Annotated in this window: 44 protein-coding genes and 2 pseudogenes (2 of these 46 cut by a window edge); 28 read left to right on the forward strand and 18 right to left on the reverse strand. The window is 62.0% G+C overall.

Annotated elements, in window-relative coordinates:
* The 3 genes from folP to C482_RS17910 all read right to left on the reverse strand — a co-directional run.
* A protein-coding gene (gene folP, locus C482_RS17900; RefSeq protein ID WP_006169212.1) for a dihydropteroate synthase crosses the window boundary here: on the reverse strand, positions 1–811 show its start. Its footprint begins 1,712 nt before the window's first position; only the first 811 of its 2,523 coding nucleotides appear in the window; it begins with the start codon at positions 809–811; the stop codon falls past the left edge of the window.
* 85 nt (positions 812–896) lie between these two features.
* The gene (locus tag C482_RS17905; protein ID WP_006169213.1) at positions 897–1,736 is read right to left on the reverse strand and encodes a hypothetical protein; all 840 of its coding nucleotides are present in this window, start codon (positions 1,734–1,736) and stop codon (positions 897–899) included.
* 126 nt (positions 1,737–1,862) lie between these two features.
* Positions 1,863–2,681 carry an ABC transporter ATP-binding protein gene (locus C482_RS17910; protein WP_006169214.1) on the reverse strand — a complete coding sequence of 273 codons (819 nt, stop codon included), beginning with the start codon at positions 2,679–2,681 and terminating at the stop codon, positions 1,863–1,865.
* Between the two features lie 203 nt (positions 2,682–2,884).
* Here C482_RS17910 and C482_RS17915 point away from each other — a divergent pair, with 203 nt between their 5' ends.
* On the forward strand, positions 2,885–4,543 hold the full coding sequence (locus C482_RS17915; protein WP_006169215.1) for a hypothetical protein: 1,659 nt from the start codon (positions 2,885–2,887) through the stop codon (positions 4,541–4,543).
* A gap of 6 nt (positions 4,544–4,549) precedes the next feature.
* Here C482_RS17915 and C482_RS17920 read toward each other — a convergent pair whose 3' ends face one another.
* Positions 4,550–4,765, reverse strand: coding sequence for a hypothetical protein (locus C482_RS17920; RefSeq protein ID WP_006169216.1), 216 nt, complete (start codon positions 4,763–4,765; stop codon positions 4,550–4,552).
* A 200-nt stretch (positions 4,766–4,965) separates the two neighbouring features.
* Complete coding sequence (gene carB / locus C482_RS17925; protein WP_006169217.1) at positions 4,966–8,127, reverse strand: carbamoyl-phosphate synthase large subunit; 3,162 nt, start codon at positions 8,125–8,127, stop codon at positions 4,966–4,968.
* A gap of 365 nt (positions 8,128–8,492) precedes the next feature.
* Between carB and C482_RS17930 the strand changes: the two genes are divergently transcribed.
* Complete coding sequence (locus C482_RS17930; RefSeq protein WP_006169218.1) at positions 8,493–8,906, forward strand: DoxX family membrane protein; 414 nt, start codon at positions 8,493–8,495, stop codon at positions 8,904–8,906.
* A 22-nt stretch (positions 8,907–8,928) separates the two neighbouring features.
* Here C482_RS17930 and C482_RS17935 read toward each other — a convergent pair whose 3' ends face one another.
* Positions 8,929–9,486: a DUF5815 family protein gene (locus C482_RS17935; RefSeq protein WP_006169219.1), complete on the reverse strand. Its 558-nt coding sequence runs from the start codon at positions 9,484–9,486 to the stop codon at positions 8,929–8,931.
* Between the two features lie 110 nt (positions 9,487–9,596).
* Positions 9,597–10,007, reverse strand: coding sequence for a DUF7124 domain-containing protein (locus C482_RS17940; protein WP_006169220.1), 411 nt, complete (start codon positions 10,005–10,007; stop codon positions 9,597–9,599).
* Between the two features lie 190 nt (positions 10,008–10,197).
* On the opposite strand from C482_RS17940, the gene artA reads away from it, so the two are divergent.
* On the forward strand, positions 10,198–11,262 hold the full coding sequence (gene artA / locus C482_RS17945; protein WP_006169221.1) for an archaeosortase A: 1,065 nt from the start codon (positions 10,198–10,200) through the stop codon (positions 11,260–11,262).
* A 175-nt stretch (positions 11,263–11,437) separates the two neighbouring features.
* Positions 11,438–12,208: a metallophosphoesterase gene (locus tag C482_RS17950; protein WP_006169222.1), complete on the forward strand. Its 771-nt coding sequence runs from the start codon at positions 11,438–11,440 to the stop codon at positions 12,206–12,208.
* Between the two features lie 47 nt (positions 12,209–12,255).
* On the opposite strand, the gene C482_RS17955 is transcribed toward C482_RS17950, so the two are convergent.
* Positions 12,256–13,011: a CPBP family intramembrane glutamic endopeptidase gene (locus C482_RS17955; RefSeq protein ID WP_006169223.1), complete on the reverse strand. Its 756-nt coding sequence runs from the start codon at positions 13,009–13,011 to the stop codon at positions 12,256–12,258.
* A 106-nt stretch (positions 13,012–13,117) separates the two neighbouring features.
* Here C482_RS17955 and C482_RS17960 point away from each other — a divergent pair, with 106 nt between their 5' ends.
* A complete protein-coding gene (locus C482_RS17960; protein WP_006169224.1) occupies positions 13,118–13,981 on the forward strand; it encodes a winged helix-turn-helix domain-containing protein in 864 nt (287 codons plus the stop codon).
* A 132-nt stretch (positions 13,982–14,113) separates the two neighbouring features.
* Here C482_RS17960 and C482_RS17965 read toward each other — a convergent pair whose 3' ends face one another.
* Both C482_RS17965 and C482_RS17970 read right to left on the reverse strand, forming a co-directional pair.
* Positions 14,114–15,433 carry an NAD(P)/FAD-dependent oxidoreductase gene (locus tag C482_RS17965; RefSeq protein WP_006169225.1) on the reverse strand — a complete coding sequence of 440 codons (1,320 nt, stop codon included), beginning with the start codon at positions 15,431–15,433 and terminating at the stop codon, positions 14,114–14,116.
* Positions 15,434–15,543: 110 nt separating this feature from the next.
* The gene (locus tag C482_RS17970; protein WP_006169226.1) at positions 15,544–15,678 is read right to left on the reverse strand and encodes a hypothetical protein; all 135 of its coding nucleotides are present in this window, start codon (positions 15,676–15,678) and stop codon (positions 15,544–15,546) included.
* A 111-nt stretch (positions 15,679–15,789) separates the two neighbouring features.
* Between C482_RS17970 and C482_RS17975 the strand changes: the two genes are divergently transcribed.
* The gene (locus C482_RS17975; RefSeq protein ID WP_006169227.1) at positions 15,790–16,371 is read left to right on the forward strand and encodes an acyl-CoA thioesterase; all 582 of its coding nucleotides are present in this window, start codon (positions 15,790–15,792) and stop codon (positions 16,369–16,371) included.
* Between the two features lie 162 nt (positions 16,372–16,533).
* On the opposite strand, the gene C482_RS17980 is transcribed toward C482_RS17975, so the two are convergent.
* The gene (locus tag C482_RS17980; protein ID WP_006169228.1) at positions 16,534–17,556 is read right to left on the reverse strand and encodes an MBL fold metallo-hydrolase; all 1,023 of its coding nucleotides are present in this window, start codon (positions 17,554–17,556) and stop codon (positions 16,534–16,536) included.
* 137 nt (positions 17,557–17,693) lie between these two features.
* On the opposite strand from C482_RS17980, the gene C482_RS17985 reads away from it, so the two are divergent.
* Positions 17,694–18,401, forward strand: coding sequence for an O-methyltransferase (locus tag C482_RS17985; RefSeq protein ID WP_006169229.1), 708 nt, complete (start codon positions 17,694–17,696; stop codon positions 18,399–18,401).
* Between the two features lie 104 nt (positions 18,402–18,505).
* On the opposite strand, the gene gatB is transcribed toward C482_RS17985, so the two are convergent.
* Positions 18,506–19,999 (reverse strand): Asp-tRNA(Asn)/Glu-tRNA(Gln) amidotransferase subunit GatB, encoded by a 1,494-nt coding sequence (gatB, locus tag C482_RS17990; protein ID WP_006169230.1) that lies wholly within the window; start codon positions 19,997–19,999, stop codon positions 18,506–18,508.
* Positions 20,000–20,192: 193 nt separating this feature from the next.
* Here gatB and C482_RS20735 point away from each other — a divergent pair.
* The 3 genes and pseudogenes from C482_RS20735 to C482_RS20745 all read left to right on the forward strand — a co-directional run.
* Positions 20,193–20,705 (forward strand): annotated as a pseudogene (locus C482_RS20735) (IS6 family transposase); the annotation flags it as partial.
* Between the two features lie 371 nt (positions 20,706–21,076).
* Positions 21,077–22,051 (forward strand): poly-gamma-glutamate hydrolase family protein, encoded by a 975-nt coding sequence (locus C482_RS20740; protein WP_161605611.1) that lies wholly within the window; start codon positions 21,077–21,079, stop codon positions 22,049–22,051.
* Between the two features lie 121 nt (positions 22,052–22,172).
* Positions 22,173–22,716: pseudogene (locus C482_RS20745) on the forward strand (IS6 family transposase); the annotation flags it as partial.
* Here the strand turns inward: C482_RS20745 and C482_RS18010 are convergent.
* Together C482_RS18010 and C482_RS18015 are read right to left on the reverse strand one after the other, a co-directional pair.
* Complete coding sequence (locus C482_RS18010) at positions 22,715–23,185, reverse strand: hypothetical protein (RefSeq protein ID WP_006169234.1); 471 nt, start codon at positions 23,183–23,185, stop codon at positions 22,715–22,717. The pseudogene C482_RS20745 and the gene C482_RS18010 sit on opposite strands and share 2 nt — an antisense overlap.
* A 106-nt stretch (positions 23,186–23,291) precedes the next feature.
* A complete protein-coding gene (locus C482_RS18015) occupies positions 23,292–25,364 on the reverse strand; it encodes an AMP-binding protein (RefSeq protein WP_006169235.1) in 2,073 nt (690 codons plus the stop codon).
* A 212-nt stretch (positions 25,365–25,576) separates the two neighbouring features.
* Between C482_RS18015 and C482_RS18020 the strand changes: the two genes are divergently transcribed.
* The 3 genes from C482_RS18020 (at position 25,577) to C482_RS18030 (ending at position 30,772) form a co-directional block, all read left to right on the forward strand.
* The gene (locus tag C482_RS18020) at positions 25,577–25,894 is read left to right on the forward strand and encodes a DUF7518 family protein (RefSeq protein ID WP_006169236.1); all 318 of its coding nucleotides are present in this window, start codon (positions 25,577–25,579) and stop codon (positions 25,892–25,894) included.
* A gap of 131 nt (positions 25,895–26,025) precedes the next feature.
* Positions 26,026–29,595, forward strand: a complete 3,570-nt coding sequence (gene smc, locus C482_RS18025; protein ID WP_006169237.1) for a chromosome segregation protein SMC — start codon at positions 26,026–26,028, stop codon at positions 29,593–29,595.
* On the forward strand, positions 29,588–30,772 hold the full coding sequence (locus tag C482_RS18030) for a segregation and condensation protein A (protein ID WP_006169238.1): 1,185 nt from the start codon (positions 29,588–29,590) through the stop codon (positions 30,770–30,772). The genes smc and C482_RS18030 overlap by 8 nt, the downstream gene beginning before the upstream one ends.
* 146 nt (positions 30,773–30,918) lie before the next feature.
* On the opposite strand, the gene C482_RS18035 is transcribed toward C482_RS18030, so the two are convergent.
* The gene (locus C482_RS18035; RefSeq protein ID WP_049896954.1) at positions 30,919–31,998 is read right to left on the reverse strand and encodes a hypothetical protein; all 1,080 of its coding nucleotides are present in this window, start codon (positions 31,996–31,998) and stop codon (positions 30,919–30,921) included.
* A gap of 662 nt (positions 31,999–32,660) precedes the next feature.
* On the opposite strand from C482_RS18035, the gene C482_RS18040 reads away from it, so the two are divergent.
* Both C482_RS18040 and C482_RS18045 read left to right on the forward strand, forming a co-directional pair.
* Entirely contained in the window at positions 32,661–33,974 is a 1,314-nt protein-coding gene (locus C482_RS18040) for an MFS transporter (protein ID WP_049896956.1), read from the forward strand.
* Between the two features lie 329 nt (positions 33,975–34,303).
* A complete protein-coding gene (locus C482_RS18045) occupies positions 34,304–35,764 on the forward strand; it encodes a transposase (RefSeq protein ID WP_006169241.1) in 1,461 nt (486 codons plus the stop codon).
* Positions 35,765–36,077: 313 nt separating this feature from the next.
* Here the strand turns inward: C482_RS18045 and mtnP are convergent, their stop codons facing one another.
* The gene (gene mtnP, locus C482_RS18050) at positions 36,078–36,941 is read right to left on the reverse strand and encodes an S-methyl-5'-thioadenosine phosphorylase (protein WP_006169242.1); all 864 of its coding nucleotides are present in this window, start codon (positions 36,939–36,941) and stop codon (positions 36,078–36,080) included.
* Between the two features lie 133 nt (positions 36,942–37,074).
* Here mtnP and C482_RS18055 point away from each other — a divergent pair, with 133 nt between their 5' ends.
* From C482_RS18055 to C482_RS18070, 4 genes are all read left to right on the forward strand, one after another.
* Complete coding sequence (locus C482_RS18055; protein ID WP_006169243.1) at positions 37,075–38,538, forward strand: MATE family efflux transporter; 1,464 nt, start codon at positions 37,075–37,077, stop codon at positions 38,536–38,538.
* A 95-nt stretch (positions 38,539–38,633) separates the two neighbouring features.
* Positions 38,634–39,278 carry an ArsR/SmtB family transcription factor gene (locus C482_RS18060; protein ID WP_006169244.1) on the forward strand — a complete coding sequence of 215 codons (645 nt, stop codon included), beginning with the start codon at positions 38,634–38,636 and terminating at the stop codon, positions 39,276–39,278.
* A gap of 200 nt (positions 39,279–39,478) precedes the next feature.
* A complete protein-coding gene (locus C482_RS18065) occupies positions 39,479–40,492 on the forward strand; it encodes a hypothetical protein (protein WP_006169245.1) in 1,014 nt (337 codons plus the stop codon).
* Positions 40,493–40,502: 10 nt separating this feature from the next.
* On the forward strand, positions 40,503–40,808 hold the full coding sequence (locus C482_RS18070; RefSeq protein WP_006169246.1) for a hypothetical protein: 306 nt from the start codon (positions 40,503–40,505) through the stop codon (positions 40,806–40,808).
* A gap of 99 nt (positions 40,809–40,907) precedes the next feature.
* Here the strand turns inward: C482_RS18070 and C482_RS18075 are convergent, their stop codons facing one another.
* Positions 40,908–41,663 (reverse strand): phosphoribosyltransferase, encoded by a 756-nt coding sequence (locus tag C482_RS18075; RefSeq protein WP_006169247.1) that lies wholly within the window; start codon positions 41,661–41,663, stop codon positions 40,908–40,910.
* Positions 41,664–41,797: 134 nt separating this feature from the next.
* On the opposite strand from C482_RS18075, the gene C482_RS18080 reads away from it, so the two are divergent.
* The 8 genes from C482_RS18080 to metG all read left to right on the forward strand — a co-directional run bounded on the left by C482_RS18080 (position 41,798) and on the right by metG (position 54,130).
* On the forward strand, positions 41,798–43,171 hold the full coding sequence (locus C482_RS18080; protein WP_006169248.1) for a chymotrypsin family serine protease: 1,374 nt from the start codon (positions 41,798–41,800) through the stop codon (positions 43,169–43,171).
* A 164-nt stretch (positions 43,172–43,335) separates the two neighbouring features.
* Positions 43,336–44,802, forward strand: coding sequence for a phosphomethylpyrimidine synthase ThiC (gene thiC, locus C482_RS18085; protein ID WP_006169249.1), 1,467 nt, complete (start codon positions 43,336–43,338; stop codon positions 44,800–44,802).
* A gap of 172 nt (positions 44,803–44,974) precedes the next feature.
* Complete coding sequence (locus C482_RS18090) at positions 44,975–46,417, forward strand: MATE family efflux transporter (RefSeq protein ID WP_049896961.1); 1,443 nt, start codon at positions 44,975–44,977, stop codon at positions 46,415–46,417.
* Positions 46,418–46,541: 124 nt separating this feature from the next.
* Complete coding sequence (locus C482_RS18095; RefSeq protein ID WP_006169251.1) at positions 46,542–47,453, forward strand: PhzF family phenazine biosynthesis protein; 912 nt, start codon at positions 46,542–46,544, stop codon at positions 47,451–47,453.
* A 131-nt stretch (positions 47,454–47,584) separates the two neighbouring features.
* The gene (ppsA, locus tag C482_RS18100; RefSeq protein ID WP_006169252.1) at positions 47,585–49,951 is read left to right on the forward strand and encodes a phosphoenolpyruvate synthase; all 2,367 of its coding nucleotides are present in this window, start codon (positions 47,585–47,587) and stop codon (positions 49,949–49,951) included.
* 100 nt (positions 49,952–50,051) lie between these two features.
* Positions 50,052–51,146 carry a tyrosine decarboxylase MfnA gene (gene mfnA / locus C482_RS18105; protein WP_006169253.1) on the forward strand — a complete coding sequence of 365 codons (1,095 nt, stop codon included), beginning with the start codon at positions 50,052–50,054 and terminating at the stop codon, positions 51,144–51,146.
* Between the two features lie 76 nt (positions 51,147–51,222).
* Positions 51,223–51,594 carry a hypothetical protein gene (locus tag C482_RS18110; RefSeq protein ID WP_006169254.1) on the forward strand — a complete coding sequence of 124 codons (372 nt, stop codon included), beginning with the start codon at positions 51,223–51,225 and terminating at the stop codon, positions 51,592–51,594.
* A 406-nt stretch (positions 51,595–52,000) separates the two neighbouring features.
* Entirely contained in the window at positions 52,001–54,130 is a 2,130-nt protein-coding gene (metG, locus tag C482_RS18115; protein WP_006169255.1) for a methionine--tRNA ligase, read from the forward strand.
* Positions 54,131–54,219: 89 nt separating this feature from the next.
* Here the strand turns inward: metG and C482_RS18120 are convergent, their stop codons facing one another.
* On the reverse strand, positions 54,220–56,562 hold the full coding sequence (locus tag C482_RS18120) for a serine hydrolase domain-containing protein (RefSeq protein WP_006169256.1): 2,343 nt from the start codon (positions 56,560–56,562) through the stop codon (positions 54,220–54,222).
* Positions 56,563–56,746: 184 nt separating this feature from the next.
* On the opposite strand from C482_RS18120, the gene C482_RS18125 reads away from it, so the two are divergent.
* Positions 56,747–57,671 carry the 5' portion of a winged helix-turn-helix domain-containing protein gene (locus C482_RS18125; RefSeq protein WP_006169257.1) on the forward strand. 125 nt of this gene lie beyond the right edge of the window, so 925 of the gene's 1,050 nt are visible here — the first part of the coding sequence; the start codon lies at positions 56,747–56,749; the stop codon falls past the right edge of the window.

The raw sequence follows: 57,671 nt of genomic DNA on the forward strand, positions 1-57,671 counted from the left end.
CCTGGTGAGTTCCCGGAAGCGGAATCTGCGTCGAGACGGACCAGTCGTCGGCATCAATGGAGACGGCAGCTTCAGTGTGGTTTGCACGTCCGCCGTACTCGACGCGAACGTCTGGAGCAGTCGTCTCGTCGTCCGTTTTCTCTTCCTTCCCCCCACCCCTCGTTCCAACTGTAACGACCTCGCCTGCAACCTCGCGAATGGACTCGAGTACCGGTCCGGTGACGCCCGTGACGAGCGGTGCATCCTCAGGCGCGACGTGGGCCTTGTCGCGGGCGATTTCGGCTTCCGTCTCGCCCAGAATTCCGGTGTGTTCGAGTGTTACGCTTGTTACCGCGCTCGCAACGGGGTCGACGACACTGGTCGCGTCGTACCGGCCGCCGATGCCGACCTCGAGGACAGCCACGTCGACGTTCTCGCGGCCGAACTGCCACAGAGCCATCGCGGTCATCGCCTCGAAGAACGTCGGCGAGTCTCCGTCGGCGGCCTGCTCCGTCAGGTAGTCGTGGACCGATTCGACGTACGCACAGACGGCTGATCGGGGAATCTTGCGGCCGTCGACACGCACACGCTCGCGGAGGTCCTCCAGGTGTGGAGAGGTGTAGAGCCCGACCGAGAGTCCCGCCTCGCGAAGCGTCTGTTCGACCATCCGTGCCGTACTGCCCTTCCCGTTCGAGCCGGCGACCTGCACGAACGCGACGTCCTCGTGTGGATCGTCGAGGGTTGCAAGTAGCTGCGCCGTCGACGCCGTCCCCGGCTTCGGCCGAAAGCGCCGCAAGCCGAAGAGAACGTCCGCCGCCTCGTGATACTCCATATCCGAACCACAGAGCCAGTCCGCTTTAGGGTGTCGGACTCGGACCTGACTCGACCGACTGGACGCCGGTATCTCCATCGTTTCCTCACGCCGACTGGCGATCTACGAACTGACCACCGTCCCAGCCGCTGAGATTCGCGCGCAACCAGTACTCGACCACTGCGGTTGCGAGCAAAAGGAGCGCGTACGGGCCGAACAGAAGGATGTGGACGGGGCTGTCCGTGGTGACGAACACCTCGACCGCGAGCGCGTACGGAACCAGGGCGAACAGGGCAATCGGAACGACCAGCCCGCGCGAAAGCAACGCTACCAGCGGAACCGCGGCGACGGCAGTCGCGACGACGAAGACGACGAACACCAACACTGCCGCCGGCCGAATCCCCGCCCGGAGCACGAGCAGCGCCGTTGCGAGGCCGACGAGTCCGGCAGCGGTGGCGACGGTCCGACCGAGACCGCTCCGCGAGAGCGGAAGCGATGGCAGGTTTCGAAGTCGTCCGTCGCCGACACCGTACCCCCGTCGAAGTCCGAACTCGACGAGCCCGGCCACGACGACCAGCGAGAGCCAGACGTACCACGTGTGGGCGTAACTCGAGACGTGCGTCGGGCCGTCGACGATCACGTAGCCACCCAGTTCGCCCCACTCGGGCAGCGGTGTCGTAAGTTCGAGGGACACTGTTCCCGCAAGAACAGCGAGAAAGCCAACGGCAGGAGTCAGTAAACGGGTATAGGACGCGATGAACAGTGCAACGAACCCCAGCGTGAACCCTGCCAATGCGAGCACTGTGAGTTGCGTGGGAGAGTCGAGTACCGGATAGCTCCCACGGGCAAAGAGTGCCAGTACGCAGGTGACGTTCAGCAGGCCACCGGTAGCACCGACGGCGAGCGAGAGCAGGGATGGTCGTCGTGGTGAGTTTGCTGCTGTCATACTGGGTCGCTTGTGGGTTCCCGCATGTACGTCGAAGCCGGGAGCAGTCTGGAACGAGACTGAAATGAGGACTGGATCGAACCCGAATCGAACTCGAACCGAATCCGCATCGAACCCAAACCAAGGCTACTCAAGTTCGGCCTCTGCAGCCAGTCCCGCCGAGTCGTCGGCCGAGTCCTTCGTAATCTCGAGGAACGCATCTTCCAGACTGCGCGTCTCAGCTGTCTCGGCGCGGGATTTCAGCGTCTCGGGGTCGTCCTGGGCGACGAGTTCGCCGTCGTGGAGCACCCCGATCCGGTCGGCCAGGTCGTCGACAACCGAGAGGATGTGCGTCGAGAGGAAAATGGTCATCTCCTGGTCGGCCAGATCGGCAATCGTCTCGCGCATCGTCCGAGCCGCACGCGGGTCCAGACCGCTCGTTGGCTCGTCGAGAAAGGCGACTGCGGGTTCGTGGAGCACCGCCTGAATGACGCCCACCTTTTGGCGCATTCCCTTCGAATAATCCGCAATGCGCTTGTCCGCGTCGTCGGTGAGGTCGAACCGCTCGAGGAGGCTCTCGATTCGCGCGCTCGCTTGCTCGTCCGGCAGGTCCCGCAGACCGGCGGCGTACTCGAGTTGCTCGCGGCCCGAGAGTTCGTCGTAGATCGGCGGCTCCTCGGGGAGGTAGCCGATGTGGGGCGTGACGGACTCGCGGTCGGTGACGGGGAAACCGGCGACGTGGGCGGTACCCGACGTGGGCTGTGTCAACGTCGTCAGCATCCGCATCGTCGTGGTCTTGCCAGCGCCGTTGGGGCCGAGAAAGCCGTAGACAGTGCCGCGTTCGACTTCGATAGTCAAGCCGGAGACCGCGGTGGTCTCGCCGTACTGCTTCGTGAGGTCGTCCGTGACGATTGCGGGAGCTGTTTCGGGCGTCGTCGCCGGTTCAGAGGACGCATCGGGGGCCATACTGCTCGTTTCGCGTGCAGGGAGTTAAATTTGTGACATACTTATCAGGGTAGCGCAGTCTCGGCGGCTCACCCATCGTGAGAGGGAATGACAACAGTCCGAATTGTTTATGCCGCTCATCGTTCAACGGTCTGTATGGCCCTTCACGTCCCCGTTTCCATCGGATTCTCGATGACATCTCCATCACGCTGGGGTGATCCCCGGTGAGTTCGCCCGCAACAGTTGTTGCGCGAACAGAAGTCAGACGGACGATCCGAACGGTCGCTGGCGATCGAATGAAACTCCTCATGATGGCGGGTATCGCCCTCGTCGCGCTCGGCCCCGTCACTGCAGTTGGGCTCTTGATCCTGCCCACCTTCGGCGAAGAGGTCGCCACCGGCACGGTCGACGAGCCAGTTGCACTCGAGATCGTTTCGGGTGTCGCTGCACTCGTCTGGCTCTTTCTCATTCTCATGGCGGGGATTCGAACGTTTACCGCCGCTGCGAACCTCGACCAGCCCGCGCTCGTGTTGCTCTCCGCGCCGCTTCGCTCGACCGTGATCGGGAACATCGTCGCAGAAATTCTGCTCTTTGCCATCTGGCTTGTGCCACCGGTCGTAGTGTTTTCGGCCGCGTTCGCGAGCGGTGCGGGAACGGTACTTCCCGCGCTCGCGATTCCATTCGTCGCCGTTCTTCTGCTCATCACCGCCGTCCCTATCGGCTTCGTCGTCGGGACCTGGGCTCGCCACCTGCTGACGGTCTACGAGCCAATTGCACAGTACCGAACGCCGGTGATCGTTCTCCTCGCACTCGCGTACTTCGGTTCGATCGCCACCGGGTGGTTCGATACGGTCGCCAGCTTCCTGTTCGACCTCGTCGGCGATGGCCCGCTTGGCTGGTTCGGCCACGTGCTCTTCCTCGGCATCCCGGCGATCGATCCCGACCCCACCGCCGTCGTCGGTGCGCTGGTCGGCTCGGCCATCCTGATCCCGGTCGCGGTCGGTATCGGTGTCGTCTCCGCTCGCGTTCACTGGTACGCCGACCCGGCGCGTATCCAGAACGGCCCGGAGCCAGTCGCGACGGGCGAGCGGACCGACCGGCTGTCCGAATTCCTTGATCACGGCTTCTCGAAGCCGGTCAGGACGATGACCGTGACGACGATCCGACGAACGAAGCGCGCACCGATCCGCCTCGCGTACGCTGCGTACCCGCTGTTCGGTGTGCTCTTTTTCGCACAGGAAATCATCGAGTCAGGGACGGTTCCTACCTCTATTGCTGTTCTCCTCTGTCTGTACGTCGTCTGGGGAACCGGCGTGCTGTTCGCGCTCAATCCACTCGGTGACTTCGGCCGGGCGCTCCCCACCGTGATGACCTCGTCAGTCGCCGGGAAGACAGCTGTCCGAAGCCGCATTATCGCGAGTGCACTCGTCGGCGTCCCACTCGCAATCATCATCTCGCTCTCGGTCGGCATCATCAGCCCGCTCTCACTCGAGGAGACTGCCATACTAGCAGCCGGGACGATTCTCGGCGCAATCGTCGCCCCGGCGCTTGCAGTGGGCGTCGGCTCGGCCTTCCCGCGGTTCGGGTCGGTCGCAATCACCAGCAACAAAGAAGCCGTCATGCCGAGCAAGCTAGCCTTCCTCGTCTACTCGGCTGGAATCATCCTACCGACGATAGCCGCTGTCGTGCTGTACACGGAGGCCGCGCCGGTGGCGGCGAAGATCGCCACTGCGCTCATCTCGATGCTCCCGGAACTCGAGTTCACGATCACTGGGGACCAGCTCACGTTGGCCGCGTGGGTCGTGTTGATCGCCGGTATTGTTGCGCCACCGGTGGCCTACCGCTACGCGGTCGAGCAGTTCGATTGGTATCGGATCGACTGAGTACTCTCACTCCTCCTTCCAATCCTCGATAAACAGCCGTGCACCCATCACCGGTATAAACAGGAAGAACGCGAGCAACATCGTGCCGACGAAGATTGCGTTTGCAAACTCCGGCGACAGTGCCGGCGGCATCATCCACGACGCCAACACGAACCCGCCGACGACGGAGATCACCACGAGGGCGTAGAGGTCGGTCCGCCGAACCGGGACTTCCTCGGACATAGTCGACAGTTGCAACTGGACCCATATAGAGTGTCGTGTCTCGGTGCTATGTCGTCGGCACACGATTGATGCTCGATCGGTCTGCTCTGGTTGTCCCGAGCACACTCAACCCAAGAACGGAGGCAGCCGAGTAATCAATCGTAATCGACGCAATCAACCGCAATCAGAAACGCTCGCGTTCAGCTCTGACATTTGTCCAGTTAACCCCAGTTCTCCTCGTGGACCGGACGGCTCGTCACCGACGCGACCGCAAGTTCACCGTCGAACGCATCGAGCGCCTCGACGTACGCCTCGGCGCTGGCTTCCGTCGAGAGGTACGGAATCTCCTCTTCGACGGCCATCTCCAGCGAGTCACGGTCACGGCTGACGACGAAGTCGACTTCGCCCTCGCGGATCGCCTGCGGAACGTCATCGAACTCGGCGATGTCGAAATGGTTCTCGAAGCCATCAACGTCGAAGTCGACAACTGCGGTGCCCTCGCTGGCGGCGTTGGAGGCCGCCTGCTGGGCCTTCCAGTAGGCCGTACCGAAGTCGCTTGCGGTACCCATCACCTCGCCAGTGGATTTCATCTCCGGGCCGAGACGCGGGTCCGAGCCCGGCAGACGGTCGAACGGCAGGACGACCTCCTTGATAGAGGTGTGGTCTGGCACCTGCTCGGTCGCCTCGAGACTCGAGAGGGTCTCGCCGGCCATCACCTTCGCGGCGAGCTTGGCGATCGGGACGCCGGTCGCCTTCGAGACGAATGGAACAGTGCGCGAGGAACGCGGGTTTGCCTCCAGGACGTAGACGGTTCCGTCCTGAACGGCGAGCTGGACGTTCATCAGGCCCTTCGTCTTCAGCGCCTCGGCGATGTCCTCCGTGACCTCGCGGACGCGAGCCAGCGTGTCGTCGTCCAGCGAACGCGGCGGGATCATACACGCCGAGTCGCCCGAGTGCACACCGGCGCTCTCGACGTGTTCCATGATGCCGCCGATGAGGACGTTGCGGCCGTCTGAGACAGCGTCCACGTCGAGTTCGACCGCGTTCTCGAGGAAGTCGTCCACCAGAATCGGTTTCTCCGGGCTGACGCGCACTGCCTCCTCGATGTAGGTCTCGAGTTCGTCGTCGTCGTAGACGACATCCATCGCGCGGCCGCCGAGCACGTAGGACGGACGGACCAGCACCGGGTAGCCGATATCGTGGGCCAACTCGAGTGCCTCCTCCTTCGAGAAGGCGGTGCCGCCCTCTGGCTGGGCGATCTCGAGTTCGTCCATGAGCGCGTTGAAGCGGTCGCGGTCCTCAGCGAGGTCCATCGCCTCGACGCTCGTGCCCATGACCTCGCAGTCGAGGCCGCGACGCTCGAGTTCGTCCTCGAGCGGTTCGCCGATGTTGACGGAGGTCTGGCCGCCGAACTGGACCATCACGCCATCAGCGCCGGTGGCGTCGGCAACGTCTGCGACCTCCTCGGCGGTGATTGGCTCGAAGAAGAGGCCGTCGGAGGTGTCGTAGTCTGTCGAGACGGTTTCCGGGTTGTTGTTTACCACGTGGGCGTCGATGCCGAGCTCTCTGAGCGCGCGGACCGCATGGACCGAACAGTAGTCGAACTCGACCCCCTGGCCGATGCGGATCGGACCGCCGCCGACGACGATCACGCTCTCGATTTCGGGATCGACCTCGAGCTCGCCCGCAACGGCCTGGCCCTCGAGTGGGCCGGACTCGAACTCGTTCTGGCGTGCGGAGTAGTAGTACGGCGTTTCGGCCTCGAACTCGCCGGCGCAGGTGTCGACCTGTTTGTACGTGCGACCGGGGACTTCCTGTTCAACGGAGCCGACGTCGGTGCCGGCAGTGGTCGCGATCGAGGCGTTCGTGTGGCCAGCGATCGCGGCCTCGGTGAAGTCACCCTCCTGTGCGGCGCGGACCGACTCTGCGATGCGGCTGTAACGCTCAGTGTACCACTCGAAGATGCCCGTCAGGGAAACAACCTCGTCGACGCTGTAGCCGCGCTCGAAGGCCTCGAACATCGCGTACGGACGGTCGGGGGATGGGCGCTCGAGATAGTGGGACTCGAGTTCCTCATCGCTCACGTCGGCCCAGTCGACATCTGGCTCGTATTCACTCGAGCGCAGCGCCTTGAGCAGCGATTCCTCGAAGCTGCGGCCGATGGCCATCGCCTCGCCGGTCGACTTCATCGCAGTCGTGAGTTCGAAGTCGACGTCGTCGAACTTGTCCTTGGGCCAGCGCGGGACCTTCGTGACGACGTAGTCGATCGCGGGCTCGAACGCGGCGGTCGTCTCGCCGGTAATCTCGTTGTCGATTTCGTGGAGGCGCTTGCCGAGGGCGACCTTCGCGGTCACGCGGGCGATCGGGTAGCCGGTCGCCTTGGAGGCCAGCGCCGAGGAACGGGAGACGCGCGGGTTGACCTCGACCACGCGGTACTCGCCGCCGGGCGTGCCGTCGTCGTGCCAGGCGAACTGGATGTTACAGCCGCCCTGGATGCCGAGTTCGCGGATGACATCGAGCGCTGCGGTACGCATCTCCTGGTGACCCTCGTCGGGGACGATCTGGGAGGGTGTGACGACCGTCGACTCCCCGGTGTGGATCCCCATCGGGTCGATGTTCTCCATGTTACAGATGATGATACAGGAGTCGTCGGCGTCGCGCATGACTTCGTACTCGTACTCGACCCAACCCGCGATGGACTCGGTGATCAGCACCTCGCTGTTGCGCGAGAGGCGAAGCCCCTTGCGAACGCGTTCGAGGAGTTCGTCCATCTCCTCGACGACGCCCGACCCGGAGCCACCAAGGGTGTACGTCGTGCGCGCGATGACTGGTAGTCCACCGACTTCCTCGACGGCGGCCTCGACTCGCTCGCGCAGGTCTGCCTCGCTCAGACCCGTGGCAGACTCGCCCTCCTCAAGTGTGATCGTCGTCGAGCCGGGAACCGGCTGCCCGATCTTCTCCATGCGCTGGCGGAAGAGGTCGCGGTCTTCGGTCGCGTAGATCGTCTCGAGTGAGGTGCCCATGATATCGACATCGAACTCCTCGAGAACCCCTTCCTCGGCAAGTTCGGCAGTGACGTTGAGGCCAGTCTGACCGCCGAGGCCGGCGATGACGCCGTCTGGGTTTTCTGTCCGGATGATCTCGGCGATGGCGTCGGTGGTGATCGGCTCGATGTAGACTTCGTCGGCCATCTCCGGGTCCGTCATAATGGTCGCCGGATTCGAGTTGACGAGGACGACGCGAGCGCCCTCCTCCTGGAGCGCCCGGCAGGCCTGTGCCCCCGAATAGTCGAATTCAGCGGCCTGCCCGATCTGGATCGGGCCGCTCCCGATCAGCAGGATCGTACGCCCGTCCCCTGAGCTCTCGTCGTGGTCCGTACTCATTGGTCTTGTCCGTTCGAAGTTCGCACATCGTAATAAGCCCCACGATACAATACGATTCTCGAAATGGTTTTTCGAAATTCGAACCGTCCGTGAAACCGACGCGACGCAACGCGTCGAACGCTCGCTCTGTGTCGGTGGCCGCCCCACTCCATGTCGGAAAGGGTGTATATTGTCGCGAATTCGAACGGCCTACCGTTCGACCCCCACGTAGTAACACGCCCGTCAGCCGGTGACACCAATGTCCGAGAATTGATATATGTGCTTGAGTGCCTACCAGATACTGCGATGAAATCAGCTACCGTGTTTGACCCTATTTGCATCCGAGTTCGCAACCAACCCCATCACAGATTCGAGGTGGGTGCCTAATGTTCGAAGCACCCGGTGCCGACGTACTTTTCGTCGTTGCACGACTGCTCTTCGGCGGCGTCCTCGCGTTCACCGGCCTGAATCACTTCCTGAACGTCGAGGAACTGTCGGGCTACGCGGAGTTCAAGGGCATTCCAGCACCCACGCTGTCGGTACTCCTCAGCGGTCTCCTGCTCGTCTTCGGTGGCGTCTCGATCGTCCTTGGGATCTTCGCTGCGGTCGGCGCTGCGGGGCTCGCCGTGTTCCTCGCCGTCTCAGCGATCACGATGCACGACTTCTGGAACGCCGACGACGCGGACGCACAGGATGAGTTCAACAACTTCCTCAAGAATATCTACGGCAGCGGTGGCGCACTGCTGTTCCTCCTCGTGAGTAGCGTCCACTGGCCCTACGCGCTGAACGTCGGGCTCTAGAGCAGTTTCACCTTACCTGTCCTCAGAGCGCGCGGTCGTGCTCGCTCTCGAAATCGCGCTGCGCTCTGTACTGCTCGACGAACTCGCTCACGTCGAACTCGAGCATCTGCGACTCGAACTCGCTCACCGCCGTGTCGTCTTCGGCGTGGCTGATCGCGTGCTCCATCAGTTCGACGACCAGTTCGACGATAATCTCGTGTAGTCGCCGCGCGTCGAAGTCCGTCACCCAGACCATCGAGTAGCCGACTGCGCCGTCGTCACTCGCGTCGTGCGTGACGACCTTCTCCGGGAACTCCTCTAACACGACGCCCATGAGATGCGGCGTGCCGAACTCGCCAAGGTCGTCCGCCGTGTCGATCGTCTCCTGAAGAATCGTCACGAGCGACTCCGGGAAGAACCGAGACGGTGGGTGGACGTCAGTGACAACCGCATGGGTTTCCCCACACGAGTCCGAATCGGGACCACCCGGACACGTGAACTCGCGCATCCCCAGATCAATATCGTGCGGATCGATCGTCGCACCGCAGGGTAACTCGAGTTGCCGTTCGTCCGCGGGACCCGGGACGCGGGGAGTTGCCATCGACGGAGGTTGGGTCGGATTGGGCATAAGGGCGACGACTTGGAGACCAGCAGGTCCCGATGGGGCCGATAAGCGACTGCGAACCGCGCTCAGAACAAGCGAGCCGACGCCTACGGCCAGTCGTCTCGAACCGGTTCGGCGTCGTCTTCTTCCTCCTCGACGTTCGTCGCGAGGATCCAGTCCGCTGCGTCCGCGGCATCGTCGACGGCGAGGTACTCCCAGTCAACGTCTTCCGCCAGTTGTTCGTCCTCGTCGTCGACGCCGATGTAGACGTAGCGTTCGGTGTCGAACTGGTCTTTGACGCCCTCGAGACTCTCGGCCTTGCCGCGCGGGCCCGAGAAGAAGTCCTGTCGGATGCGGTTCTTTCGAGTGAAGTTCGTCACGACGTAGGTCGGCTTCTCGGAGACCACGCCGATGTACTCGGTCCAGCCGCGTGCGTCCTCGAAGACACTCTCCGGCGAGGCGAACTTCTTGAGCGCCTCGAGTTCGAACGCCAGGGTCATGTCGCTACCGCCGTTCATACTGTCTCAAAACGGCGCACTGGGGAAAACGGCTTCGATACGTCTGACTCGATGGGAACGCCCACAAGCGAAACCGCAGGGCATCAGATACTGGAAGCGAACACCAGGACCGACATAGTGGCACTGGACGGACACATCGCACGCGAGGCGTCAAGTTGATAGCGAGAGAGTCCTTCGGATTCGCTTACCTATGCCGCCCGCATCAGCCGGAGCCGACGGGGTATCGGCTGCCGGTCTCGAGTTTGCAGGCGACGCTGCGGTTTCATCCGTGTTCGCGTTCGCATCGGGCACTGTGTCCGGTCCCGCGCTCGCGTCGACCCTCATCGACTCGCCGCTGACTGACGTGCTCGCGTGGCTCGCAATCGGCGCATTCCTCGCCGCGATCGTCCTCCAGTGGACCGGTGCCGTCGATCAGGCGCGCCGGCTCGCGGCGGCCGCGTGGGTCGTCTTCGGCGTCTTCTGGCTCACGATGTTCCCGTACTACTACTACGAAATGCAGAGTCCGTTGCAGACGATCCTGACGGTCGTTGCCCTCCCGCTGTGCACCTACGTCGCCTACCTGCTCTACACCGGCCGGCAGTCGCTCCTCTTACTCTCGAAAGCCGTCGCCCTTATGGGAGTGATCTACCTGCCCGTCGAGACGATTCCGGTCGTTCGCACGTGGCTGATCGAGACAACGGCAGCCCAGACCCATTACGGCATGGAACTGCTCGGCCACAGTCCGGGCATCAACGAGGGCGCGAACGGCTACCAGAGTCGATTCAACTTCGATCCAGACGAGACGGTGACCGGCCGAACGACGTACATCATCCTCGCCTGTACCGGAATCGGTAGCATGGCGATCTTCGGCGGCCTGATCGCCTCGGTCAAAGCCCCGCTCAAGCGGAAGGTCCCAGCGTTCGCGATGGCGATCGGCGTCATCTGGTTCCTCAACCTCCTCCGGAACGTCTTCATCGGCCTGGCCTCGCCGTGGGGCTGGTTCCAGCAGGACTGGCTCGTCTCGTTGATGACGACCTACATGGGCGCAGAGGCAAACCGGGTCTCGTTCCTCGTCGCGCACAACTACATCGCTCAGTCGCTGTCGGTCGTCGCGCTCATCGGGATCACCTACCTCGTCGTCAAACTCGTTCCCGAGATCCTCGCACCGCTGGAGGACGTCCTCTTCGTCCTGACGGGCAACGAGTACGATCTCTTCGAGGCGCTCGACGTTGAGGAGTATCGGCCGGCGAACGCCCCAAGTGCGCTCGACCAGTAAGGCCAGTAAACACGGCGAGATCAGCAAGGTCGACGAGACCAACGAGACCAACGAAACAAAGAAGCTACTGACCCGATCACCACCCAGCAACCTACGTACTCTAAGTACCTCAGCAACCCCAGCACCACCCAGCACTCCAGCACCTCAGCAACACTCGTTCACGCCGACACCGATCGTGACATCCCCACCTGCTCCCGGCAGCGAACCCCCATTCTCCGTTCGCTCACGCGCCGCCTTCGTTCCCGCCGCCGAGACCCTCGTCATCGCCGACCTCCACCTCGGTCGCGGCCGTTCGTCCGCCATCGACGCGCCCATTGACGCTGCCGAAAGCATTCGCTCACGGCTCACCGCACTCCTCGAACACACCGGCGCAACGACCGTCGTCGTCGCTGGCGACCTCCTGCACGCGTTCGACTACGTCCCCCAGGGCGTCACCGAGTCACTGGCGGTACTCGAGTCCACCGTCGAGTCGGCGGGTGCAGCACTGGCCGTAACGCCGGGAAATCACGACTCGATGCTGCCGTCGGTGTTCGAGGGAGAGGCACAGCCAGTGTGGGAATTCGAACACGAAGACGAAGACGAACACGAACACAAACACAAACACGAACACGAGACCACCGCAATTGCCGTCTGCCACGGACACGAGGAACCGGACCGTGAGGCCGACCTGTACGTCGTCGGCCACGATCATCCGGCGCTGTCGATCGAGGGTCGAAAGAGGCCGTGCTTTTTGTTTGGACCAGCGGCCTACGATGGGTCGGACGTGCTGATGCTGCCGGCGTTTACCGAACTTGCGGGTGGGGCGACGGTGAACGGGATGCGCGCCCGTGACTTTCAGTCGCCGCTCGTGACGGATGCGGACGCCTTCCACCCGATCGTCTGGGACGACGGCGCTGGGGAGTCGCTGTGGTTTCCGCCGCTCGGGGAGTGTCGGCGGCTGTTGTAGCACCGTAAGTGTCGACGGCTACTGTTGCCTTCGTGAGATACTGTCGCCTACGCGAACGGCACCGCGCTGAGAAACAGCACGGCATTGAACGCGCCGTGGACCAGCGCCGGGACGACGAGCGTTCCCGTCCGTTCGTAGACCACGCCGAAGATCGCCCCCATCACGGAGTAGTAAACGGTCATGTGGGCAACGACCGCAGCGGGAGCCTCGAGCAGGAGAATCGGATAGAAGTGAAAGAACGCGAAGACGCAACTCGCGAGGCCGATGGCCGCGACCGGTCCGAATACCGCACGAAGTCGCCCCTGAATCACACCCCGAAAGAGGAACTCCTCGACGGGACCGACGACGAGCAATGAGAGCACCGCACCGAGGACCAACGCCGACACCGACGAGCCACCGTACCCCGAATATGCCGTGAAATCGGGCCACAACTCGAGAGCGGGCACCACTACATCGGTACTGGCAAACGAGAGCGCCACGGCGATCAGTCCGGCCACGAGACCGCCACCGGCCAGAGCCAATTCGTCTCGAGTCGGCCACCGAACCGGTACCGTCATTCCCGGTCGGTACCACAGGTAGCCGACGCCGACAACGAGAAACGACAACTGGATTGCAAGCAGATTTCGTGCAAGGGCCAGGCTCTCGTTGCCGAAGTCGCCCATCCGCACAGTGAGGACGCTGGCTGCGGTGTTGGCGAGCACTGCTGCAAGACTGAGCGCCGCGACGACGGCCAGTGCTCGAGTGCGCCCGGAGCGGTCAGTTGGAGTGTCGGTACCACCACGTTGTTGGGCTGTCTCAGCCATATTGAGTCGTTGGAACCTGACGCAATAGTTGTTATCTGTATGACATTTAAGTTGGGTGGTTGACAGGTTCGCAACAGCTATTCGGACAGGAGACGATACGCGAGTCGTGCCTCCGGAGTATTCCGTCCCCAACGATGCGTACGCAGCCCTCGGTGACGAGACGCGACTCGAGATTCTGTTCGAACTGGCCGACCACTACGACGAGGCGTGGTCGTCCGGGTGGCTCTCCTTTACTGCACTCTGTGAGCAGGTCGGCGTCGACGACACGAGCCGATTCAGCTACCACCTCGGGAAGCTACAGGATCAGTTCGTCGTCAAGGAGCGCGAACAGTACCGGCCGACGATCGCTGCGCTCGAGGTCGTAACTGCGATCCGCGGTGGTACGTACGACGACACGACGACTCGCGAGACGACTATTGACGCGTCTTGCCCTCACTGCGACCAGTCGCTGCTCGCCCGTCACCACGACCACATGCTGACGCTTTCCTGTTCAGATCATGGCGTTGCGATGGGCTATCCCGTCCCGCCGATCGCTGCCGCCCACCACTCGCTCGAGACGGTGGTCAATCTCGTACTCCAGCGACACGCAGCCCACGTCGAGTCGCTTCGTCGCGGCGTCTGTCCGTACTGCTGGGGGCCAGCCACCCTCTCTCTGCCATACGAGGCGGTCCCCGAATTCATCCTTCAGTATGACACCGTCTACGCGACAGCAGCCTGTGAGGAGTGTTGGATGTCCTACCCGCTGCCAGTTCCCGAACTGCTCGTTTCACATCCAGCTGTCCGCGCGTTGTATGCCGCTCACGACCTCGAGCCGCCAGCGACCCACCTCGGTTCGAATTCGCTGGTGAACCTGAGCGATGTCGATCTACTCGAGGACGGCGGGGCCAAAGTCACAATCTCGCTCGAGGAGGCAACGCTCGTCGTCGAGCTCCGCGACGATGGCACCCTCGAGCAGTGGCACGAATCCTGAACGATGTCCGATCTGGATCCACGCCCTGGCAACGCTCGGGCTCCACGTGGGGACAGTCCCCCCTGATACCGAGCAGCGCGCGGGTAACCAGAAGGCTCGCCCAACCGACGGCTGAGAAGCCGTCACCACCGATCACCTCGACAGGTCCTCGAGCACCGCCCGCGCCGCCTGCCGCCCGCTCTCCATCGCCCCCTGAATCGACGACCAGCGCGTGTAATCGCCGGCGAGATACACCGGCCCCTCGGGGTCGCGCACGTCCGGCAACCGCTCGTACACGCCTGGGGGCTGGGCAAACTGGGCGAATTCAATACGGTCGGTGTGTACCGGCTCGAGTTCACCGACGGCTCGCTCTGGGTACCAGGACTCGAGTGCCGCCTGCGTTCGATCCGCGAGTTCCTGGTCGCTCTCCTCGCGGTGACCGAGGTACGTCGCGCTCAGCAGCGTCTCGTCGGGCGGTGCGTACTCGGGCGCGACTTCGCTGTGGGGGGCGACGTGGACGGGGCCGTCGTCACTGACGTTCAACAGGAGTCGACGACCAGTGTCCAACGTGGTTCGACCAGAGAGCCGATAGTACTGAGTTGTAGACGCCCGGCCCTCGGTCGGGATTGTTGACACGCCAGTGAGTGACTGGGCTGCCGGCGGATCGGCCGCTACAACGACGGCGTCGACGTCACGGTCGGTAGTCCCGCCGTCACTGTGGCTGTCGTCAAGCGAGACCGTGACGGCCCCGTCGCGCTGTCGGTGCTCGATCGCGTCCACCTCGCATCCGGTTTCGATCGTCGCACCGGCCGCTCTGGCGCGGTCTGTGAGTTGTGCCGGAATGGCACCCATCCCCGCAGCGGGAACCGCGGTCGAACCGGATGCGAGCGCCGCGAACGTGTACTCGAAGACCCGACTCGACGTCGACAGCGAGCGATCGAGGGTAATGCCGCCGTAGAAAGGGGCTACGAACCGCTCGCGGAACCGATCCGAAAATCCGCGGTCGCGAAGGAACTGGTCAATCGTACTGTCGTCGTCTCGGTCGGCTGCGAACACCGCGTCGGGATCGCGTTCGCGGCCGCGGAGCTCTCGCCACAGCGAGAGCACACGGCGCTTGTCGCCGACCGTGATGTCGGGATTGAACAGCGTGCTGAGGGCCGCGCGCGGCTCTCGGAGCGGATCCGACAGTGTCGACCGGTGACCAGGCCGAGCGATCGTCGCTCCCGGCGCGAACGCTCGCAGGTCGAGCGCCTCGAGATCGAGTTCACGCTGCACCGCAGGATAGGCGGTAAACAGCACCTGAAAGCCACGGTCGAAGCGAAAGCCGTCGCGCTCGATCGTCTGGACCCGGCCACCGACCGTGTCGCGTCGTTCGAGCAGCGAAACGGTGACGCCACCACCCGCAAGATGGCGGGCAGCGACGAGTCCGGCAAGTCCGCCGCCGACGACGAGTACCCGAGGAGTCGACTGCATCTGTCTACCTCATCATTGGACGGCCAGGGAATAAACGCTCGACCTAACGGGGGTCTCGAGTAGCGCGTCTACAGGTCTTCTCACAGATACGTGAACGTCCACAGGTCCCCTCACAGATCCGTGAAAATTCGAAGGAGAATCCCAAGAACGAGCGCGATTGGTCCCAGTGTGACGCCGATCGGCGGCACTGGCGCAACGAGGAGTACGATGCCGGCGAGGATCAGTATCGTCGACAGTCTGACCATATGAATTCCTCATCGTCCGGACGGGTAGCACTACGGCCGGCATTCCCAGCCACTGCCGTCCCGTCTGCCGGAGCCAGTACGCCTTTGGCGCTCCCGAGTGCGCAGTCTGGTATGAGTGACCAATCCACACCGAACGAAAGTGACCAATCCACACCGAACGGGACCTTCCAACCCGTCTTCGAAAACCGCGTTCGCTTCGCCGAAACCGACCTCCAGGGCATCGTCTTCTACGGCGAGTACTTCACCTTCCAGGACGAGGCCATCTCTGCGTACCTCCGGGACCTCGAGTACGGCTACGAAGAGATGGTCGACGACGGCTGGCAGATCCACGTCGTCAACGCAGAACTCAATTATCGTGACGGCGCGCAGTTCGGCGACCGACTGGTGAACGAGGCCCGCGTCGTCGAACTGGGCAACTCGAGTGTCACCTTCGAGTACCGCGTACGACGGGTAGGGCGAGACGAGGGCAGGCGTGAGCATGCGGCACTCGAGTCGGGCGACGCTGTGAGTGGTGACGCAGTGGCAAGAGGTGATACTGCGGAGGATGCAGGCGACGAGGCGGACGGAGTGGACGAGCCAATTCTCGCAGAGGGAATGGTCACGCACGTCGGCGTCGATCTCGAAACGGAGGAGCCGATCCGGATCCCGGATGCGTTCCGGGACGCCGTCGCTGCGTTTCAGGATGGAATTTGAGGACAGCGGCGTTCGACTCCCGGGTCGAGTGCTGAGTGTGCTCATACTCATACTACCGGATAGGAGTCAGTACGAAATACGAAGCCGGTCGCGTGCGTGCGGCCGTTCCGGCGTGGAGCGGTCGCAAATTCGCGACCGGTTACATAGTTCTGTCCGGCAGTATCAGTCGTCGGCCGTCACCACGTGATCGATCTCGACATCGTCTGCATCGTCGATGAGTCGATACTCGCCGTCGTCGAACTCGACGACGCCTTCGTGGCGCAGGTGATCCAGATGGGCGTAGGCCTCGCCAGGCCCGTGGACGATGTGGATCCCTTCGAGGTCACCGAACAGGTGGGCGCTGACGGTCCAGGCGTCCGCCGGGCCGTGCTCGGCGAGCACGTCGAGGACGTTCTCGGTTCGCTCACGGTGGTGCTCGGCGATAGTCAGCGCGCGATCGGTTGGCTCCTCGATCGGATCACGGTGACCGGGCCAGACGCGGTCGTAGTCGCGGTCGGCGAGTCGGCGAAGCGCCGTGAGGTACTGCTGGAGTGGCCGTTCGACGCGAACGTCCGCACCGCCCACGTTCGGGGTGTACACCGGCAGGATGGCGTCGCCGACGAACGCCTCGGCACCGTCGTCGACGGCGTCCGCATGGGCTGTCTCGGGCCCATCCCGGATTTCGTAGCAACAGAGGCCTGCTGCGTGGCCCGGCGTGTGGATCACCTCGAGTGTTCGGCCGCCGACCTCGAGTACGTCGCCGTCTTCGATCGTCGTCACGTCTGCAGGTTCGCCCTCGATTTCGGACGAGGCGTCGAGGAAGGTGAGCAGTTCGTCCTGCGACGCTGCGGGGACGCCCCACTCGTCGAGGTACGCACGTCGGCGCTCGTCGAGGTCCGCGAGCGCGTCGGGCTCCTGTTCGACCATCGGGGCGTCGGCCTCGTGGACGTAGACCGTCGCGCCGCTTTCGGCCTGAATTTCGCCGGCGAGTCCGGCGTGGTCGACGTGGAAGTGCGTGAGCACGATGTCGTCGACGTCACTGAAGTCGTAGCCGCGTTCGGCGAGGCCGTCCGCGAAGTCTGCGCGGATGTCGGGGGTCGCGATCCCGGTGTCGACGAGCGCGAGCGCGTCGCTGTCGGGGTCTGCGAGCACGTAGGCGTTGTTGTGTCCTTCGAACTCGTCGTTACCCAGCGAAATGCGATCCATATCGGGACACCACTCACCGACCAGCTATAATGTGTCGGTCGCGGACTGTGGTTTGGCTCGCCCCCAGCCGGAACCGCCCACCAGGTTTCGACTGCTCCACCAGAACCTATACGAAACTACTGTCTAACGTACACAGTATGCCGGACATCCTGACCGACGTCACTGCCAAGTATCTCACATCGATGGAGCCGTCCGCTGACACGCTCGTCGAGGAGATGGAATCCCACGCCGCCGCCGACAATATACCCATCGCCAGCCGCTCGGTCGCGGGCTTGCAGGCGATTCTCGCTCGCGGAACTGACGCCGACCGCGCACTCGAGTTCGGCACTGCGATCGGTTATTCAACGCTCCACGTCGCACGCACCGGCACCGATGTCGTTACCACCGAAATCGACAGCGACCGAATTGACGCTGCCGTCGACTATCTCGAACGCGACGGCATCGATGTTACAGTGACCGACGATCCAACAACCATTGACACCGAGCCAACCGGCGACGGAGCCGTCTTTATCGTCGAAGGGGCTGCTCTGGAGACGCTTCCCCAAATCGACGGGTCGTTCGACCTTGTCTTCCTCGACGCCATCAAGTCGGAGTACGACGAGTATCTGTCCGGCTCGCTGCCACTCCTGCGAACGGGTGGGCTCGTCGTTGCTGATAACCTCCTGCGCGGCGGTCGGGTCGCGGCCGCAGAAACAGAGACAACTCCCGCCCCATCCGACTCGGAGTACGGCTCGTCGGTCACCGCGATTCAGGCGTTCAACGAGACGTTCGTCGATCACGACGATCTCGCGGCCATCATTAGCCCACAGGGCGATGGCACCGGCATCGCCGTCAAAACGTCGTAACGGGATTCATCGTTGTCGTCGCCGACGGTTGTGGTTGTGTCGCGGACACGGTCGCGCACACACTCTCATCACTCGCGCCCTCCTCGACCCCGACCGTCACTCCGTCACTCGAGTTCAGCTCGCAGCAACTGGTTCACGTCACCCGGATCTGCACTGCCGCCGGTCTTTTGCATCACCTGGCCGACGAGGAAGTTGATCGCGCCGTCGTCACCCGACTCGTAGTCCGCCACCGCGTCGGAATTTTCGTCGATTGCCTCGACGACCGCCTGTTGGACTTTGTCCTCGTCTGTTTTGCCGAGTCCTTCCTCGGCGACGACCTCGTCCGGCGTGCGCCCGTCGTCCAGCATCGAGCGCAGCACGGTCTCGCGGGCGTTCTTCGCCGTAATCTCGTCCGTCGCGACGAGTTCGACGAGTCGGGTGACCTCGTCGAGACGGCTTTCAATCTCAGTAATCTCCATGTCGCGGTAGTTGAGTTCGCCGAGCAAGTTGTCCGCAACCCACGTCGCGGCCAGATCCGGGTCGAACTCGCTCGCAACGTCCTCGTAGAAGTCAGCCACCTGCTTCGTCGAGGTGAGCTTCGAGGCAGCCTCCTCACTCAGACTGTATTCGTCCTGGAAGCGCTCACGACGGGCCGACGGAAGCTCCGGAATCGAAATCTCGCCCTTCCAATGAGAGACCCGCAGCGGCGGCAGATCTGCCTCCTCGAAATACCGGTAGTCCTTCTCTTCTTCCTTCGAACGCATCGAGACCGTAATTCCACGGGACTCGTCCCAGTGGCGTGTCTCCTGCTCGACCGCGCGGCCGCGCTGGATGGCGTTCTTCTGTCGCGTCTCCTCATAGGCAAGCGCCTTCTCCGCACCCTTGTGACTCGAGATGTTCTTGACCTCCGTGCGGTTCGCGGCCGCCAGTGCCTCTTCACCGATCTCGGTCACGTCGTCGCTCTCGATTTCGTCCTCTGGAATGATCGAGAGGTTCGCGTCGATCCGGAGGCTGCCGTCGCGTTCTGCGTCGAAGACACCGAGGTACTCGAGTACCTCCTCGAGTTCGGCCAAAAAGGCGCGGACCTCGCCGGGGCTGCGGAAGTCGGGGGCGGTGACGACTTCCATGAGAGGTGTGCCGGCGCGGTTGTAGTTGACGAGCGTGTAGTCGGCGGAGTCGATGCCGCCACCGCCGCCGACGTGCTGGAGGCTGCCGGGGTCCTCTTCTAAGTGTGCCCGTTCGATGGTCACGGTTCGGCGCTCGCCCTCGACGGAGATTTCGAGGTCGCCGTCGGCGCAGATCGGTTCGTCGTACTGCGTGATCTGGAAGTTCTTGGGCAGGTCGGGGTAGTAGTAGTTCTTCCGGTGGAAGCGGGTCTCTTCGGGGATATCAGCGTCGATGGCCTTGCCGATTTTGACGGCGGCTTCGACGGCACCCTCGTTCAGCACCGGCAGCGCGCCGGGGAGGCCGAGACAGACGGGGCAGACGTTCTCGTTCGGTTCGTCGGTCTGGTCCGTCGAGCAGCCACAGAAGATCTTCGTGTCGGTTTCCAACTGGACGTGGACCTCGAGCCCGATGACGGTTACGAGGTCGCCCTGCTGGACGGTCTGGGCAGTCATTGAGCCACGATTCGGCCCGGTGGGGGTAAAGCGTAACGGGATAGCGCTCCCGCCACTCATGCATTCAATCGGTACCGATCCCTGGTTATCAACACTAACCGTGAGAACCCGGCTGTTGCCCGGCTAATCCTCCCACGCCACCGTCTAGTTAGTGTGGTTTGAGAAGTGAGCAGGTCGTAGAGTCGGTTTACTCATGCAGCTCGCAGACCTGTTCAGTGGGTGTTCTGCGGCGGAATTTGATGAAGCTTGGGAACGCGAGCGGACGGCGACACTCGTCAGGGTGTTCACCGCCCGTCTCCACGCAACTGGTTGTTCGCTCCGAAGGACACAAGCGGTTCTTCGCTTGACCGGCGTTGAACGCTCTCATCAAGCGGTCTGTCAGTGGAGTACATTGGCTGGCTGACAGCGTTCCAGACCCGCCGATATCGAAGCCATCGCGGGTCGCGGTTGATGAGACCGATGTCAAGATTAACGGCGACTGGTCTTGGGTGTATGCTGCAATAGGCCTTGACTCACGGATGATTCTTGATGTTGAGGTCTTCGAACGACGAGGCACGGATCCTGCTGCTTTCCTGCATCGATTAACCGAGAAACACGATCTCTCCGAGGCAGCGTTTCTGGTCGATGGCTACGATATCTGACTTCCCTCTCCCGATTAGGGTTGAGCAGTCAACTCGATTATGCTGAGAGAAACCTAATCGAAAAACTGGCATTCCAATGGCGATAGCTGTTTTGGCCGAGCGCTCAAACAGTTCGCGGCGTTCACCGACTAACTTCCCGGGATAGATATATTGTACCAGATTCAGTAAAAGAAGGACTCTAACCCGAATTCTGCCCACCGTATCTACCGACTGTTACATCGCTCCGATACTTTACCCATGGCTCGTTCGACCGCGCTGGAGGTTTACGAGACTTGCTGTTGGTCAAGCGCACGTTCTACGCATGTCATTGTTGTTTGTGCCCATTTTCTCAGATACGCCACATTTAGTTATCTTTCAATACTAAGGTCAACCCCCCAAAGAATAAAATGAATGATTAGTAGGGCATAAATGGATAGAAAATAACCCTCATATGAATATGAAACTCAATAATATATCACGTCGAAAGATGCTGAAAACCATTGGCACCAGTATTGGAATTGGTGTCACTGGAACAGAATTTACTGGCCAAGTCAGTACAGAATTAGAAACGGAAGATATCACAATCGAACTTAATGATAGTGATAGTGATCTCCGTGGTGAAGAAGAACACTGTGCAGTTAGTGAGGATATATTAGACACCCTCAACCGAAATGAGGGAGAACAGCTTCGGGTAGGGTGCGATAACTGTGCAGACTATCACTCAGGACTATACACTATTTCAAAAAGGATCGATATTTCGAACACCGTCGAAATGAGTCGTGATGCCATGGACCGTATGGGTTTTAGCGATGGTGATGAAGGCTGGGCGAAAAGAATTGGACCTCATCCCGATATCGATTCAATTGAAGAAGCTGACAATAACGATGAATACTGTGAAATTCTTGAGGACGATGGGGAAGAAGACCGTCTTGTTGCTACCGCAGTACACGGCGGCTGGATGGAGTACCCGACGCACAAGCAATCAGAGTACGTAGCTGACGAACTCGATGTGACTGAATGGACGTGTCCCGGCTTCAGCAGCGGAGGTGGGGCATTTGATCGATGGCATATTACATCAACTGACGTTCATCCCGATTCGTTTCCGGAACTCGGTAAAATTGCAGACCGAGGATTCGAACACTGTGTCAGTTTTCATGGGTTCTCAGAAGATGGAATCGCGGTTGGTGGCGACGCAGATAAGGCTGACAGGGAAGAGATGCGAGATACAATCAACGCGTACGTCGGTGATGATTACGACGTGTATCTCGCCGATCCAGACGGCCCGTACGCAGCCAATTCGCCAGAGAACTTCTGCAACTGGCTCACCAAGGACGACAATGGCATCCAGTTGGAGGTCGAGTGGGACGCACGTCAGGACGACTGGGACACGATTTCAGAGGCGGCCGTGGACTTTTATGACGTCCGCATATAACATGAATGATACGAACAATAATACCACCGTCTAAGAAAGTCTGCTGTGCCGTTGATCGATATCCAAAGGCACTGTCTAGATGAGAGTTTGAGGACTGAGCAGGTGGTAGCGAGAAGTGCTCATGCAACTCGCCAACCTGCTCAGAGAGACCGTAGACGTGGATTGTGATGAGGTTCGGGGGAACGAGCGCATCCCGACACCCGTTAGGGTGTTCGGGGTGCGTCTGCCTTCGATGTGATTGTTGGTTCGAGAGGTTGTTGCAGTACTCGAATTACTCGGTGTTGACCGTTCTCACGGCGCAATTTGGAACAGGACGCACACACTGTCGGCGGGTCGCGGTCGATGAGAAGCAGATTGAGGTGGACGGTGAGTAAAAGTGTTTGTACGCCGCGATCGATACAGAGTCGAAGCTTTGGCTGGAAATCGACGTCTTCAGCCGGCACGGGACCAATCCTGCGGCGGCGTTCCTGCACCGACTCACCGAAAAACACGATATCGACAAGACAGAATTTCTCGTCGATGCTGGCGGTTATCTGGCTGCCCTTGCTCGTCACGAATTGAGTGGTCACCTCGACTACAGCGACTGAAACCACGTCGAAAAGTGGCTTCAGACTGTCTCAATGCTGATCGACCGCTTTCACTCGTTCTGGTGGGGCAGTCCAACTAGGTGTTAGAACCAGCCGGGACTGCTAGTACACTTGCTTGCTTAAATTCGATATAGCGATCACTAGTCTCGCGTTCGGCTCGAACTTCGATGAATAATTCGTCAGAGGCAGTCTCACTCGCTCCGCAGTCGGGATAGTACTGGTAGGTCGCTCTCGTCGCTGGCGCGTTGTCGAGGTGAACCCGAACGAGATACCGGTCACTCTCTAGGAGATCCTCCTCGGTGTGCTGATCCGCGACACGGTCCTCGGGCGGCGTCTCGAGCTCGTACTGTTCTCGGAGCACGACGGCATCGCTGTGCTGGTCGGTGTCGGCTTGAAGAATTTCGACAGCGAACGTGTTCGGATCAGAGTCGAAGTTCAGGAAGTTCAGCGTGAGATATTCGGGGTCGGAGCGCAGGACGGTACAACCAGCGAGTGCCGTCGTACTCAGCGTGGCACCGAGTGCGAGTGTTTGTCGTCGAGAGAGCATCGTCACCTGTCGATTCAGAAACAACTGATTTAGTTGTTGTCGATGGAGCAATGGGAGAACGACGGCCTGAATCGATACGACAAACTGTACCGCGAATGAGGGTCGCTCAGCGAGCGGACTCGAGTGCAGTCAGTGCGTCCGGGTTTTCGATGCTGCTCATGTCGCCGAGTTCTTCACCAGTATATGTCGCCTCGATAGCGCGGCGAATGATCTTGCCCGATTGCGTTTTCGGGAACTCGTCGACAAAGAGGATTTCGCGCGGACGGAACGGCTTGCCGAGTTCCTCGCCGACCTGCCCCCGGAGCTCGTCGCGGAGGTTGTCGGTTTCGTCGACGCTGTCCTCGAGGATGACGTAGGTGACGACGGCGGTGCCGGTGGTGTCGTCCGGCGCGCCGATGGCGGCGGCCTGGTTGACCGCGTCGTGGTCGATGAGCGCGCCCTCGACTTCGGCGGGGCCGACCTTGCGGCCGGCGACGTTCAGCGCGTCGTCGGCGCGGCCGTGGAGGAACCAGAACCCGTCCTCGTCTTTCTGGGCCCAGTCGCCGTGGTCCCACATCGGCGGCTCCTCGAACGTCGACCAGTACTCGTTCAGGTAGCGTTCGTCACCCGACCAGAGCGACTTGGTCATCGAGGGACAGGAGTCGCGGGCAACGAGGAAGCCGCGTTCGTGCTCGTCCGTGACAGATTCACCGGCGGAGTCGACGATGTCGATATCCATACCAATACCCGGCCCGCCGAGCGTGCAGGGTTTGAGTGGCTCGGTCGGCATCGGCATCAGGAAGCAGCCACAGATTTCGGTCCCGCCGGAGATGTTGATGATCGGGCACTCGCCGCCGCCAACGTTCTCGTAGAACCAGCGCCAGGATTCGGGGTCCCAGGGCTCTCCGGTCGAACCGAGGATGCGCAGCGAGGAGAGGTCGTGACCCTCTAGCCGCTCGTCTCCGTGCTTTCGCAGGGCACGGATCGCGGTCGGCGAGATGCCGAACTGAGTGAGTTTGTGGCGGTCGATCATCTCCCAGAAGCGGTCCGGCTCGGGGTGGTCGGGTGCGCCCTCGTACATGAAGACGGTGCCGCCGAAGGTATGGGTCCCAATGAGGGTCCACGGCCCCATCATCCAGCCGATATCCGACACCCAGAAGAATCGGTCCGCGGGCTTCAGGTCCATCCCGAAGTAAACCTCCTTGGCACACTGGACCTGGACGCCAGCGTGGGTGTGAACGATGCCCTTCGGTTTGCCGGTGGTGCCGGAGGAGTACAGCAGCATAGACTCCTGACTCGAGGGAACCGATTTCGTCTCGTACTCGTCGGACTGCGGATCAACGGCGTCGGCCCACCACTGGTCACGCTCGTCGTTCCACGGAATCTCGTGCTCGCTGGTGTCTTCGCTCGCACCGAGGCGGTCGAAGACGATGGTGTCCTCGACGTAGCCCGCCTCCTCGATCGCGTCGTCTGCTGCGCCCTTGAGGTAAACCGGGTCGCCGCGGCGATAGAAGCCGTCGCCCGTGAAGAGGACGGAGCACTCTGAATCCGCGATGCGGGTCGCCGCAGCGTCGACGCCGAAGCCCGAGAAGATCGGGACCGCGATCGCACCGACCTTGAAACAGCCATAGAGGATCGAGACGACCTCCGGCACCATCGGCATGTAGAGCCCGACCGTATCGCCCGTTTCGATGCCGCGCTGTTCCAGCGCGTTCGCGACCTGGTTCGACTGCCGGCGGAGTTCGTGGTACGTAACCTCCCGCACGTTGCCGTCTTCGCCTTCCCAGATGGTTGCAACCTTGTTTCGGCGCTCCTCGTCGATGGCGGCGTGGCGATCGACCACGTTGTGTGCCACGTTGAGCTCACCACCCGGGTACCAGTCGGTGAACTGCGGCCCATCGCGGCTCACGGTTTCACCGTTCGCGTTTTCCGGGGCACGTTGTGCTCCGCTGTCGTCTCGGACGGCGTTGTAGTCCTCGTAGAACTCGATGTCTAGGTAGTCGACGATTTCGTCCCAGAACCAGTCGATGCCGCTTTCAGGCTCCGCTTCGAGGTCGGTCGTCGTCCGCTCGATCAGCTCCTCATACCCCCCGATCCCGTAGGCCTGCATGAACTCGGCGACGTTCGTCTCGTCGACGAACTCCTGGCTAGGTTCGTGGACGATTTCGTCGACATCGTCGAGGCTCGTGTTCGCTGTCATCGTAATCGTGACTCTCACTCGTACGTTCTCGTCACCACCCTATCAAACAACAGGTCGTCTCGCCACTCCCGGCGTACAGCAGCGAGCGCTCCTGACTGTGTCGTTGCATTTCAGGCCAGAGTTGTTCGTAACTCTCGGGCTCGCAGCAACGTGCCAAAATATGAAAGTGTGTCTGACGTACGTTTATGTGCCAGGCAACAGGCCTAGAACGTATGTCGAACAATCGCGTCGAGCAGCTCGAATCGACGGTCGCCGAACTCGAGTCGACCGTAGAGGGACTGACCGACGAACTTATCGAAGCCAAAGAGCGAATTCGCGTTCTCGAAGCCGAACTCGATACGGAGACGCCGACGCGCGTTCCCGAGCGCCGCCAGAACGAGACGGGAACGAGTGAGATCGAAGGGACGCCTGAAGCTGCACCGGAAGAAGTCGAAGAGGCGACGGCGGACGCCGACACCAGCGCGGCGGAGGACGCCCAGTCCGGTGACGAAGCGGAAGACTCAGGTAGCGACGATATTATTGTCGCATAACTGCACGGCGTACGGCGTCTCGCAGTCGGAGACCAGTAACTGAGGGCGGCCGCTTGTCGGCCGACTCGACCGCCAACGCATTGGTCGTCTCCGATTGCGAGCCCCGACGGCACGGAGGGCCCGGACAACAAATGTACATCAAGGCAGTCGTTCTGGACAAGTTCAAGAGCTTCGGTCGAAAAACGAAGATTCCGTTCTACGAGGATTTTACCGTCGTCACCGGGCCGAACGGCTCGGGCAAGTCGAACATTATCGACGCCGTCCTCTTCGCGCTCGGACTGGCACGGACCCGCGGCATCCGCGCGGAGAAACTTACTGACCTCATCTACAACCCCGGCCACGAGGACGGCTCGGACTCTGCCGGCCCGCGCGAAGCCATCGTCGAGGTCATTCTCGACAACTCCGACGAGACGCTTTCACGGTCACAGGTCGTCAACGCCGCGGGCAGCGAGGACGTTGGTGACATCGACGAGATCCGAATCCGCCGCCGGGTCAAAGAAACCGAGGACAACTACTACTCCTACTACTACCTGAACGACCGGGCGGTCAATCTCTCCGACATTCAGGACTTGCTCGCCCAAGCCGGTGTCACTCCGGAAGGCTACAACGTCGTCATGCAGGGCGACGTGACCGAGATCATCAACATGACGCCACACGCTCGGCGAGAGATTATTGACGAAATCGCCGGCGTCGCCGAGTTCGACGCGAAGAAGGAAGACGCCTTCGAGGAACTCGAAATCGTCGAGGAGCGCATCGATGAGGCCGAACTCCGCATCGAAGAGAAACGCGACCGCCTCGACCAGCTTGCAGACGAGCGCCGGCAGGCCATGCGCTACCGGCGGCTCCGCCGCGAGAAGGAGGAGTACGAGGGCTACAAGAAGGCCAGCGAACTCGAGGAGAAGCGCGCCGAACTCGAGTCAGCCGAAGATTCTGTCGACGACCTTGAATCCGACCTCGAAGATCTCCAGCGCGAACTCGACGAGCGCCAGGGGAAAGTCGTCCGGCTACAGGAGGACTTAGAGGATCTGAACGCCGAAATCGAGCGCAAGGGCGAGGACGAACAGCTCCGGATCAAGAGCGAAATCGAGGAGATCAAAGGCGAAATCTCTCGACTCGAGGACAAGATCGAAGCCAGCGAGGAACAGATCGAGGACGCCGAATCCACGCGACGCGAGGCGTTCGTCCAGATCGATCGCAAGCAAGAGACCATCGAGGAACTCGAGGACGAGATGCGCGAGCACAAACTCGAGAAGGCCCAGCTCAAGACGGAAATCCAGGAGCGAAAGACGAAACGGGACGAACTTGAAGCCGAAATCGACGCCGTCGACACCGAGTTCGACGAACTCAAGGCCGACCTCGCGGAGCGAAAGGACGATTTGGAGGCAGCAAAAACCGAGAAGAACGACCGCCAGCGCGAGCAAGACCGCCTGCTCGACGAGGCTCGTCGCCGTTCGAACACGATCAGCGAGAAAGAAAACACGATCGAGGAGCGACGCGAGGAACTGCCGGAACTCGAGCACAGACGCAGCGATCTCGAACGGGAACTCGAGAAGGCCGAGAAGAATCGGACGAATATCTCGGAAGTCGTCGACGATCTCAAAGCGGAGAAACGCCGCACGCAGTCCGAGATGGACGAACTGGATGACAAAATCCAGGCCAAACAGCAGGAGTACGCCGAACTCGAGGCCAACGCGGGCGAGAGCGGCGACTCCTCGTTCGGTCGCGCGGTGACGACGATCCTGAACTCGGGGATCAACGGCGTCCACGGCGCAGTAGCCCAGCTCGGAAACGTCTCCGGCGAGTACGCCGTGGCCTGTGAGACGGCCGCCGGCGGTCGGCTCGCAAACGTCGTCGTCAACGACGACGTGGTCGGCCAGCAGTGTATCGAGCACCTGAAGTCCAGAAACGCGGGCCGGGCGACCTTTCTCCCGCTGACGGACATGAGCCAGCGCCGGCTCCCGAACGCGCCGACCGATCCGGGCGTCGTCGACTTCGCGTACAACCTGGTCGACTTCGATGACCAGTTCGCTGGCGTCTTCTCGTACGTCCTCGGTGACACCCTCGTTGTCGAGGACATCGAGACCGCCCGCTCGTACATGGGCGACTACCGGATGGTCACCCTCGACGGCGACTTGGTCGAGAAGAGCGGCGCGATGACCGGCGGCTCCCGAAAGGGCTCGCGCTACTCGTTCACCGGCGGCGGCGAAGGCCAACTCGAGCGCGTCGCCAAGCAGATCACGGATCTGCAAGAAGAGCGCGAATCGCTCCGTGAGGACCTTCGCGGCGTCGAGGACCGACTCGACGACGCCCGCGACCGCAAGACCGACGCCGCAGACGAGGTACGCTCGATCGAGAGCGAACTCGAGTCCCTCGACGAGAAACGCGACGCCATCGAGGACGAAATCGAGACACTCGAGAGTGAACTCGAAGAACTCCGCGAGGAGCGCGAGTCGGTCGACGAACGGATGAACGAAATCGCCGCCGAGATCGACGAGAAAACACAGGAGATCGAGGTTATCGAGGCCGACATCGACGAGCTCGAAACTGAGCTCGCAGATTCGAAGATTCCGGAACTCACCGCCGAGATCGAGGAGCTCGAGAGCGAGATCGACGACCGCGAGGACACGATCGCGGATCTCGACGGCAAACTCAACGAGCTTGGACTCGAGAAGGAGTACGCAGAGGATGCGATCGAAGACCTCCACGACGACATCGAAACGGCCCAGAACCGGAAGGCCGAGCACGAAGACCGCATTTCGGAGCACGAGGACGCAATCGCCGAGAAGCGCGAGACGCTCGAGGCGAAACACGAGGCCGTCGAGGAACTCGAGGCCGAACTCACCGAGCTGAAAGGTGAACGCAGCGACCTCAAGGAGGAACTCTCCGAGGCCCGCACGAACCGCGACCAGCAACAGGATCGCGTCAACGCCGTCGAGAGCAAACTCGAGGACAAACGCGAGCGCGTCACCAGCCTGGAGTGGGAGATCGAGAGCCTCGAAGCCGAGGTCGGCGACTACGACCCCGAGGACGTGCCCGATCACGAGACCGTCCTCGAGATGATCGAGCTCCTGCAGGCCGACATGGAGGCAATGGAGCCGGTCAACATGCTCGCGATCGACGAGTACGACGAGGTCCGCAGCGATCTGGACGAACTCGAGGAGGGTCGCGCGACGCTCGTCGAGGAAGCGGAGGGGATCCGCGACCGGATCGAGCAGTACGAGACCCAGAAAAAACAGACGTTTATGGACGCCTACACGGCGATCTCCTCACACTTTACGGAGATTTTCGAGAAGCTCTCGGAGGGGACCGGCACGCTGCACCTCGAAGACGAGGACGACCCGTTCGAGGGTGGGTTGACGATGAAGGCACAGCCGGGCGACAAACCGATTCAGCGCCTGGATGCGATGTCTGGTGGCGAGAAGTCCCTCACCGCGCTGGCGTTCATTTTCGCGATCCAGCGGCACAATCCGGCACCGTTCTACGCGCTCGACGAGGTCGACGCCTTCCTCGATGCGGTCAACGCCGAGCGGATCGGCGAGATGGTCGAGGAACTGGCCGAGCAGGCCCAGTTCGTCGTCGTCTCACACCGCTCGGCGATGCTCGATCGCTCCCAGCGCGCGATTGGGGTGACGATGCAGGACGACAACGTGAGTGCCGTGACGGGGATCGATTTGAGTGAAGGGGTGCCGGCTGATGACTAGCGAGGAACGTAGTTCCTCGAATATGCGAGCGGGGAGCGAAGCGACCCGCGAGCAGGGCGAGGGGCCCGAGGAGCCAACGGCGACGCAGGGGCCCTCCGAAAGTGCGAGCGGCGACGCCGCGAGCAGGGAGTCGCTACGCGACTCCGGAAAATCGAGCGGGGAACTCCGAACCGACGGCGGCGACGACATTCCGCTTCAGATCGCCGGCCACGAAGACCGAGAACCTCCGGGAGCGTCCGACGACAACCAGGACGACGAGGGAACGGTACTCGAGTTCACCGAGTCCGCATCTTCGTCTGAACCGTCGTCTGCGGTGGAAGAGGGAATTGGCGACGGGGATGGCGCGGACGGCGAAGACGAAAACGAGGTCGAACCCGTCGAGCTCCTCGTGCAGCTCGCCGAGGACGGCGAAATCGACCCCTGGGACATCGACGTCGTCCGGGTGACGGACAAGTTCCTGTCGGCGCTCGACGACGCCGATCTGCGGACCTCCGGCCGGGCGCTGTTCTACGCGAGTGTCCTCCTCCGGATGAAAAGTGACGAGTTGTTCGCCACGGACGAACCCGAGGAAGAGGAACTGCCGCCGTGGGAGGCTCCGTTCGCCGACGACGGGCCGATGGGCCACGGTGGCGGCGCGCCCGACGAGGACGGCGCACCCGGGTTCGACCCCGTTGAGGGACTCGAAGCCGAAATGGAGCGCCGACTCGAGCGCAAGCACGTCCGCGGAAAACCGGAGACGCTCGACGAACTGGTTCGGGAACTCCGCAGCGCAGAGCGTGGCACCTGGTGGAAGGAGTCCCGAAGCTACGATACGAGCGACTCGCCGCAGGGCTACGACCGCGGGATGCAGGAACTGAGCTACCACTCGGGCGACGACTTCCGGGTCGATGACGAGCCGACGAGCGACGACGTGACGCATACGACCCACGAGGAAGACATCGAGACGGTGATCGACGACGTCGAAGCCGTACTCGAGGAGCACTACGAGAACGGACGTGATGAAGTGCTGTACGCTGAGATCGACGAGGAAGGTGGCTCGCGCGTGATGACCTATCTTGCGTTGCTCTTTCTGGCCCACCGCGGTCGTCTCACGCTCGAACAGGACGAACTGTTCGGTGATCTCTGGGTTCAGCAGGCGACACCCGAGGCAGAGCCCGAAGAAGCGATTGCGGATTGATCTGTAAAGGCGATCCGGGACTGATGACGGAGGGGCTGAATACGATGGCTACTGGCAGCTGGCAGTGACGGATTTGAACGCCTCGTGAGTCGACCTGAGGCCGCGTTTGCGTTCACACGAGAGTCCGCCAGCTCCACCAGACCGCCTCAGGGTAGGTAGTGCTCCCGGTGGACAATCGTCTCGTCACCGTCCTGGGCGATCCTGACGAGGATCTGGTCGCCCTCAGGATGGTAGGTGACGGTCCCCCAGGAACCAGACCAGCCGTTCTCGACCTCGAAGTGGCCGCCCTCGATCGTCGATTCGGCACGAACGGCATCCGCTTCGAGACCAGGCTCGTCCGTAAACTCGACGCGGGCCAGCTCGATGTCGTCGAAAAAGTCGTTCTCTTCGGCGTCCTCGGGTTGATCGTCCTGTTCGTACTCCCAGTCGATGTTCGCGATGACGTCCTGCTCTTCGTCGATAATTTCGTCTTCGAACACCTCGGTCGGGTCCTCGGGTACCTCATCTTCGGTCCCCATAAAGAGGAGTCGCCACTCGTCGTCCTCGGTCACCAACGCCCATGTGATCTCCTCGATCTCGTCATCGTCAAAGTCGTATGAGACACCGACCTCGTCCTCATCCTCGTCACCCTCGCTGGTCTCGCCACTTCCATCAGCTGCAAGCGTCTCCGCCTCGGCTTCAAGCCACCCCTCGTCGGCTCTGACGAGCGCAATCTGTTCGTCACCGATTTCGGCTTCCAGATCGATCTCCGCGAACCAGAACGTGGCGTCCTCGAGTTCAAGCACGTCGTCGACGGTTCCATCTGCGATCACGATTTCACCCTCGAACGGAGACGGCACCTCGCCGTTGCCGCCCTGATATTCCCAGCCGTCTTCCTCCCACTGAGCCGGGTTGAGCGGGTTCAGACTGTGCATTACGTCGTCGATCGCTTCGAGGTCACCCTCCGCAGAGGCCTCGAAGAAGTCATCTAGCACGGCGAACAGTTCGTCCTCGAGTTCATCCTGTTCGCTTTCGTCGCTCTCACCGCTTGTATCGTCTCCACTGCTATCCTCGTCGTCAACGGAACCGTTCTCGTCCTCGCTCGACTGCTGTCCGTCGAGACAACCAGCCATGGCGACTATTGTGGCTGCTGCGCCACCGTACAGGACCGATCGTCGGGAGCGAAGCGCGGAGGCAGTCGTTTGATTGTCGCTATCGCACGGGGATTGTGTCGGGCGTTGCGACATAGTTAGTATTCTAACGGAATCCGACTTCAGTATTTATCAACTGGTGTCAGTAGTTCTGAAACTCTGATTACTATCGCGAGTATCATAACTACTGGACGAGCGACGTATCGGCTCACAAGGGCAGCGTGTTCTGTATCAATTTCCTGGAAGTTGTGACCGGTGCGCTCAATGCAGAGCGAAATGCGTATCACTGTAGCAGGATCCTCCCGATTCTAGTCTACAAGCTGAGTCATCTACTGACGGGTAACTGTGTTCAACCGATACATATAAGAAATTGACCGGTGTTGAATCACTCAGTTCCGTCTTATGACCCACTTGGCTGCACGTCCGTTCATTCCTCTCGTTGCAGTCGTCGCAACCGCGTAGCGACGGCCGGATAGCAGCAGCTCCCGGGTCGTCTCACTCCACTACGGGTTCCGTAGTCGCACTTACTCAGCATGAACATCAATACAAATGCAGACCGCCGCCGGGTCTCTGATCACCGCCGATCAGACACTCTCTGGACGCCGAATCGATTCGCCCAACGAGCCAGCATCAGTCGATAGACTACCAGTTGTCTCCTCTCCTGCCACCCGAATCCACAGCTACAATCCCAGCAGTAATCGACGTTCGCTCACACTTGCCGATAATCTACGGCCGTACGTTTCGTCGAGGAGGTGGCCATGAGCCAGCAACAAGAGGCAGTAGCCACAACAGACGCAGACAGCTTGTCTCTCTGGAACAATTGGGATTTTCTCCGTCTGTTGTTCGGGCGGTTCGTCACAAACGCGGGCGATAGCCTCTACACGATTGCTGGCATATGGCTCGTCTACGACCTCACGGGGTCAAGTTTCTATACGGGTCTCGCCGGAGCGTTACTTCTCTTGCCACCAGCACTGCAGTTCATCTCCGGGCCGCTTGTCGACCGATGGCCGCTGATCCAAACCCTTGTCTGGACACAACTCATTCAGGCCGTTCTCATCCTCTCGATACCTGTTGCGGCCTACTTCGACCGGCTCACTGTCGGGCTGGTGTTGCTGACGATTCCTCTCCTTTCATTTCTGAACCAATTCGTGTATCCAGCTCAGAACGCGGCGCTTCCTCGAATCGTCGAGAAGGGCGAGTTGACTCGTGCCAACTCTGCGTTCTCGTTTGCCAATCAGGGCACGAATATGGTGTTCGATGCCCTCGGTGGTGTCCTCATTGCGCTCATTGGAGTGGTTTCGCTGTTCGTTCTCAATTCAATCACGTTCGTCATCGCGGTTCTCTCGTTCGTCGGTGTTACCGTTCCCGAGCGGTCCGAGACGACCAACGAAACGGCTGACATCGATGTCTCCGGATATCTGTCCGACCTCCGGGAGGGAGTACAGTGGCTCCAAGGAACAGTATTCACCGAAATGATGCTCACCACAGCGGTCACCAACTTCGGCACCGGTGTGATGCTCGCTGTTCTCCCAGGATTCGCCGCTGCTCGTGGTGGCTCGATACTCTATGGAGCCTTACTCGGGGCCATCGGGGCCGGGGGACTCACCGGCGCGCTGATCGCGTCTCGACTGACCCACATCAGGTACGGCGCAATCCGAATCATCGGACTTGGAATCGGATTCGTCACGTGGTTCGTCGCGGTCTACTCACCGTGGCCGGCACTGACAGTGGTCCTGTTCGCTCTAACAGGAGTTCCGATGGGTGTCACGAACGTGATGGGCCAGACACTCATACAGACGGTCACTCCCGAGGATCTCCTTGGCCGGGTCACGTCCGTTGACGCGAGCGTAGCGACACTCACGGTCCCGCTCGGGTCGCTCCTCGGAGGTGTTGCGGGGAGTACCTTCGGGGTCGTTCCGACGATGGCAGTCGCTGCATTCAGCTTTGCGTTCGTCAGCCTCTACTTCACTGCTCGACCACACTTACGCCGTCTGCCAGCGGTTGACAACATTGAGGAAGAGAAGTTCATCCACCGCGAGACGGCTCAGCCGCCGGCGAGTAACCCCGAATAGGACAGTGAGCATCCTACTCTCTTGGTTGATTCGAGAAGGGACCCCATGGTTAGTTACCGGCCAGACATATGACCATTGATCGGGGACGAATCCCGGCAGAGGACATCGTAGGGGAAGCAAGGGCGCTCCGAACCGCTCGATGCGATGTTTTTCGAGCCCTTACTGAGACCTCGTACCACGACTGGCCTGCGTATCGGTCGACTCCACTGTATGATCGCCAGTCACTCCCAGCCCTCGAAGAGGACGTCCGTACTGTCGCCAGCGAGTGGTTCGCGCATGACGCTCACGACTGCGTCGAGGCGTTCGTCTGCCACCTGCCACTCGCGTACATGGATTTCCAGCCCCACGACGGCTACACCGGACCAACGCGTTACGAGATGACGCCACTCGTCCGGGTGTTCCTGCTCAAAGCACTCCACGGCTGGGACTACGAGACCGCGCTCATCGAGTATCTCAGAAACCACTCACATCTCCGCAGCGAACTCGGACTCGATTCGGTACCCGTCCAGTCGACGCTGTGGCGAAGCTGGCACGAACGATTCAGCACCGACCTCAGAGAGACCATCGAGACGGCCGCTCGGACGATTCTCTTTGCCGCCGACCGCGCAGGCGTCGACGTCCCCCATGAGCCAGCACACACGACCCACCGCCACGAGACTACGGACGAGGTACCACTCACTGACCGCGTGGTTCTCGAACAGACCGAGGTCGTCACCGACCACGTCAACGAGATCGTCTACCCGGCATTCTCGTTGCCACGTGGCGAGGGCTGTGAAATCCACGAGCACGCCTTCTGGGACCTCCAGACGCATCTGGGCCTCCGGGAGAACCTGGCTGCAAATGAGGGGGATCGCGGGTTCGTCTACGAGTCTCAGCGTGAGCGGACGCCCCTCGGTCACATTCACCGGAAACACATTCGGCGGCTTTCTATCGACCAGATTCGAGCGATGTACCGGGGGGCAATCCAGCGATTGCTTGATCGCCTCGAAGAGACGGAAGCATATCATGGCGCAGGAATCGTCGCCATCGACATCACTGAGGCAGACCCCTTCACCGGCGACCGCTCCGGGCATGAAGACGAGATTATCGGCACCAAAGAGCGGTCAGGAGAGTACGCCTACCAGTGGGCGACGATTCAGTTGGTTGGGAACGCCGTCCCACTCGTTCTCGACGCTCGCCCCGTCCAGAAGGGCGAGAGTCGCGTCGATATCGTAGAGGACCTCCTGAACTCAGCACAGGAACTCGTCCACATCGACAACGTACTGATGGATCGGGAGTTCGACAGCCAGCACGTCCTGGAAGCCATCTCACAGCGCGGGCTGTCGTACATCGTCCCCAAGCGGATGTACACCAGCGAGCGCGAGCAGGCAAAACGACTGCTCGCGGTTGAACAGGACCGCTACGTCATCGACCGCAAACTCCATCTCGGCAACGACGAATGGCACGAGACCACGCTCGTCTACCGCCGAAACGAGCGCTCGGAACACGACGATTATCGGCAGTACTCGGTGTTCATGTCGAATCGTGGAAGCGGTCACCTCGCCGAGTACGCTTACCGCTGGGCGATCGAACGCGGCTACCGGACCATCAAGCGATTCATGGCCGCGACGACCTCGAAGAACTTCGTGTTGCGGTTCTTCTACTTCGCCTTCGCGTGTCTTCTCAACTCGATGTGGCGCAGTGTCGATTTATTAGTGCAGGTCGAACTCACTGGTGAGTACGAACGTTCACCGATGGTGACCGCTGACAACACGCTCACACTGCTAAAGAAGGCAACTGGTGTCGGCTAACGGTCTGTTGCGCGTCGAGAGCCTCGGTCGCGAGCGGTGGCGCTGACCAGACCATCGATCAGGCGGCGAAGTTATTGGTTCAGCAACACAAAGCGGCCGTTCACGGCGACACCGAGGACGAATTGGGACTTCGCTTCCGTTGAAACCACGCATTACAGCCCCGCTACACTGACTGTAGTCGTAACTTCCCCAATTTCCAGTGAGACACTGTTCACACTCGCTGAACCCCCAACCGAGAGGGAAAGAACGCGTCGGCATGAGAAGACGAAAGGAGACGAATCGTCTCTGTCACCAGGTGCCAGCCACCAAGACGCTACTCTTCTAGATACTCGCCAACAAGGAGATCGACCCGCTCGCGCGTCTCGTCCGGGATCGCCTCCGTCGGCGTGTTAATCGTCCCCTCGAGTGCACTCCAGGCGTCGCTCTCGAAATCCTCGGGCATCGTCCGAATCGCCGCTTCGATCACCGCGTTGATCGACTCCTGGTTGGCCGCGGCGTTCTCGAGTACCTCTTCGAGTGTGACCTCGCTGTCCTGCTTCCAGACGTCGTAGTCGGTGATGCCTGCGATGGTCGCGTAGCTCAGTTCGGCCTCACGGGCGAGTTTGGCCTCTGGAATCGTCGTCATACCGACGATATCCCAGCCCTGGTCGCGGTAGAACTCGCTCTCGGCGCGCGTCGAGTACTGTGGGCCCTCGATGCAGACGTAGGTGCCGCCCTGTTCGGTTTTCGTCTCCGCGTCCGTCGCCGTCTGGGCCGCGGACGCGAGGTGGTCGACCATCGCGGGACAGTACGGTTCGGCAAAGCCCATGTGAACGACGATACCGTCGCCGAAGAACGTCGGCGAGCGGTGTTTCGTCCGGTCGAACGTCTGGTCCGGGACGACGAGCGTCTGTGGCGGCAGGTCCTCCCGCAAACTTCCGACTGCGTTCGTCGAGATGACGCGGTCTACACCAACGGATTTGAGCGCGTAGATGTTCGCGCGGTACTGTGCATCCGTCGGCGTGTGCTGGTGGTCCTCACCGTGGCGCGGCAAGAACGCGACCTCGTTCCCGGCGAGTTCGCCGAGTGTCACGTCCTCGCTGGGCTCGCCGTAGGGTGTCGAGACCGACTCAGTTCGAGTGTTCTCGAGTGGCAGTGCCTCGTAGATGCCGCTGCCGCCGATGACGCCGATGGTCATGCAGGCACATGCGCAGTGAATCACTGTAAACGATCCGGGTCTCCCAAGCAGATTCCTTGCGTGTGCGTGTATCGGTGCAACACGATACCACATCTCCCAAGTGGTCAAGTGTGCTGAACGTTTGTGATCTGGTATGTCCTCCAGTGAGAACTCGGACGATGACTCTCTCACCGAGGGGGAGCTTGTCGGTCCGATGTTCAAGCTGGCCTGGCCGCTCGTTGTCATCCAGCTACTGCAGGTCGCCTACAACGTGGGCGACACGATCTGGCTCGGCGCACTCTCAGGCGACGCGGTCGGTGCGGTGAGCCTTGCGTTCCCGCTGTTGTTCCTCCTGATCGCAGTCGGCAGCGGCTTTACGACGGCCGGTGCGATCTTGATCGCCCAGCACACGGGTGCAGATAGTGATGAGGGCGGCATCATCGCTGGCCAGACACTGTCGTTCATCTCGCTTGTTGCCGTCGGACTCGGAATTCTCGGCTACTTCCTCACCGTCCCGATGCTTGAGGCACTGCCCTCGGACCCGCAGACCGACGAGGCGATCATCCCGCTCGCGGCGGAGTACCTCCAGATCTTCTTCCTGGGGCTGCCGTTCGTGTTCGGTTTCTTCGTCTTCGTCGCGCTCATGCGCGGCTACGGCAACACGCGCGCGCCGATGCGAGTGATGTTTATCAGCGTCATCATCAACCTCGCAATCGACCCGCTGCTCATCTTCGGCGTCGGACCGCTCCCCCGCCTCGAAGTCGCCGGTGCGGCCGTCGCGACCGTCATCTCCCGCGGCGTCGCCACGGCTATCGGCTTCTACCTGCTGTACTACACCGACGTCGGCCCCGAAATCGAGGCGGCCCATATCCGGCCCCGACTCGAGTACGTCCGAGAAATTACTCGCCTCGGCGTCCCGACAGCGCTGGAGCAGTCGATGACGGCGATGGCGCTGGTCGCGATGACAGCGATCGTCGTGACGTTCCCACCGGAGGTCGTCGCGGCGTACGGCCTTGGGAACCGGCTGGTCTCGCTGGCGTTCCTGCCGGCGCTCGGGATGGGGCAGGCAACGGACTCGATCGTCGGGCAGAATCTGGGCGCAGGGATGGCGGATCGCGCAGAACGAGCCGTCGGCATAGCTGCGGGTGTGATCGGCTCGATCATGTTCGTCACGGCACTGGTTGCGTTTCTGTTCCCGGAGCCGTTCGTTTCGGTGTTTCTGCTGGCGGAGGAAGAGGGACGCGCGACGATTATCGACTACGGCGTGACCTACCTGCAGTTCTCCGCGGTCGCGTTCGTCTTCATGGGCGTGATGCAGGTAATCCAGGGTGCGTTCCGTGGCGCGGGGAACACGAAGACGGCTCTCGCGTTTGCCGTCCTCGGCTTGTGGCTCGTCCGGGTTCCCGTGACGTACTACCTTGTGTTCGTCGCCGGCTGGGGGCCGACCGGGATCTGGACCGGTGTCGTTATCGGCGACATCGTGGGGGCCATCGCGGCGACCGCGTGGTTCACCCGCGGGACCTGGAAGGAGTCGATCGTTGACGAGGAGGATAAAGACGAGTCGGCGGAGTCACGAGAGTCGCCAGCGCCGGAGGATGGAGAGCCGACGCTCGACTGAACCCACTCCCGCCTGTCTCACCCCCACAAACTCAAAGACTACTTTGAGTCTCAGGCATGGCTATACGATTGCAGTGAAAACATCACACCGATAGGATGGCCTCTCTCTTTCCACGCAAGCCGGCGTCGGCACTAGACGACCCCGAAACCGAGCCCAAACTAGTTTCACTGACCGATTCGGAAGCAGACCACATCCTCTCGTCAGTCTCTTCGACGACCGCACGAACCATCCTCGCGTTGTTGTACGAGGAGCCACGAACCGCATCGGATCTCGCTGATCACCTCGACGCGTCGGTGCAGAACGTCAGTTACCATCTGGAGCGACTCGTGGACGCTGACCTGGTCGTCGTCACCGGCACCTGGTACTCGAGTCAGGGTCGCGAGATGGACGTGTATGCACCGGCGAACGGATCGCTGGTGTTGTACGCGGGGCCCGAACGCGTGGCACCGTCGCTGTCGAGCGCAGTACAGCGCGCGCTCGGCGGAGTCGGCGTTGTCGGGCTGGTGAGTGCAGTTGTTCACACCCAATGGGACGGCCCACAAGAGCCAGCGCCGGTAGCGTTTCGTCACGCGGAGCCACCCGAGCCGACGCTTCAGGAGACACTTCTCACGTTCGCCACCGGGCCTGGTGGCTTCGTGCTCGCAGCAGGGCTGGTTGCGATCTGTCTGTGGCTCGGCCACTGGTACTGGACACGGTATCGACCGCTGAGACGGCGGACCGAAGGCGGCAAGCCAGCGTAACGGCAGTTCCTGCTGGGTCACCTGTCCGCGCTATTGGTGCATCCGCGGACAGGTCGTGAGAAGCCCAAAACTGGCTGACAGCAGCCGGCCGACACACAGCTGACCCACCAGTACACAGCAAGGCGGTTCGATCCGTCCAGACTAAAAAACGCATTTGACTCTGTGCTAGGTGGAAGGGGTACCCCCTCTATCGTGACTGTATGGAACGACGAACCGTTCTCGCATCGATCGGTATTGGCCTTGGAGTGACTGCAGCCGGTTGCCTCTCGGAGACAGACGCAACGCCAACGGAAGGTTCAGAACCCAACCCCGACAGCGAGGGCGGAACAAGCGAACGCGCGACCGACCCCGACGAACAACCGCTGTCCACGAAGAACAACTCACCGACCGCTGTCGATCCCGACACCACCGTCGACCGCCAGCTCGGAGACGAGACACTCGAGTCGACCGGTCTCCGGAAGCCGGTCCACCTCGTCCTCGCGAATCGAAGGAGCGAGGAACAGACACCCACGCTCGTCATCGAGCGCGACGAGACGACGGTACTCGAGGAGGCGTTCGAACTGGGGGCGGACGCGGCCGTCCACGTGGCAGTGACTGACCTTGGCGAGTACACGGCCCGCGTTGTGCTCCCAGAAACAGAGACACAACCAGAACGAGCGGAGACGGTGTCGATCGGGTACGAGCAGTTCGACTGTAATCAGACGACCGCGACGCTTGCGGTGACGGACGAAGAGATCACGTCGCACGTCGCCTCGACGCTGATGGCCTGTAGCGGTGTCGTGACAGCGACCGTTGATGAGGGCGAGACAAGCGAGGCGACCGCTACAGCAGGACTCGGATCCGACGAGACCGAATCTGGACCGGGACACACACTCGTCGTCCACAACCCGACTGACGAGACGCGATCGACGCGCGTGCTGATCGACACTATGGCGGAGAGCGCGCCAGCGCCGCTCTTCGACGGCGTCTACACGCTCGAGTCGGATGCGACTGCAGCAGTCGACATCCCAGAGAGCGACGAGTACGAATTGACGGTCACTCGCCTCGATTCTGACGCGGTTGACCGGACGCAAATCGACACTGGTGAGTTCGACTGTAACAGTTCGACGACCCACGTCGAACTCGACGCGGCGGGTGCACTCGAGTCGGCGACGATGTCGACGCTGATGGGGTGTGCCGGTGTGAACGCTGCGGAGAAACCTGAGACCGAGTGAGGGACGACAGATGCCGCCCGCTGTCCCCCGCCTGAACGCCCCGTCACCCTCCCAGATTGCAGACTTGCTGCGGCGAGCGGCCGCGGGACTGCGAACCGGTGTGCGCACGCTCGCGTTCTGGATCGCGGTCGTCCTCCCGGCCGCGTACCTCCCGGTTCTGATTGGGCCGTCCCTGCTGTCGATTTCGACACCGACGGCCACCCACCAGTCGCTCGCGCTGCTCGGCTTGCTCGTCCTCCACGGGCTCTGTATCGTGCTGGGCCACGAGCACAGCCCCCGGTCTCGCCGGGGCCGGTGCGGACCGGTCGCTCGGTGAGCGTGGCTGTGTGTCGACGCAAACGGCTGTGTATCGATTCAAACGGCTGTGACAACGGTCACAGACTCCCCGCAAAAGACGGCCAAGCGTCGGTCGCTCTTACGTTTCTGGCTCTGTTTCTGACTCGGACTCCGACCTCGACTCTGTTTCCGTCTCGGAGTCCGCACGCAACGCCCACTTCCCAGGTTCGGTCATCTCGATTACGTCGCGCCGTTCCATCTCCGAGAGCACCTCTGTCACGCGGTTGGGCTGGGCGATTTCCATCTCGATGCGCTCGATGCCGTGGAACTCGGCGAGGTAGTGGCGGGTCTCGTCCGCCGAGAACGACTCCTGGTCGGCCTGCTCCATCGCACCCGAGATCAGGTCGACCATATCCTCGATGAAGTTCCAGGGGTAGACGATCCAGGTCCACTCCTCGAGTCGCTCGCCAACGTAGTCCGGATCGAACTCGCTCGTGCCGAGTAGTTGCAGGGTCGCCGTACGGACCTCGCCGGCGTTTCGGTCCTCGACGTACTCGTGGGCGCGCTCGATCGAGCCGCCGGTGTCAGCGATGTCGTCGATGATCAGCACGTCCTTGCCCTCGACGCTGCCTTCCGGCATCGGGTAGCGGACGGTCGGCTCGCCGGTCTTCTCGGCGGTGCCGACGTAGTGTTCCATCTTCAGGCTCGTCAGATCGTTCAACCCCAGGAAGTCACAGAGACATCGGCCCGCGAACCAGCCACCGCGTGCGAGCGCGACGATGACGTCAGGGTCAAACTCGTCGCGACGGACCTCGTCGCTCACGTCGCGACACAGGCTGTAGATGTATTCCCAGTTCGTTATCGTACAGTCGAAGTCGTCCGGTAGATCGGACATCTGGTGGCCACCTACCGGTGACTGAGACGCGCAATCCCTATAAGTGGGCTGAAAGACTGGTCACAGTCGTTCACCAGCGCGTGCAAATACGATCTAGCTATAACTATTGGCGTCCCGAATAGTCCTCGCAACCTATGCCCTCAACGCGCGACTACGAATTCCTACTCGAGTGTGAGAACGTCATCGGCGTCGATTACGACGAGGACGATGGCCGGCTTACGGTGTTCGTCTCACAGAAGCAACCGAGAGCCAGCCTTAACGACGAAGACGACGTGGAAACGCGCCTCGCCGAACTCGGCGACGACGTGGACGTGAGAGTCGTGGACGCGGGCTACGATGAGACGCGAGAGGGATTTGATGCCCTGGGGATGGACCCCGTCGAAGTACTCCCTGAAGCCGCGCCCGGTCGCCAGGGGCGACATCGACCCGTTCCCGGTGGTGTCAGCGAGATCAACGCGAACTCGACGGCCGGCACCGGCGGCCCGTACCCGGCCCGCGTCGACGATCCCGAGACTACAGCCGCTCACTGGCGTGACGACGTTGAGCCAGGCGATCTCGTTCGATTGTCGAACAACCACACCTACGCACGCTCGGACCGGGCCGAGTTCGGGGAGCCGATTCTGCAGCCGTCGCCGCGAGACGGCGGCGAGGGGGGAGACGAAGTCGGTGGCCTGGTCGGTTACGTTCCGATCGAGGATGGCGGACTGGTCGATGTCGCTGCCCGCTCGGTCGAACCGGAGCGCGAGTCGGCGACGTACTTCGAACTCGACGACGAGTGGGCGACCGGCGTCTACCGGGACGAGTACGACGCGCTGCAGGGAGAGACGGTAACCAAGACGGGACGAACGACGGGCGTCACGAGCGCCGAAATCGAAGCGACGGATGCAAGCGTTCGCGTGGATTTCGGCGAGCGCGGTGCCGTGCTGTTCCGCGAGCAACTGGTCACCGGACCGATGTCCGAACCCGGCGACAGCGGGTCGCCGGTCTTTCTCGACGACGGGACTCTGGTCGGCCTGCTGTTCGCCGGGTCCGGGCGGCAGACGATCTGCAACCGGATCGGGACGGTCGAACGCGAACTGGGCGTCGAACTGCTCACCGTTGAACCGGACGATCGGATCGGCGACGGTAGTGATGACGCCGACCACGGCGATGACAGCGATGACGGCGATAATGCGGAGGAGACGGACCCCGCCACCGTCTACACAACGACGATGGACCATACTGTCTCGGTCGACCTCGAGGCGGATCGTCCGTCACCGACACTCGAGTCGATCGCGTTCGAAGACAAGTTACAGCCGGGCGAGACTGTCGATGTCACCGCGACAATCACTGCAGAACCGGGCGCGTACTGGCTCGCAATCGACGGAGAGCAGACGACCGTGTCGATCGGTGCCGATAGCGCCGAACGGGAGACTGCGACGGCGACCTTTCCGCTTTCGATTCCCGCCGACGGGACGGGGTCGCTCTCGCTCCGTGTTCGGGCTGGGCCGATCGAATCCGGCGAGTAACGGCCCGCACTCAGTTTCGGGGTTTTGTTTGGCATTGAGCGAACGCTTGAGCGGCGCATGCTGGGTTTCGCTGACTCGCGAGACGAACCGGCGTTCGAGCAGCCATCGACCGACTACCGAGCAGGAATAGTTATTTATAATCTGGTATTACAACCTAGTTATTGATGGCACAGACGCAGCTAGCAGCCGCCCGTAACGGAACCGTAACCGACGAGATGGAACGCGTTGCCGACCGCGAGAACTGTGATCCCGAGTTTGTCCGCCAGCAAGTGGCAGATGGACAGGCCGTGATCCCGGCCAACCGCAATCACAACGCGCTCGATCCGATGATTATCGGCCGCGAGTTCGCTACAAAGGTCAACGCAAACATCGGGAACAGCGAGACGACGAGCGATCGCGAGACCGAACTCGAGAAGCTCCACACGGCGGTCCACTACGGTGCGGACACAGTGATGGATCTCAGCACGGGAACCGACTTAGACGACATCCGCGAGATGCACGTCGAGTACTCCCCGGTGCCGATTGGAACGGTGCCGCTGTACGAGGCCGTCAAACGAGCCGAGAGCCCCGAGGACATCACGACGGACCTGCTGCTGGAGGTCATCGAAAAACAGGCCGAACAGGGCGTCGACTACATGACGATCCACGCTGGAATTCTGGCGGAGCACCTCCCGCTGACCGAGGGCCGGACGACGGGAATCGTCTCTCGCGGCGGCTCGATCATGGCGAAGTGGATGGAGGAGAACGGCGAACAGAACCCGCTCTTTCAGGTCTATGACGAAATCTGCGAGATATTTGCCGAGCACGACGTGACCTTCAGCCTCGGGGACAGTCTCCGTCCGGGGTCGCTCGCAGACGCCTGTGACGAGGCCCAGTACGCCGAACTCGACACGCTCGGGGAACTCACGCGTCACGCCTGGGAGTACGATGTGCAGGTGATGGTCGAAGGGCCAGGTCACATCCCAATGCACAAAGTCGCAGAAAACGTCGAGCGCCAGCAGGAAGTCTGTGACGGCGCACCGTTCTACGTCCTCGGACCGCTGGTGACCGACATCGCACCCGGCTACGACCACATCACGAGCGCGATCGGTGCGGCGATGGCGGCACAGGCCGGCGCGGCGATGCTCTGCTACGTGACACCCAAGGAACATCTCGGATTGCCGGACGAGGAAGACGTTCGCGAGGGGCTGGCAGCCTATCGAATCGCGGCCCACGCAGGCGATGTCGGAAACGAACGGCCGGGCGCACGCGACTGGGACGACGCGCTTTCCGAGGCGCGATACGCGTTCGACTGGCGCGAGCAATTCAGCCTCGCGCTGGACCCGGATCGCGCGCGCGACTACCACGATCAGACGCTCCCCGAAGACAACTACAAGGAGGCGCGCTTCTGCTCGATGTGCGGTGTCGAGTTCTGCTCGATGCGGATCGATCAGGATGCGCGAGCGGCCGGTGAGATGGCGGCCCTCGAGACGGACACGAAAACGGACCTCGACGCATCACCGGCCGCCGCCGTTAATCTGCCGCCGGTCGGCACCCACGAAGGCGAGGCTTCGGAGACGTTCAGCGCAGTCGGCAGTGACGAAGCAGAACTCGAGTCGACTACGGAAGCACCGGTAGATAGCGACGACTAACGTACTCGATCCACATCTTTTGTGCTATGTGAGCACACCACCAGCGGTAATCCGTTCGTCGAACAGAACCTACTTATTTGACTGACCAGTTAGTTAGTGTAGTGCCTGATCGAACGACGAACACACTGCGGTCTTCCGGTCCTCGAATCGTCCGCGCAACGGGGTGTCGACCGTGACGCTCCGCGAGCAACTCATCGAAATCTTCACCGCTCGCAAGGAAGTCGACCTGACCTCCGGCGGCATCGTTCGCCCGCTATTGTACCTCTCGATTCCGCTGATTATCACGAACGTCCTCCAGACGGCGTACAACATCGCCGATACGTTCTGGCTCGGTCACTACGGAACGACCGAGCTCGCAGCGATCAGCTTTGCGTTCCCGATTATCTTCTTGCTGATCTCGGTCGCGCTCGGCTTCTCCGTTGCGGGCAGTATTCTCGTTGCCCAGTATACTGGTGCCGGCCGCGAGAGTAAGGCCGAGTACGCGGCCTCACAGACGGTCTCGTTCTCGATTATCGCCTCGCTACTGCTTGGCTTTCTCGGCTACTTCATCGTCGAGGACTTGCTTGCGCTCTTCGGCGCGGGTGCAGACGTTATCGACGCCGCGACGACCTATATGCAGATCTACTCAGTCGGCCTGGTCTTCGTCTTTGGCTTCCTGATGTTCATCGCCCTCATGCGGGGCTACGGAGACACCGTGACGCCGATGCTGATCATGTTCGTCTCGGTCGTGATCAACATCGTGCTGGACCCGCTGCTCATCTTCGGTGTCGGTCCGATTCCAGAACTCGGTATCGCGGGAGCCGCCTACGCAACGATTATCGCCCGCGGCGTGACCCTCGTCATCGGCCTCTGGCTCATGTTCCGGGGCTACCGAGGCGTTCGCATTCGTCTCTCGCAGATGGTCCCCGACCTGAGTTACGGGCTGAAGCTCGTCCGCATCGGGCTTCCTGCCTCCTTTGAGGGTGCAAGCCGTGCGCTCTCGATCGCGCTCTTGTTGTTCATCGTCAGCCTCTTCGCGGACACCGTCATCGCGGCCTACGGCGTCGGAACGCGGCTTCTCTCCGTGATCGTCCTGCCAGCAATAGCGCTCTCGCAGGGCGTCGAGACAATGACCGGACAGAACATCGGCGACGGCAACCCCGACCGTGCGGCCGCGGCAAACCGTTTCGCCGCGATCGCGCTGTTCGTCTTCCTCACCGCTGCTGGTCTGCTCTCGGCGATCATCGCCGAACCGTTGGTCTCGATCTTCACGAACGACCCGGCTGTCATCGACCACGGCGCGACGTTCATGCACTTCGTCGCGCCAACGTTCGGGCTCTTTGGGGCCATGTACGTCTACATCGGTGGCTTCCGCGGTGCCGGGATGACGCTCACCGCCGCAGGGCTCGTCATCCTCGCGTTCGGCGTCGTCCAGATCCCCGTTGCCTGGGTCGCCGCCGACGCGTTCGGTCCGCCGGGAATCTGGCTCTCGTTTGCCGTTTCACATCTGGTCGGTGCGCTCGCGGCCCTCTTCTGGTTCAACCGGGGGACCTGGCGTTCCGGCGATCTGACGCGCGATTCTGGTGGTGGCGGTGAATCGCCGTCTCCCGGTGCCGACGTGCCGGGCGACGACTAACGGCGGACAACCGACAACAACCGATTTTCGGCGAAACAACGACTCGACCGGCGAGGAAACTCCGCTCGTGGCCCAACGGGACGAGAGTGGAAAGATGGAATACCCCTGCGTGAAACGTCATCGTATGAGCATGACGACGACCACGCGAATTCTGCAGGTCGACGCGTTTACCGACGACCCATGTGCCGGCAACCCGGCCGGCGTCGTCCCCGACGCCGACGACCTCTCGGAGAGTCAGATGCAAGCTATCGCCGACGAGATGGCCGTGAGCGAGACCGCCTTCCTTCAGCACAGCGACGAAGCCGACTATCGGGTCCAGTACTTTACGCCTACCCAAGAGGTCGACCTCTGTGGCCACGCAACCATCGGCTCGTTCGCACATCTCTACAACGAGGGCCTCGAACCCGGGACGACGACACTCGAGACGAACGTCGGCGTACTCGATATCGATATCACCGAGGACGGCACGGTCTGGATGACCCAGGACGCCCCCCAGATTCGCGAGGTTGACCTCTCCTACGCCCGCGTCGCAGCGGCCCTCGGCGTCGAACAAGCCGCACTCGAGGGCGCGCGCGATGACATCCCCATCGCGGTTTCCTCGACAGGGCTGCCGTTCCTCATCGTCCCGATCACGTATCTCTCGGATCTCGGCGACGCAGCACCAGATATGGCCGCCGTCGAGGAACTCACCGACGAGGTCGACGCGGCCGGCATCTACCTGTTCACCTTCGACGCCCTCGACCGGGAGTCGACGCTTCATGGGCGGATGTTTGCGCCCGGCGCTGGCGTGCCGGAAGATCCTGTCACTGGCACCGCAAGCGGCGCAGTTGCAGCCTACCTTGATCACTTCGGTGCGTTCGACGACGATCTGCCGGCGGAACTCCGACTCGAACAGGGCCACTACGTCGACCGGCCGGGCTACGTGCGGGTGCAACTCGAGGGGACCACGGTTCACGTCGGCGGGCGCGGGGTGACCACACTCGATGGCTCGATCGTGATCCCCGAGGACGAGGAGGACGAGATTCTCGAAGCCTGACAACTGTTTTCTCGGGCAGGAGTCGCGGCGAAAATCGCCGTACCGTCCGATGGTTCATTCAGTTCCGAGTTGCGAAACGTGCCCCTCGTTCGCAACCTTCTTAATCGAATCCGGTGTCCACACGACTACAGATGGCTGTACTCTGGCTGGACGAGATCAGCGCCGGCGACATAGAGAAAGTCGGCGGCAAAGGTGCCTCCCTTGGCGAACTTACCGGAGCCGGGCTCCCCGTCCCCCCAGGTTTCGTCGTGACCGCCGGAACCTACCGATCGTTTATCGAATCGGCCGAGATCGACGAGGAACTCTTCGCCGCCGTCGACGTCGACGTCGAGGACTCGAGTGCGCTCGCGGCTGCGGCAGACCGCGCGCAGGAACTCATCCTTGAGACGCCGTTCCCCGACGCGTTGCGCGAGGAGATTCTCGAATCCTATCGCGAGGTTGGGAACGGGGAAGCATTCGTCGCCGTTCGCTCCTCCGCGACTGCTGAAGACCTGCCGGACGCGTCGTTCGCGGGCCAGCAGGAGACGTTCCTCAACGTGACCGAGGAGAACCTTCTCGAGCGTGTCCGAGAGTGTTGGGCCTCTCTCTTTACGCAGCGGGCAATCTACTATCGTCAGGAACAGGGCTTCGACCATTCGGTGGTCAACATCGCTGTCGTCGTCCAGCAGATGGTCGACGCCGAAAAGTCCGGCGTGATGTTTACCAGCCACCCCTCGACCGGCGATCCGACGATGATCATCGAGGCCGCCTGGGGACTCGGCGAAGCCGTGGTCTCCGGGGCCGTCTCCCCAGACAACTACGTCGTCGAGCGCGAGGACCGTTCGGTCGATGTCACTGTCGCCGAGAAGAAGGTGATGCACGTCAAGGACGAGGAGACGGGCGAAACCGTCGAGCGCGAGGTGCCAGGCAACAAGCGAAACGCTCGTGTTATCGACGACGAGGAAATCGACCGCCTGCTCGATCTCGGCGAGCGCGTCGAGGATCACTACGACACCCCACAGGACGTTGAGTGGGCGATCGCTGGTGGCGACGTCTACATGCTCCAGTCCCGACCGATCACGACGATCGACGAGAGCGAGAGCGCGGCAGACGCCGCGTCGGCCTCAGCTGTGAGTGGTATCGACGCCGCACAGGGGCTCACCGACGGGAGCGGCAGTGCCGCGGCCACCGGGGGTGGCACCGACGGCACCGATACCGGCACTAACGGGACCGACACCAGCTCCGGCGGCATCCTCGTCGACGGCCTTGGATCGAGTCCCGGCACCGTCAGCGGGGCTGCTCGAATCGTCACGAAACTTGACGACCTCGATAAGGTCAGCGACGGTGACATCATCGTCACTGAGATGACCATGCCTGACATGGTGCCGGCGATGAAACGCGCCGCCGGCATCGTCACCGACGAGGGCGGCATGACCAGCCACGCCGCCATCGTCTCGCGCGAACTCGGCGTCCCCGCCGTCGTCGGCACGACGAACGCGACGACCGTTCTGGAGGACGGCCGTCTCGTCACGCTCGACGGTGACAAAGGCGCAGTACTCGAGGGCCAGGAAGTCGAACCCGAGGAGGAGACCGAACCAGTCGAGGAGGTCCGCCCACAGTCGCCGGTCAAGCCGATGACCGCGACCGAGGTGAAGGTCAACGTCTCCATCCCCGAGGCCGCTGAGCGCGCAGCCGCGACCGGTGCCGACGGCGTCGGCCTGCTGCGCATGGAGCACATGATCCTCTCGCTGAACCAGACGCCAGCCAAATACATCGAGGAAAACGGCGAGGACGCCTACATCACCGAACTCGTCGAGGGCATTCGCGGCGTTGCCGACGAGTTCTACCCGCGCCCCGTCCGCACGCGCACCCTCGATGCACCCACCGACGAGTTCCGACAACTCGAGGGCGGGGCAGACGAACCGGAGGAGCACAACCCGATGCTCGGCTACCGTGGCATCCGACGTTCGCTCGATCGGCCCGACGTATTCGCCCACGAACTCGAGGCGTTCCGCCGGCTCTACGAGATGGGCTACGACAACGTCGAGATCATGTTCCCGCTGGTCAACGACGCCGAAGACGTCTATCAGGCCAAGCGCCTGATGGAAGAAGCCGGCATCGACCCCGAGAAGCGCAAGTGGGGTGTGATGATCGAGACGCCGGCTTCCGCGCTTGCAGTCGAGGAGATGGCGGATGCGGGCATCGATTTCGCCTCCTTCGGCACGAACGACCTCACCCAGTACACGCTCGCCGTGGATCGGAACAACGAGCACGTCGCAGATCGGTTTGACGAACTGCACCCCTCCGTGCTGCGATTGATCGGCGACGTGATCGAGACTTGCCGCGAGCACGACGTGAACACGAGCATCTGTGGCCAGGCGGGTTCGAAGCCCGAGATGGCCCAGTTCCTCGTCAACGAGGGCATTAGCTCGATTTCGGCGAACATCGACGCCGTCCGCGACGTCCAGCACGAGGTCAAGCGCGTCGAACAGAAGCTGTTGCTCGATTCGGTTCGGTAACAGCGTTTCGTCCCGTCACGTTCGACTCCGTCCAGCAACTCCTTTCACGCCGCAAATCGGTAAACGCAACGACTAAACACCGGACGGTCCACGACGAAATATGCAACGCGAGCCCCAAGCGTTCGACCGGGTGCTCTCCTCAATGTGTACGACACCCCACCCGGTTGCACGCGAGGCGGCCGAACGGTTTCTTGCGACGAACCCCGGCGATCCAGGAACCTACCCCACGATTTCGGACCTGGAGGCCGAGGCCATCGACCTACTGGGTGAGGTCGCCGGTCTCGACGACCCTGCCGGCTACGTCGCGAGCGGCGGCACGGAGGCGAACATTCAGGCCGTTCGAATCGCCCGTGAACGCGCCAGGGTAACAACTGCGACAACCGAGACCCCGACCGTCGTCATGCCCGAATCGGGTCACTTTAGTTTCCAGAAAGCGGCGAACGTGCTCGGCGTCGACCTCGAACTTGTCCCCACCGACGACGATCATCGCGTCGATCTCGAGGCCATCCGTGCCTGCGTTGACAAGACCACGGCGATGGTCGTCGGCGTCGCCGGAACGACCGAGTACGGCCGTGTCGATCCGATTCCCGAACTCGGCGAGATTGCACAGTCCGTTGACGCACTGCTCCACGTTGACGCCGCCTGGGGCGGATTCGTCCTGCCCTTTACCGACCATGCATGGCACTTCGACCACGCACCCGTCGACACGATGGCAATCGACCCACACAAGATGGGGCAGGCCGCGGTTCCCGCCGGTGGGCTGCTTGTCCGCGACGAGACGCTGCTCGACGAACTGGCCGTCAACACGCCGTATCTCGAGTCCACCTCGCAGGCGACGCTCACCGGCACCCGCTCGGGTGCCGGCGTCGCAAGCGCTGTCGCCGCGATGACCGAACTCTGGCCCGACGGCTACCGCGAGCAGTACGAGCGCTCACAGGCCAACGCCGAGTGGCTCGCCGCCGAACTGGCGGCTCTGGGCTACAACGTCGTCGAGCCCGAACTCCCGCTCGTCGCAGCCGACATCCCAACGGCCACGTTCGAGGCGCTTCGCGAGGCTGGCTGGCGCATCTCCAGAACCGGCAGCGGCGAACTCCGGGTTGTCTGCATGCCCCACGTGACGCGAACGCAACTCGAGTCGTTCGTCGCTGCTCTCGATGCACTCGAGTCCGAGCCGGAGCCACGGACGACACAGTAGCCGGTGGGCTGACGTCGGCCCGATCGCGTGTTCGACTTTCGATACTCGTTTATCACGCCCGCCGCGAGAGGAGTGTATGGCGCTCGATCGGATAGATGGCGTTGCGCTCGTCGGCTTCGCACTGCTGGCCGTCGCATCGCTGACGCTGTCACTCGAGCAAATCGCGGTTGCAGCCGCCTCCGGCGGGTTCGTCCTCTCGCTGTCGGTCTGGCGGCTCTATGGCGGGCGGCCCTGGGAGGCGCTCGGCTGGCTCGCCTGGGTCGGGGCGGCCCTCGCACTCGTCGTCGAGTTCGATCTGCTGACATTTCTCGTCACCTTCGGTGGGTTCGGGCTGATGGGTGCTGGACTGCTCCTTGGCAGCCGACTCGATCTCTTTCCAGCGATCTGGGACGCGGAGACTGATTCTGGGTCTGACGATGGCAACGCTGTCGACAGTGACGACGGATGAGGGAGTGGTGGTCTGCAGCCGTGGTTACTCGAGCACCAACAGTTATAGACGCCGACCGTCTAGGGTTGCGTACAGATGACGACGCGCGCTGTCGTTCCCGTCTGTTCTCACCCGATGCGAATGTAGCGACAGCGCCGTCACCGAGTAGAGCATCACGACCGCACCCGGTCATACGGGTTCCTCGTGGCGCGAAACTCGGTTCGATCGATTGGACCACTGCTCTGCTCACAGGGCACTGGTCACCGTTTACCGCTTCCCGCTTTCCGCTTTCCGCTTCCCGCTTCCCGGTTGCTGCTCACCGCCGACTGACGAGCAGACTCGTGAGCGAGACCACTGGCGAAGCGAGCAAACCGAACCCGAAACCTAAACCGGCGGGTTTTACGCCCACCACCGACAGAACACGCATATGAGCACGGATTCAACTGACGACGCATTTCCGACGGATCGTCCCGCCGTCGTGACCTGCGGGTTGCCCTACGCCAACGGCGACCTGCACATCGGTCACCTGCGGGGATACATCGGCGCAGACGCATTCTCACGCGCACTCGAGACGCTCGGCCAGGAAACGGCCTACGTCTCCGGCTCGGACATGCACGGCACGCCCGTCGCCGTCAACGCCGAGAAAGAGGGTGTTTCACCCGAGGAGTTCGCGCTTGAGTGGCACGACCAGTACGAGGAGACGCTCCCGAAGTTCAACGTCGACTTCGACAACTACGGCCACACCCACGACGAGACGAACACCGAACTGACCCAGGAAATCGTCCGCACACTGGACGACGAGGGGTACATCTACGAGAAAGAGATTCAGGTCGCCTACGACCCCGACGCAGATCAGTATCTGCCCGACCGCTACGTCGAGGGAACCTGTCCCTACTGCGGCGCGAAGGCCCGCGGCGACGAGTGCGACGAGGGCTGCCAGCGCCACCTGGAACCGGGCGAGGTCGAGGACCCAACGAGTACGATCACCGGCAATCCAGCGGAGTACCGCGAACGAACACACAAGTTCTTCGAGGTCTCCGAGTTCGCCGACTACCTCACCGAGTTCCTGGACGGACTGGAGGGGACCTCAAACGCGCGCAATCAGCCACGGCAGTGGATCGAAGAGGGCCTGCAGGACTGGTGTCTCACCCGGGATATGGAGTGGGGGATCGACTATCCAAACGGAGATAACGAGACCACGGAAGACATCGTCCTCTACGTCTGGGTCGACGCCCCCGTCGAGTACATCGCCTCGACGAAGCAGTACGCAGACCGCGTCGGCACCGACGAGTACGACTGGGAGCGCGTCTGGAAAGACGACGGAGACATTGTCCATGTCATCGGCCGGGACATCATCCAGCACCACACCATCTTCTGGCCCGCGATGCTCGAAGGCGCAGGCTACAACAAGCCCCGCGCGGTCGCCGCGACGGGCTTCATCACGATTAACGGCAAGGGGCTCTCCACCAGCCGGAATCGTGCGATCTGGGCAAAGGAGTACGTAGAGGAGGGCTTCCACCCTGACCTGCTTCGGTACTACCTGACCACGACGGGCGGCCTCCAGCAGGACGTCGACTTCTCCTGGGACGCCTTCCAGGAGAGGGTCAACGGCGAACTCGTCGGCACCGTGGGCAACTTCTGGTACCGCTCGCTCCTGTTCGCCTATCGCAACTACGAGGGCACGCCTGAGGCGGACGTCTCCAAGGAAGTCGCAGAGCGCATCGAGGGAGCTATCGGCGAAACCCGCGAGGCCGTCAACGACTACTCGCTGCGCGGCATCGGCCAGGCCGCAACGCAGCTCGCCCAGTTCGGCAACGAGTACATCCAGCGCAACGAGCCCTGGAAGCTCACCGACGACGACCCCGAGCAGGCCGCACAGGTCATCCGCGACTGCGTCCAGATCGCCAAGGCCGTCGGCGTTTTCCTCGAACCAATCGCCCCCGACAAAGCCCAGGCGCTCTGGGAACAGTTAGGCGAGGACGGCGACGTTGCAGACGCCCATCTCGAGGACGCACTCGAGTCCCCGCCGCGAAACTTCGACGAGCCGGGTGAGCTCTTCGAGAAAATCGAAGACGATCGCGTGGCGGAGTTGAACGAGAAGCTAGCAGAGCGAGTTGCGGCGGCCGGCGATGACGAGAGCGACGCAGACGAGGAAACCGAAAGCGACGACACCGAGTCGGACGAATCGGCTGCTATGGCAGACGACGCAGCCACTGGCGACCTCGAGCCGCTCCTCGAGGACCGTATCGGCTTCGAAGACTTCCAGGAACTCGACATCCGCGTCGGTCGCATCGAATCGGCCGAGGGGATCGAGGGTGCAGACGACCTCGCGAAGGTCGAGGTCGACATCGGCTTCGAGACGCGCCAGGTCGTCGCGGGCATCAAGCAACTGCACGACCTCGACGAACTGCCGGGCGAGAAGTGCATCCTGCTCGCGAACATGGAGCCCGCGGAGCTGTTCGGCGTCGAATCGAACGGGATGATCCTTGCGGCGGGCGACGAGGCGGATCTGCTGACGACCCACGACGACGCTGTCGTGGGCGAGAAGGTACAGTAACGCCGTCCCGGACACCGATTCCAACGCAAAACTCGGTTTTCGCGTCTTATTCGCGGCGTTTGTTTTGCCAACCAGGGGCAGGAGACAGCCTACAGCGGAATCGTGAGCAGGTTCCAGTATCCCAACAGCAGGCAGAAGACAGCCGTCGCGAGCACGACGAGCGTGTAGTGAACCCGCGAGCGCAGCGTCCACCACGACAGTCGCCAGGACTGGACGGCGTACCCTGCCGCCACGACCGTTCCGAGCGCGCCGACCAGCGGTAACACGGCGAGCAGCTGGAAGCTCGTCGGCGGGCTACTGAGCAGCGTGTACGGCTGCAACAGGTAGAGTACGACAGTGCCAGCAAGGAAGCCGAACAGCGCCCCAATCGAGCCGCCGGCGACCCAGCGCGCCCAGCCTGCGTTGTGAAGCGGTGTTGATGACTGCGAGGACTGGATCTGGGACTGTGTCCGTGTCTGCGGCTGGGACACCGACTTCGATTGTGACTCCTCGGCTACGGACGCACTCGAGTCCCCGTCTGACTCAGGGCTGGCACTGTCCGAGCCTGCGGTACTCGAAGCCGCCGAGTCGTCGATCTGCTGTGTCTCAGACGGCGATTCCGTGTCAGCCGCACCACTCGGCGCTGACGCAGCGGAATCGGTGTCGGCCTCGCCAGTAGTTGCGTCGGAAATCTCGTTCTCACTCCCGCTATCGCCGCCACCGCCGCTCCCATCGCTATCACTACGGAACCGCCGCCAACCACGGGCCAGCGGCCAGCCGACGGCTCCCGAGAGCATTCCCAGCATCGTCGCGCCGGCGACTCCACCGTGCAGCGAGAGCGACTCGTGCCACGGCTGGCGTTCGAACGCCTGAAAATCGAGAAAGAGGTATCGAACGTCACCATCTCGCTCGCCGAACGCGAGCTGCGTATCGCCCTCGACCGCCTCGAAGCGGAGCGGCTCGACCTCCACCCATCGGTCGGGACCCCCACCGAAATCTGTGACGAGAAAGCCGTCGTTGTCGATGCGGACATCGGCGCTGGCCGCTTGCACCGTCGACGGCAGCTTCCCCATCGTCGTCTCGACGACCCGAACGCTGCGGAAGGTGCCCTCGAGTTCGTCGGCGCGAGCGGGTGGGCCATCGGGCTCGCCTGGTGTCGGCTCGTCCTCAGCCACGGGCAGAAACTCGGCAGCGAACGCCTCGCGGAACTCACCGCTCGCGACCGCCCCACTGTCGGTGTTGTACGTGACGAAGACACCAAGATCGGCGGCGGGAACCAGCCAGAGATCGCTGTAGAACGAACCAGGGATGTGGCCGTTGTGCTCGAGCGTCCGGTGTGCCTGCGGACCGATGGTACCCTCGATGAAGCCGAAGGTGAAGCCGTCGAGTTCGTCGTGGTGGGTGAACCACTGCTCCTGGAGCTGTGCGATGGACTCCGACTCGAGTACCCGACTATCGTCAGTGCCAAGCGAGCCGTCCCCGAGCTGTGCGCGCATGAACTGCGCCATGTCGGTTGCCGACGCGGTCATCGAGCCGGCGGGGGTGAACTCGACGAGCAGACCGGGCGCTTCCTGGGGCGATCCAAGGAGTGTGCTGTATCCCGTGGCGGTGCTCGCGCTCGCGGCCTCGTCGGGGAACGGTTGTGTGAACGACGACTGCGTCATCGACAGCGGGTCGAAGACGTTCTCGCGAGCGTACTGTTCGAAGGGTGTGCCGGCGATATCGGCGACAACCTGGGCGGCGAGTGCGGTTCCGTAGTTCGAGTAGGCGATCACCTCGCCGGACGGGCGGACACGGGCCGGCTGTTCGTCTGAAAGTACTGTCGGCAAGTCCCGCATGTCGTCGGGATCGGTGACCCATGTTCCCTGAAACCGCTCTTCGAAGCCGGCAGTATGCGTCGCGAGGTGAGCCATCGTAATCGGCTCGGCGTCCGTTTCAGGAATCGAGACGGAGTCGAGGTATGTCGTCACGTCTTCGTGTGGATCAAGCTGGCCGTCCTCGATCAGTTGCATCGCGGCCGTCCAGACGATCGGTTTCGAAACCGACCCGATCCGAAAGCGCGTTTCGCCGGCATCAACCGGCTCGTCCGTGTCGGCGTCTGCCACGCCGTATCCTTTCGTGAGGATAGCCTCGTCCTCGTGGACGACGGCGACGGATGCGCCGACGATGTCGTGTTCATCGAGGGCGGTGTCCAGTGTGTCGTCGACGAACGACTCGACGGCGTCGGGATCTAGCTTTAGATCGAGTTCGGCCTCGTCTTGCTGTGCGTGCAGTGTAGCGGTGGTCGGACCGCTTCGTCCGCTTCCGTTGTGCCCCGAGCGTTCACCCGGCTCAGACAGTTCGGATGTCGATACATCGGCACCGACGGTGTTCGTAACTGGTCCGGCGAGAGCTGCCGTTCCGAGAAGCGCCGAGCCGGCGAGCAGTTGCCGGCGGGAGGGATCAGTCGACATTACAGGTAGTTGTCGATTCAAACGGGTGCAACGTATGTGTTTGGAGTAATATTTTGCTCCTGCCTCCGTCGATTCGATGACGGGAGACGGATAGACAACGGAGAGATGACGGACAGATGATGAGCAGACGGATAGACAACAGGCACATAGCAGACAGGCGGATAGGCCACTTCATCAGAACAGAATGACAGGACCGAACACGACGACCGACGAAACGACACCAAAACGGCCCGCAGACCCGTTCAAATCGCTCGGCAACGAGACCCGACTCGAGATCCTCCGCGTGCTCTACGACCATCTGCAGTCGTCGTCACGAGAGGCGACGCTCTCGTACTCGACGCTCCGATCAGAAGTCGGCGTCGAGGATAAGGGTAACTTCAACTATCACCTGCGACAGCTGGACGGACTGTTCGTCGAGCGCGGGAGCGGGACCGAGACCGAGGCTGCGACCAGTACCGGTTCTGGGACCGGTAGCGACACTGGCACCGAGACCACCGCCGACACGGATTCCAGTACCAACACTGATTCCAGCACCGACGGCTACCGCCTCACGTTCGCCGGCTTCGAAATCGCCAAAGTGATCGACGTCGACGCCTGGCGGTCACACGAACCGTGTGGCCCCGTCGTACTCGACAACCCGAGAGACGACTGTGTCGATACCGGGAGGAACGATACACACGACGACCCGACAGCACAGCACCCACTGACGGCAACCTACGAGGACAGCGTCGTCGAGATCCGTCGCGGCGATGACCTCCTGTACGCTCACGCCGTCCGACCCACCGGCGCGGCGGCGCGAGGAATGGCGGTTGACGAACTGCTCGACACCGCCTCGACGCTGTGGCGACACACCGTCGAACAGTTGCTCGAGACCATCTGTCCCTACTGTCACGCGCCCATCGAGCGAACACTCGAGTACACCCCGAACCGGCACTGGGAACACACGTTCAGTGCGAACTGTAACGAGTGTGGCTCTCTCGGGGGATCACACGTGGGTATCGTCGCGATCACTCATCCGGCTGCGATTGCGTTCTGCTGGGAACACGGGCTAGATCTCACGAGTACCCGTGTCTGGAACCTTCCGTTCGTGGACGACAACGCGGTAACGG

Origin of the sequence: Natrialba chahannaoensis JCM 10990, assembly GCF_000337135.1 — an archaeon.
In the GTDB taxonomy this organism is placed as follows: domain Archaea; phylum Halobacteriota; class Halobacteria; order Halobacteriales; family Natrialbaceae; genus Natrialba; species Natrialba chahannaoensis.

Coding starts and splice junctions, on each gene's coding strand:
- C482_RS17905 (WP_006169213.1), bottom strand. CDS start 1,736: ATGACAGCAGCAAACTCACCACGACGACCATCCCTGCTCTCGCTCGCC.
- C482_RS17910 (WP_006169214.1), bottom strand. CDS start 2,681: ATGGCCCCCGATGCGTCCTCTGAACCGGCGACGACGCCCGAAACAGCT.
- C482_RS17920 (WP_006169216.1), bottom strand. CDS start 4,765: ATGTCCGAGGAAGTCCCGGTTCGGCGGACCGACCTCTACGCCCTCGTG.
- carB (WP_006169217.1), bottom strand. CDS start 8,127: ATGAGTACGGACCACGACGAGAGCTCAGGGGACGGGCGTACGATCCTG.
- C482_RS17930 (WP_006169218.1), top strand. CDS start 8,493: ATGTTCGAAGCACCCGGTGCCGACGTACTTTTCGTCGTTGCACGACTG.
- C482_RS17935 (WP_006169219.1), bottom strand. CDS start 9,486: ATGGCAACTCCCCGCGTCCCGGGTCCCGCGGACGAACGGCAACTCGAG.
- C482_RS17940 (WP_006169220.1), bottom strand. CDS start 10,007: ATGAACGGCGGTAGCGACATGACCCTGGCGTTCGAACTCGAGGCGCTC.
- artA (WP_006169221.1), top strand. CDS start 10,198: ATGCCGCCCGCATCAGCCGGAGCCGACGGGGTATCGGCTGCCGGTCTC.
- C482_RS17955 (WP_006169223.1), bottom strand. CDS start 13,011: ATGGCTGAGACAGCCCAACAACGTGGTGGTACCGACACTCCAACTGAC.
- C482_RS17965 (WP_006169225.1), bottom strand. CDS start 15,433: ATGCAGTCGACTCCTCGGGTACTCGTCGTCGGCGGCGGACTTGCCGGA.
- C482_RS17970 (WP_006169226.1), bottom strand. CDS start 15,678: ATGGTCAGACTGTCGACGATACTGATCCTCGCCGGCATCGTACTCCTC.
- C482_RS17975 (WP_006169227.1), top strand. CDS start 15,790: ATGAGTGACCAATCCACACCGAACGAAAGTGACCAATCCACACCGAAC.
- C482_RS17980 (WP_006169228.1), bottom strand. CDS start 17,556: ATGGATCGCATTTCGCTGGGTAACGACGAGTTCGAAGGACACAACAAC.
- C482_RS17985 (WP_006169229.1), top strand. CDS start 17,694: ATGCCGGACATCCTGACCGACGTCACTGCCAAGTATCTCACATCGATG.
- gatB (WP_006169230.1), bottom strand. CDS start 19,999: ATGACTGCCCAGACCGTCCAGCAGGGCGACCTCGTAACCGTCATCGGG.
- C482_RS20740 (WP_161605611.1), top strand. CDS start 21,077: ATGAAACTCAATAATATATCACGTCGAAAGATGCTGAAAACCATTGGC.
- C482_RS18010 (WP_006169234.1), bottom strand. CDS start 23,185: ATGCTCTCTCGACGACAAACACTCGCACTCGGTGCCACGCTGAGTACG.
- C482_RS18015 (WP_006169235.1), bottom strand. CDS start 25,364: ATGACAGCGAACACGAGCCTCGACGATGTCGACGAAATCGTCCACGAA.
- C482_RS18020 (WP_006169236.1), top strand. CDS start 25,577: ATGTCGAACAATCGCGTCGAGCAGCTCGAATCGACGGTCGCCGAACTC.
- smc (WP_006169237.1), top strand. CDS start 26,026: ATGTACATCAAGGCAGTCGTTCTGGACAAGTTCAAGAGCTTCGGTCGA.
- C482_RS18030 (WP_006169238.1), top strand. CDS start 29,588: ATGACTAGCGAGGAACGTAGTTCCTCGAATATGCGAGCGGGGAGCGAA.
- C482_RS18035 (WP_049896954.1), bottom strand. CDS start 31,998: ATGTCGCAACGCCCGACACAATCCCCGTGCGATAGCGACAATCAAACG.
- C482_RS18040 (WP_049896956.1), top strand. CDS start 32,661: ATGAGCCAGCAACAAGAGGCAGTAGCCACAACAGACGCAGACAGCTTG.
- C482_RS18045 (WP_006169241.1), top strand. CDS start 34,304: ATGGATTTCCAGCCCCACGACGGCTACACCGGACCAACGCGTTACGAG.
- mtnP (WP_006169242.1), bottom strand. CDS start 36,941: ATGACCATCGGCGTCATCGGCGGCAGCGGCATCTACGAGGCACTGCCA.
- C482_RS18055 (WP_006169243.1), top strand. CDS start 37,075: ATGTCCTCCAGTGAGAACTCGGACGATGACTCTCTCACCGAGGGGGAG.
- C482_RS18060 (WP_006169244.1), top strand. CDS start 38,634: ATGGCCTCTCTCTTTCCACGCAAGCCGGCGTCGGCACTAGACGACCCC.
- C482_RS18065 (WP_006169245.1), top strand. CDS start 39,479: ATGGAACGACGAACCGTTCTCGCATCGATCGGTATTGGCCTTGGAGTG.
- C482_RS18070 (WP_006169246.1), top strand. CDS start 40,503: ATGCCGCCCGCTGTCCCCCGCCTGAACGCCCCGTCACCCTCCCAGATT.
- C482_RS18075 (WP_006169247.1), bottom strand. CDS start 41,663: ATGTCCGATCTACCGGACGACTTCGACTGTACGATAACGAACTGGGAA.
- C482_RS18080 (WP_006169248.1), top strand. CDS start 41,798: ATGCCCTCAACGCGCGACTACGAATTCCTACTCGAGTGTGAGAACGTC.
- thiC (WP_006169249.1), top strand. CDS start 43,336: ATGGCACAGACGCAGCTAGCAGCCGCCCGTAACGGAACCGTAACCGAC.
- C482_RS18095 (WP_006169251.1), top strand. CDS start 46,542: ATGAGCATGACGACGACCACGCGAATTCTGCAGGTCGACGCGTTTACC.
- ppsA (WP_006169252.1), top strand. CDS start 47,585: ATGGCTGTACTCTGGCTGGACGAGATCAGCGCCGGCGACATAGAGAAA.
- mfnA (WP_006169253.1), top strand. CDS start 50,052: ATGCAACGCGAGCCCCAAGCGTTCGACCGGGTGCTCTCCTCAATGTGT.
- C482_RS18110 (WP_006169254.1), top strand. CDS start 51,223: ATGGCGCTCGATCGGATAGATGGCGTTGCGCTCGTCGGCTTCGCACTG.
- metG (WP_006169255.1), top strand. CDS start 52,001: ATGAGCACGGATTCAACTGACGACGCATTTCCGACGGATCGTCCCGCC.
- C482_RS18120 (WP_006169256.1), bottom strand. CDS start 56,562: ATGTCGACTGATCCCTCCCGCCGGCAACTGCTCGCCGGCTCGGCGCTT.